Source organism: Providencia sp. JUb39 (genome assembly GCF_012272845.1).
GTDB lineage: Bacteria > Pseudomonadota > Gammaproteobacteria > Enterobacterales > Enterobacteriaceae > Providencia > Providencia lanzhouensis.
The window spans coordinates 1842302-1899972 of the sequence record NZ_JAAWXD020000001.1; the positions used below are offsets into that span (position 1 = coordinate 1842302).

Sequence of the window (57671 nt, forward strand, 5' to 3'; positions counted from 1 at the left end):
AATGGTGTGATGAACCCGCATGGAAAGCACCTGAAGATATCCCTCATCCCGTTAAATTGGCGGCACTATTAGTTCTCGGTGATATGTTTGAGCATCGTACGAGCCAAAGCGAAATCCAGTTGTATGAAAACAAAGCGGCGGAGCGTTTATTGTTTCATCATCGAAATTGGCGGGGGGGAGAATGAATCCGGGGAGACTGCGTCACAAAGTAACTTTCCAGCGTAGTGAATTGGTTAAATTACCCTCTGGCGCTCGTGAAAATCAGTGGGTTGATATTGCTACGACACGCGCTGAAGTTAAGCCAATCTCAGGGCGCGAGCTTCTTGCATCGGGCGCCGAAATGTCAGAGGTAACGGTTCGTGTTTGGATGCGCTTTCGGCGTGATATCAATTCAACGTGCCGCATGGTTTTTAACGGGCTCAACTATGATATTCAGTCCGTTATTCCTGATGTGAAAAATACCCGGCTTGAATTACTGTGCAAACAGGGGGTTAAGACTGATGGATAATTTTAATATCGATTTCAGCGGCTTTCTTGATATTTCTAAGGATTTAGAGTTACTTAGTAAGGCTGAAAGCAAAACAGTTTTGCGCCAAGCCACTTATGCGGGTGCTGCTGTTTTACGTGATGAAGTGAGAGCAAAGGCACCGAAACGCACTGGAAAACTAGCCCGAAATATTATGGCCAGCAGCCAACGTAGTCGCAAAGATGGGGAAGTCTCAGCTGGCGTCTATGTTCGTGGCAGTAATCAGGAGGGTACTAATAGCGACAATTCGATGAAAGCTAAGGATCCGCGCAATGCCTATTACTGGCGATTTTTGGAGGAAGGGACTTCAAAGATGCCACCGGTACCGTTTATTCGACCTGCGTTTGATAGCAAAGCGGATGAAGCTGCCAGTGCTGCAATCGAAAAGCTGAATCAAGCTATTGATGGAGTGCTCAATAAATGACTGATGCTGATTTGTTCAAACTCTTAGATCCTGTATTGCCTAATAAGGTGTTTCCGCTCGTTGTTCCGCAAGATGTGCCAGCCACCAGTCCGCCATGGTTAATATTTTCATTCTATGAAGTTGATGAAGATGTGTTCGCGGGGCAGGCCGAAACGATGACCAACATTCAAATTGATGTTTATGCGAAAAGTCCCGATAAGGCCAGTGAATTACGGGATAAGGCATTTATGGCCATAAAGGTATTAGCACCGACAAATGTCTCTCGAAAATCCGATTATGAATCCGACACGGCTCTATATCGTAAAACGTTAGAATTCCAAGTTTGGAATTAACGCCTCATTAACTCCATCAACCACCTTCGGGTGGTTTTTTTATGTCTATAGGAAACTGATATGACAAGTAAACATGAAAAAACGCAAGGTACAAAAATCAGCGTTTCTAAATTGGCGGCAACAGATATTACTGCAGTCGAAACAGATTCATTGCCAATTGATTGCACAACGAAAGAAGTTAGTTTCACTGGGGGGCAAAAAGCGGATATTGACGTCACTACGCTTTGCTCAACGGAGCAGGAAAATATAAACGGACTCGCGGCTCCTGCGGAAGTCACTATTGGCGGTAACTTTGCGATTGATGAAGGACAAGATGTGCTACGTCAAGCTTATGACAGTGACGCGGTACATGCCTTTAAAGTTGTATTTCCTTCTGGAGCCGGTTTCGCCTTCCTTGCTGAAGTTCGCCAAAATAGCTGGTCAGCATCGACAAATGGTGTTGTGAGTGCATCCTTCACCCTTCGCCTTAAAGGTAAGCCTACACCATTAGTGAAAGGCAAGGTGGTGGTTCCAGCAACGCAATCATTATCAACAGGAGGCGGTAAGTAATGACTAAAGCTAAAAAGTCTAATTTACGTGATTTAGCTCTTAGTGCCTCACAATCATTCCGGACTAAAAAAGTGCGTGTTCCTGAGTGGGACTGTGATGTTGTACTGCGTGAACCATCGGTCTCTATTTGGTTGAAATGGCTAAAAGAGCATCGCGATCTGGGTGATACAACAGAACTCAGTACGGAAGACGTTGTGCGGCGCAACCTTGAAGCGGATGTTGAGTTCTTAATCAACGTATTACTTGAAGAAAATTTAGCCCCTGTTTTCGTGCCAGAAGATAAAGATGAAGTGCTGAAAATCTATGGTCCTGTGCATGCTCGTTTGGTCAATCAAGCCTTTCAACTGATTACCAGTACGAATGAAGCAGAAAAAAAGTCCGTGAACCTGCACTAAAATTCTTGCTCACCCTAGCATTGCGGCTAGGGAAAACCCTCTCTGAAATCGGTACCATGCCTGCCAGTGAATTACAGATCTGGTGGGCATTTGATTCAATAAATCCCATTGGTGATTCACGCCTAGATGTGCATGCTGCGCAGGTTACTGCTGCGATTTTTAACGCACAAGGGGTAAAAACTACCCTGAACGATACATTGATACAGTGGGATGCGGAGAGCGTGCAGGGGAAAGAGCACGACAGGACAGGGCTAGAAGATTTTTTTACCTCATTGTCTGAGTAGAATGCATTACCTGTAGGGATCCTTATGTCAAAACTTCGTGAACTCATTATTAAAATTTCAGCTAACTCAACAAGCTATCAAGCTGAAATTGCTAAAGCCTCCCGAACAGGTAATGAATACTACCGAACCATGGGAGCTAATAGTCGACGGCTGGAGCGAGATCTACGTGCTCAGCGTCAGGCATTGACCGATATTAATAAACAACTCGCCACGGTCACCAGTACGGCAAAAATGATGTCTGGCGCGCTGGCTGGTTTCTTTTCTGTATCAACTCTGATCACTGCGGTAGATGATTGGGGGCAGATGTCCGCACGGATCAAGATGGCGTTAAATTCGGTTGAAGGTGATGTTGGTCGCTATGAAGAGCTTCAGCAGCGTTTTTTAACGGTGAGTAACCGCAACGGTAAGGCAATAGAAACCACTCAAGAATTGTATGTTGGCTCAGCCACAGCGATGAAAGAGTTAGGCTACTCTACGGCACACACACTGGATTATATTGAATCGTTATCATCTACATTCACGGCAAACGCCACGAGCGCACAACAAACGGAATCAGCATTCACAGCACTAAATCGCGCCATGGTCACCGGCACTTTGAAAGGTAACGACTGGCATTCTGTGCTAAATGCTATGCCTTCTGTGGTGGGTGATATTGCTAAAGAGCTTTCACGCATGCGGGGTGGAGTAAAAGTCACTGAAAATGATGTTAAGTTGATGGCCACTAAAAGTGGTATCTCAATGCAGTTGTTTGCTAACGCAGTGATTAACGCAAAAGAGGCTAATAATGCGTTAGCTGATAGCATGGATAATACAGTTGCGGACGGCTTCACTAAGGCAACGAATGCGGCTAAATCTTATTTTGGTGAGGTAAATGCCAGCTGGGGTATCACTCGGTCAATGTCGGCAGGGTTAGCAACTTTAACCGAAAACTTTAGCAGTTTTGCGATAGCAGGTGCCGCGATTGGTGGTATTGGTTTATCTCGTTACATGGGTAACTTATCACTGAGTGCTTATGAAGCGGGTAAAAACATGCTCGTTACTGCGAAAAACAATTACGTTTTGAATGCAGCGCAAGCCAAAGGGCTGGAGACTACTCTCGCTAAAATTCGAGCAGAGCAAGCGTATGCTGCTTCTACCCAGCAATCTCTTGGAGTTCAGCTTGTTGCAGCAAAAACAGAAGAGCGTCGAGCAGCAATAAGAAGGCAGCAAGAGGCTAACTACGCGAAAATTATTGCCTTAAACAAATCAGAAGAAGCAAGTGTTAATCAACTAACTGCAGCACAAAATCGCTTGAATTTTGCAGCTAGGGCAGCAAGAGGAACATTAGCCTTACTAGGCGGACCTGTCGGTGCAGCCATGATGGCAGGTGGAGCGTTATTTTATTTCTCACAAAAATCAGATGAAGCAAAGGAAAAACTTGATAGTATGCGCGGCTCTGTTGTGGAAACAATAGAGCAGCTGCAGCAGTTATCAAAAATTAAACTTGAAATAAAGCTTGATGATTTAGGGGATGATATTCAGCTACTAGAAAAAGAACGCAAGCGATTATACGGTGAAGCTCAAAAATATTCTGAAACTAGAGCTGCTGATATGCAGACAATAAAAGATAGCGGCGGCTTTGGTGAATGGATTGCTAACTCATTCGGGAATAGTCCTGATGAATTCCTTCAAAACAGAAGAAAGGTTCTGGGTGATTTGGAGGATATAAACAAAGATATACTAGCTAAGGAAGAAAGCCTTAAAAATGCTCGAGACGCTTTAGCTAGTGGTAAATTTGATAAAAAACCAGAAGGGACTGGAGGGCTTCCTCCGCCAAAATTAACAGGTAGTGCTGATAAGGATAAAGACAAAACCAAAGCTGTTAATGATTATCAGCAGCTCAGAAAGTCTATTGAGTCCGAACATTTTTCAAGCTTGCAAAAAATTCAAGCGAGTGAGAAGGAAAATAGTGACAAGTTAGCTGACCTTCACAAAAAAGGCTATGTCAGTCAATCAGAAATGCAGCGGTTGATTTTACTTAATGCAGAAAATCACCATCAAAAACGCCTAGAGCTTGCTGAAAAGTATGATCCTTATGCCGCAATTATTCGCAAAGAAAAGGAGGCAGCAGGGGAATTGAATGAGCTTCGTCAGTCAAAGTTATTAAGTGAACAGCAGTATTATTCCGCTAGCTTGCAGTTGCACAATGATTATACCAAGCAAAAATTAACCGAGGAGGCTAATAAAAAGGCTTTACCTAGTTATGATCTTGCAGGTGAAATTGACCCTGTTGTTAAGCTGCAGAATCAGCTTAATGAGCAGCAAGCATTGTATGAGGCGTATCGCAACAATGATCTAATCAGTCAGGAGCGATATCAGGAACTCATGATTGCAGCAACTAATCGCTCAAAAGAAGCGCAATTAGAAGCAGCGAAAGAATTGTATGGTGCTCAGGGTAACTGGCAAAAAATTCAGATGAACCTATTGGAAACCGTTGAGCAGAGAACTAGCAATGCACTAACAGGTATTTTAACCGGTTCCAAATCCTTCTCTGAAACACTTCAGGAGCTTTCAGCATCACTGGCGCAATCCATTATTCAGGATTTAATCCGTATTGCTATGCAGGCGATGATCACTAATGCCTTAACAGGATTATTTGGTGGGCTTGCTGGTGGCGGTACGTCTGGAGCCAGTTCCGCTGCTTCTGGTTCTGGCGCTATGGGTATGTCAACGGGGTGGCAAAGTTATGTGCCGAATGCTAAAGGTGGGATGTATAACACTCCTGGCCTAAGTGCTTATAGTGGTCAGGTTATCGATGCCCCGACGTTTTTCCCATTTGCTAAAGGTGGAGTGCCTTCGTTGGGATTAATGGGTGAGGCGGGCCCAGAAGCCATTATGCCTTTAACTCGCTCCAAGGACGGCTCACTAGGTGTTCGCGCCCAACTTCCTAAAATTGATATGCCAGTTAATGAAAAACCTGCTGGTAGCTCAGTAATTCAGCAAGAAATTCATGTGCATGGTAATGGCGATGCTGCGCTTGAAGCAGCGTTAAGGGAGGCTGCTCGGCAAGGTGCTGAGGAAGGGGCTGCTAAGGCAGAGGCTAGGATTATGCGAGATTTTCAAACTAACGGTAAGCTACGCAAAACACTAGGGAAATAACTATGGACATTTTAACATGGCCTAAAGAATTGGAGCCGTCATCCCTTGATTGGCAGCTGATTAGCAACTCTAAGACGTTTGTTTCTGTTTTTACTGGGAGCGCACAAACAGTGCGTTATCCCGGTAGTCGATGGCGCTGTGATTTAACCCTCAATAATTTAATAGATGAAAAATCGCGGTTACTGGAAGTTATTCTGGCGCAACTGGATGGGGAGTCAGGTCGTATTAAATTGTTTGATTGGGTAAGGATGGGCGCTAATGAAGTCGGGGAGCCCATAGTCAGTCAGCCAAATCAAATGGGGCGTACCTTATTAACCAATGGCTGGAAACCAAATTCGCTGGTGTTAAAAGCGGCTGATAATATCACGATTAATCAAGAGCTTAAAAAGGTTACTTCTGATGTAATGAGTGATGCACAAGGAAATGCAACTATCTCATTTTCCCCAATGCTACGTTACTCTCCTGCGATAGGGGATAAAATTGAGGTAAAAAATCCCTATGGTATTTTTAAGTTAACTGACAATAATCAAGGGCGATTGCGTAGAACACCGGGGGTATTTACGTCCACTACACTTTCTTTTGAGGAGGCACTTTATTGATGATCTATCATCCTTTTTCAAATGAAATGACTCAAGCAATTAATGATGGTTGTTATGTTGTCGCTGCTGCTAAGCTTGATCTCAAATCTGGCGTAACACGAGTGCATACCGCGACAGGTAATTTAGTTATTGCTGGTGAGGTACATCAAGGTGTAGGCCAGTTTGGTGCGATAGAAACGGTATCAGAAGAAAACACGACGGGCCCACAGCAGCTTATTTTATCGCTCAGTGGTTTTGATTCCTCATTACTCGGTGATGTGATGAATGAGCGAAGCCGGGGGCGTGACGTACGGTTAATGATGGTGGCGCTTAATGAAGATGGCAAGCCTATCCTTGCTGAGGTGTTATTTGCTGGTCAAATTAGCAATATTGGTGTGAGTGTGGGTGATAAATGTGAGGTTGCAGTCACGGTATCAAATCGCTTTGAGCGTTGGTCTCAAGGATTGCCTGATAGGTTTACTGATGAATCATGGCAAAAGCGACATATAGGCGATCGTATATTTCGCTATGTCGCTCAAATGGCTGAAAGGGCAATTTACTGGGGAAGCAAAAAAGATGCGCCAGTGTTTATTTATAAATAAGCTGGTTAGCGTGTTATCCTTATTATAAAACTATAATGAGGATAATTTGATGAGAAACATTCTATTTTTGATAGCTTTATTTTCTGGCTTTTCAGTAGCAGGTGAGAGTAATAGCCAAAAACAAGAGTTTTGGTATGAAGGGTGCCCTAAATATACAGATGAACAGTTGGAGCAATTGAGAGGCTCAAAGGTAGCGTCAACTGAGGAACTGCAAGCGCATAGTAAAAAAGATCTTGAAGAATTTTCGAATAAGACCGAATGTGACCTCATGAATTTAAAAGAACGCCGAAAATATTTACTTGAAAAATTAAATAAAATGGACGAATCAGCTAATAAATAAAGCTAATCTTAAACTTGAAATGAACTAACCACCTTTATGGGTGGTTTTTTTATGCCAGGAGATCATCAAATGCGACATCCTAACTGGACAACCAGACTCCCAGAAACCTTACAGAAAGCAACGCAAAAGCCATTTTCATGGGGGCAGCATGATTGTTGTTTATTTGCTGCCGATTGTGCTGTTGCCATATGCGGCATCGATATCGCAGAAAAGGCGCGAGGCAGATATAAAACCAAAGCTGGAGCAATGCGAGTCTTAAAGTCTGAGTTCGGTGACTTGGAATCAGGGCTATTAGGTTTCTTTGCAGAAATTGAACCTGATAAAGCAATGCGTGGCGATATTGTCATGTTTAATGGCGATGACGGGAAGACGCTTGGCGTTTTATGGGCAAATAAAGTTTGGGCGGTTACTGAGTCAGGAGCGATGCCAGTCAATCATCAACCTATTAAGGCGTGGAGAGTGGAGTAAATGGGAAAGACGGTTACTAACATTGTTTCTGCGGGTCTAATGGTTGCTGGTGTTATTGCTACAGGTGGATTAGGAACCGCATTAATAGTTGCAGGGATCGCGGTTCAAGCTGCTGGTGCATTTATTTTTCAAGATAAAATACCTTCAATGCAGTACCGTGATCAATCCGAGCGCAAGCAAATGTTGCGCTCCTCAACAGCACCAGAAACCATAATTGTGGGTAAAACTGTATGCTCAGGGCTGCTTTTTTTCGCAGAAGAAGAGCGCGGTAGCCAAGATGAGAATGAGCGACTATTCATGGCGTTAGCACTCGCAGCTCACAAGGTTGATCACATTGGTAGGATTTGGCTGAATGATGACTTGATTGGTACTTTCGGCGATAAGGCGGGTTATGAGTTTCATAACTCCCGGACTGATTGTGACCCATACATGCTAAAGAATGCACCATCATGGAAAGAGGACATGATCGGGGATGGTTTGGCATGGTTACGATTAACACTGAGATACGATGCTGAAAAATTCCCGTACGGTGTGCCAAACGTCAAAGTAGAGGTTTGGGGTAAGCAGCTATTCGATCCTCGCACGAATAAAATAATCTGGAGCAACAATGGGGCTCTGGTAGTTCTCGATTTTTATCGTAGTTATCTTGGTGTGCCTGATGCTGATATTGATTTTGAATCATTCAAGGTCGCTGCAGATCTGTGTGACGAACAAGTCGTTAGCCCAGAAGGCGTTGCTGAACCACGCTACACAATTAATGGGGCCTATGAACTTTCTGAATCTCCAGCATCGATACTCGATCACATGCACAAATGCATTGCAGCGGAGCCGACCTATGTAGCTGGAAAGCACGGGATTTTAATGCAGGCTTACAATGGTCCTGCAGTATTACGCATTGAACCGAATCAAATCATTGATACCGTTAACATCACGCCGGAACTGGCTTTACGCGATGCCACTAATGCGATTTATGGGACGTTTGTTGATGCTGAACAGTTGTACATCAAAACTGACTTTGAGCCTGTCATTATCGAAGAATGGATTGATGAAGATGGGTTAGAAATCAAAGAGAACATGGATTACAGGTTTGTTACTAGCCCATACCAAGCCAGCCGATTAGCCAACCTCTACTTACGTAAGAAGCGAGCTGGGCGCCGAGTTCAAATTAAAATGAACATGGACGGCTATGCATACCGACCAGGAGAAGTGATTTTATTAAATCTTCCCCATATTGGCATTCAAAATCTTGAGTTTCGTATTGCAGAATGGAAATTTCACCCGCAGGAAGGAGTTGATATCCTCCTCGAGGAGGATGGCGCTTATATTTATGAGGATGTGATCGGCAAGCCATTTGTTAGACCACCGTTTACTGTATTGCCGACGGGCGGCGTGGCGCCACCGTTAAACCTTGCATTTGTGCCAGTTAGTATCGGCGAGATTGTTCAGGGATATCTGAGTTGGAAATCAGCTGCTGCAGATGTTCGCTACAATACAGTGAACATTATACAAGATGGAAAAGTGGTTCAATCAATTCAGGTGCCGCAAGATAGGGTCGATTTGTCAGGACTTGTTCGCGGATCCTATCGCGCTGAAGTTCGTTCAATTAATGCCGCTGGCGCCATGTCTGCACCCGCCATTGTTGATTTTGATATTCAAGCCCCACCTAAGCCTGTCAGTGTTGAAGTGACTGGCGGGATGTTCTCATTGACGTGCGTTCCACGTGCCGGTGAATCCGCACAACACGGCTATACATTTGAATTCTGGTTCAGCGACAAGAAACTGGCTAATACTAACGATTTGGAAGTTACAACAAAATCCAATCGGTTAGGGCAAGGACAGTTCTGGACGAAAGAGAATTTAAAAGCGGGTACCGATTATTGGTTTTATGTTCGAACAGTAAACAGTTACGGTAAGTCACCATTCGTTGAAGCCGTTGGGCAAGCCAATGCACTGCCTGCGGATATCATCGATGAAATGGGTGGTCAATTCATGACAACTGAAGCTGGCAAGCGCTTGGAAGACCAGCTTAATTGGGTCAATGAATCTAACTTGATACAAGGCTCTGCAATATTCGAAGTTCAGCAAGATTTATTCACTAAGCATGGTCAGTCAATGGCGCAAATTAAGCGCTTGGACCGGGTGTTTGCGGATGCAAATTTGGCATGGGCTCAATCTATTGTTGAAGTTAATGCATCAATAAATGGCGTTAAAGCAGGTGTTATCAAGAATGACCAAGCCATTGCTGATTTAGACAAAGCATTTTCTAAATCTGTCACTGAATTAGAAAGCTCAATTGGTGAAGTGAAATCCGGCGTTGTTAAAAACGATCAGGCTATCGCGTCATTAAACAAGTCGTTTGCAGAATCACAAACGCAGGTTCAGTCAAAGCTTGATGAACAGATGGCGATTGTTAACACCAAAGCGACAACCGAATTTACGGCAAAAGGTGAGGGCTACGCAACGTGGGATGTGAACGCAGGTGTTTGGTACAACAAGCAATTCTATAAAGCAGGTATGGTTATTAGCGCCGAAGTGAAGGCAGGGAAAGTCAGTACTTACATCGGATTTATGGCCAATAACTTTGCCTTCATCAACCCTACAAACGGTAAATTTGAAACGTTTATGTACATGAAAGATGGTCAGATTTTCATGAAAGAAACGTTCATCGATAAAGCGTGGCTAAATAGCGTGGTTGTAACTGACAAAATGACTTCAGCAAACTATGTCCCCGGTAAAGTTGGTTTTAATATCGACGCTAAAACTGGCGACGCTGAGTTTAACAAACTGCTCATCAGCGGGGATTTTAAAATTGTTGGTGATGCAGGTCGGGTGTTAGTCGATGGTACCGGAATGACAGTCTATGACGAAAACGGAAGATGGGCTGTGAAAGTTGGGAGGCGTCCAGCATGAGTGATGATTACGGATTATTTGTAAATCCCAAGGATGGCGGTAAACCGATTGAAATCACTAATAAAACGTTTCCCCTTTCATTCATTAAAAAAATCACCGTCGATCCGTGGTCTGGCGATAAATACAATAAAGTGAAAAGCTTTAATATCCCCGGACTGTCAAAGTACGACGTTGTAATTGTGCCAATGTCAATATGTCAGTTTAATGCTTATGGTTATGTATCTAAAGTTTTAATTAGTAGATGGTGGGTGGATGGGGATACGTTCAGATGTGAGTATAGCCAGATAGACTGGGGTGGCGGATGGTTACCAGGTAATGATGGGGAGTCTCACTTTATGTTATTTGGCACTCTAAAGGAGGTGCCTAAAAATACATATGGAATATTCATTAATGGCATTGATGGTGCAATCGACAATTTTAGGGGGATAACGCAAGAAAGTGATTTATCTTACTGTGTATTTAGAGAAAAAATTCGCTTAACTGACCGGCAAAAATGGTCAATTCCTGCCACTATCCCGAACCGTGATTCAGCCTGTGTTTTTATGCGTCCTGCATCGTCAAGCCATGTATTGAGATATGACCGTGCAAATAAACAGGTATGGTCTAATGGGGCAGGTGATGTATACATTGTTATTTTTTCATACGGGCTCAATTTGCAACCAGCAGATGGGCTAACTATATGGAATAGTGCAGGCAAAGTGACGTACAGCTCTGATTACGTCCCATTCGTTAAAAATGGCCATCAACTTACACTTAACAAAAATTCAGCGACGAGCTCATTTGCGGTACCGATGTTCACGTTTGATACGCCATCGCCTTGGGTTGAAGAAGAAAGGGATTCATACAACATATTTGCCGGCGGTTATAAAGTTTCTGGAAATAAGCTCATTGGTGCTCGTTTGTGGACGATTGGAAGTTATCCAATATACACAGGGTCATCAATGGATATCTATGACCAAAAAATAATCTACGGCGGCAGCTACGCCATAGACCTCAACGACTACTTCTAAATACTCAATTCAACGATAAGCCGCGAAAGCGGTTTTTTTTGCGTCCAAATTTTGGAGTTAATATGATTTATCAAACAGGCACAATCACAACGACAGCAGGGCAAACAAAAATAAAAGGTACCGGAACGCGCTGGAAAGATAATTTGACTGGTATCTCTGAAGGCTGTCCAATCTCTTATCTCATCAATAACGTTGTGTACTTTAACAATGTGCTATCCGTGAATTCAGATACAGAGATTAATCTTACCTATCCGGTATCTGTAACAGCTTCAGCGGCCAAGTATCAGATTGCCACATTCGTTCTGGACAGCATGAGTGACGGTGTTCGCAAGATGCTTGCGAATCAGCAGTACATCCAGTATTTCCTCCGCAACATGGATACATGGCTAACACAGGATGGCATCGTTGAAATTAAAACTCCAACTGGGGAAACAGTAAAACTCGAAAGCATCATTGCGTTAAGAAAGTTGATAGATGGAAAGTTGAGTATCGGTGCTGGTGGATGGATGAAAGATACTGGCTATGGGTTACCAGCGAGTATCGCTAAATTGTCTGATTATAGACTTAACTCAATTGGCTATGCATATGCTGCATACCAATCAGACACCTTTAATAAAGGGAATCATCATTTCTTAAACATATTCGGATATAGCAATAACCAACACGGCGTTCAAGCCGCCTTCACTACAGATGCGAAAATGGCGTTGCGCGGAATTACACCAAACTTCGTTGGCGAGTGGGTTCCGGTGTTAATGAAGGGGGATTGGGGTATTGGTTTAACACCGGAGGCTGCTACAAACGAGGCATTTTTAAATAATATAGATAGAACAGATTTACCGTCTGGTAGGCATAGAGTTGGTCCACCAACGCTGGGGACATTTCCACCAAATAGCGCCAAATATGGTGGTGTTTTATACCACGATGTATATGGGATCCATTCAGCAAGTGGAAAACCTTTTTGTACACAATTACTTCTTAGATACTCAGATAAAGATGATAACACACACAGAAGATCTTTCGACCCAATAACTAATAAATGGACAGAGTGGAGTCAGTTAACTAGGCATGGAGATTTTGGTTGGGGAGGACGTGGTGAGGGAGTTGCTTACAACTGGACTACAGCTAGTGTTACCGAGCACTTCAGGGCTAATGCATCTACAATATGGAGAACAGAAGCTACTAACGATTGGACATTTAGATACTGTCCAAATCTTATGTTCAAAACGGGTGACACTTTCGCTAACATCGGGGTTGATATATATACTGGCATTGTTAAGACGAGTGCTGGTATTACAGCTAATACAACAACGTACAAAACAAACCTTTTATGGGGAACGAGTAATACAACAGTAGATAGTCAAGGCAATATCAAAAAAGCTTCTCCAGTAATTAAAGTTTTTACTGACCATATCGAGCTAAACGATGAATCCGAAGGTGTCGAACTCGAAAAACTCGGTACTGGTCGTTACAAGCTTAAAGGCATCCTCGGTATGAACTCTGACGCATCATGGGGTGGTATCCACGGCGGTTTAGTGGTACCGAATGGGATTAACAATTTACCTCTAGTGTGGGCTGACTTTGACGTGCTACCCGATGGTGACATCATCATTGAAACCCGCTATAGAAAGCACACTCTTCATCCTCGACTCGAAGCTCAGCGCTTAATGACTTATCCAGAGTTTCTCGATGAGAATGATGTTGAGCGTGAAGACTATGACTATTGCGATATTCCAAATGGTCACTGGATTGATGTTCGTGTGAATATGCCGAGTGATTCTATCTACAATCAGAAACTAGCTGAAGCAGAGCGATTAGCGAAAATTGAAGCTGAACGGGTAGCGAAAGAAGAGGCTGAAAAAGCCGCGCGTGAGGAAGCGGAGAGATTAGAGGAGGAATCTAAACAAGAATAAGCAAGTAAATTAGAAGAGTAATAATAAATAGCCGCAGAATAAATTGCGGCTATTACTTAATTCTCTTTGTACTTTTCTAGAAGGCTTTTCAGTTCATCCTGTGCTTTCTTACAATCAGGATTGTATTGATTGTAATACTCAGATCTTTGTGTGCAGATACCAGCAGCGTAACCGTTGTATATAGATAAGGATACGACAGAATTAATCATTTTTTCACATTTGTCTTTATCAAACCTAGTATCACAAATTTTATCAGTCAATTTGTTGATGGTATCCAGGCTTTCAGTGGAATTAGCATACAAAGGAAGTATTAGCAGCAATAAATAAGTTGATTTACGCATATGTATTGTTCAATCTGTTGTTTATTTAACTTATAAGAACATATTGAATATTTAACGTCAATGTTAATTATGTATAATTTTATGTGGTTATCTTGTTAAGTATTTTTAATATTTAGATTTGATGCGCAGATAAAGGATCATTGAAAATCTCAGCGTGTGACATGATATTTTGGAATGAATAGATGTAACTAAAAGTACTGCGCCAGCTCGAGTGGTTGGCGCAATCTGATCATTTATCGAAATACTCCACCTCCTCAGTTTCTTTCATTTCAGGCATCCAGTCTCCATCATTCCAGATTTCTTCCAGCGTTTCTTCAATGTAGGTTTTCTTTTCGTTCTTTCCAAGACCATCAATAGACACATTCGCTTGAGATCCCCAGTTGATATTGATGTTTAAATCGGGGTATTTGGGGCTCAATCTTTTTGTGATCTCATTTCTCAATGCATCGAAAGTCCCCATGGGTAACTTGCCTTTCATACTTGCAGCGAAGCGAACTTTAATAGTAACCATCGTACATCCTCCTTATATAAAATACTGTATATAAAAACAGATAATAATAACTGTAATTATACACAGTAAAATATCAGTGGAGGTCAAGAAGCAAGGTGAAATTTATCTTATAGCTAAGAAAATGCCCAAAAAATCGTTTAGGTAATATGGTTAAATCAATGCGTTAGATTACCATTAAGCGCATGAATAAAATGCATCAGCAAGTTAATATGTGCATGTTTAAAGCAGAAAAGATAGAATCGAAGAGAAGGAATATAATGGGCACCTAGTAGACACTTATAGTCATAACTGTTCATTTCTATACATTGTTTTATGTGCTCATAATGTTGTACATTTAATTTTCAATTGGAAATTTAATTCATATACCTTGTTGATTTTAAATAAATGATTTAAATGTTTTATTATTTATAATATAAACAATAAAATTAATTATGTATAATGTAAACCATGAATATAGGTATATTAATATTAGCGGCAGGAAAAAGTGAGCGTTTTCAACGTGCTGGTGGTGAAGGAAGTAAATTAAATTATCGAATTGACCAACAAACTGTGTTCGAAAAAACGCTTGTAAATTCAATGAATAGTGAATTACCTATTCATGTAGTCACTCGCGCTGATAATGTGGGTGTCATTAACAATTGTTTACATTTTAATATTCCATTTTCCGTATTAAATAGTCATGGACTAGGGGAATCGATTGCGTTAGGTGTAAAAAACACATCTAATTGGAGTGGCTGGTTAATTCAGTTGGGTGATATGCCCTATATTTCTCACGAAATATTTATTCGAGTTGCGAACGAATTAAAAAATTATTCATTAGTGCGACCTGTATATAAAAACATACCGGGGCACCCTGTCGGAATATCAGAAAAGTATCGACAAAATTTGCTTAATTTATCGGGAGATAATGGCGCAAAATCAATATTACGTCATCAATTGGTTTACGAAATGCAGATAAATGATGAGAATGTCATTAAAGATATTGATTATCTTCCAAATAAAAACTAAGAATAAAAATCAATAGGGACTGAATATGCTACGTGAAGATGTGTCCGTGATTTCTCAAGCAATTAAGTGGGCAATGGATGAACCAGTCTGGTTATGCACTGTACTGAATACTTATGGTTCATCGCCGCGAAGCCCCGGCTCTTTATTGGTCGCTAAAGGAGATGGGATGTATGTAGGTTCTCTCTCTGGAGGCTGTATTGAAGAGGATTTTCTGCAACGAATTCAGCAAGGTCATTATTTAAAAGATAGCCAAGTTGTTCGCTATGGTCAGGGCGGGGTGGAAGCCAAAGTCAATTTACCTTGTGAAGGGAGTTTAGATGTTCTTATCGAATATTTACCCTGTAACCCGCATTCTCATCAATACCTTTCACAGATTCAAACAGCACTGCTCGGTTATACCGCCATCATCAAAAAACTGACACTCCCCCTGCGAAGTGAAATCACGACGGTACCAAACTCACAACATTCCACGCATATTGAGCGCAATGGCGATGAGATCCAATTTTATATCATGGCGCCACCCAAGCTAATCGTTGCGGGTATTTCCAATGTCGGTGTTTACTGCGCTAATTTTGCGGTCACATTAGGGTTTGAAGTGATTATTTGTGAGCATCGTGATGACGAATTGTTACGCTTTGTTGGGCAAATTGCAGAACAAGTTGAGATTAAAAAAATATTCCCTGCCCGCTTTTTAGAAGAGAATCCAAGTGCATCTAATACCGCTATTGTGTCTTTGACTCATGACCCTCGCATTGATGATTTAACATTAATGGAAGCAGTGAATACATCTGCATTTTATATTGGTGCAATGGGCTCAACCCGAACGAGTGCTAAGCGCCGAGAGCGTTTATTAAATTCAGGGGGATTAACGCTTGAGATGTTAGAGCAGATTCATGCGCCTATCGGTATTCCCATTGGCAGTAAAACCCCACCAGAGATTGCGTTAGCGATTATGGCCGACATAGTGGCGCATAAGAATGGGCGGGGTTAATATTGCTATGGGCTAGTTTTGCCCATTTCGAATCGGGAAAATAAATAGTGGGAAATGTATGGCTATTTTAAAACATGGAAGGATTCATAATGCACTCTAAACTCATTCATCAATGGAAGTACAAAAGGAGAGCCAGGCTCTCTTTCTTAGGCGCAGAGATCCTTTGGTCGGTAGTTTTAGGCATCATTCAGGCATTAGTCTATCAATGGTATTTGAGCGCTCATCCAGAGGATGCAAGTTTAGTTTTTCAAAGTAATTTTTATCATCAATTCTCTTTTAGCCAGTTTGGGTTAATGGAAGTTCTATTTGCAATTATCCAAATCTATATATTTACACTGCTTCTTACACAACGAGTTAGGGATATGGGTATTAAATATCCATTTATAATTTCGCTTGTTTTTACATCAGCATCATTATTTTTAGCACCATTAAGTATGTTTAACTCATCGACTCTTTCAGTCGTATTTATGTTTATTTTGTTGATTGGGGCATTGATTGCTTTATTTGCACCATCAGCGCCGGAAACAAATGTGAATATAAAAAATGATGTGGTGAATTGAAAGATAGGGGAGATAATTGATGTGGGATGAAATGTAGATTAGATAAACAGCATAACGATCTTATGCTGTTTATCTTAGATAATACTTTTTACTATGAAAGTATTGGCTTATACGTTAAACAAGAAGTTCAACACATCGCCATCTTTAACAATGTAATCTTTACCTTCTGCACGCATTTTACCTGCTTCTTTCGCGCCTTGTTCACCACGGAATTTGATGAAATCTTCGAATGCGATAGTTTGTGCGCGGATAAAGCCTTTTTCGAAGTCAGTGTGGATTTTACCTGCTGCTTGTGGAGCAGTTGCGCCAACAGGGATAGTCCATGCACGCACTTCTTTCACGCCAGCGGTGAAGTAAGTTTGCAGGTTTAATAATTCGTAACCTGCACGAATCACACGGTTCAGACCTGGCTCTTCAATGCCTAAATCAGCCATAAACTCATCGCGCTCTTCATCGTCTAGCTCGGCGATATCAGATTCGATAGCGGCGCAAACAGGCACAACTACAGAACCTTCGGCTTTAGCGATTTTGTAGACTTTGTCTAAGTATGGGTTATTTTCAAAACCATCTTCATTGACGTTAGCAATGTACATGGTTGGCTTCAGGGTTAAGAAGCTTAAATAACGGATTGCGGCTTTATCTTCAGCGGTTAAATCTAATGAACGCAGCATGCCAGCTTGTTCTAAGTGTGGCAGGCATTTTTCTAGAGCTTCTAATTCCGCTTTTGCGTCTTTATCGCCGCCTTTTGCGCGTTTTTGTACGCGGTGAATAGCACGCTCACAAGTATCTAAGTCAGACAGCGCTAATTCAGTGTTGATCACTTCGATATCGGCTGCTGGGTCAACTTGGCCAGCAACGTGGATGATATTGTCATTTTCGAAACAACGAACGACGTGACCAATCGCTTCCGTTTCACGGATGTTAGTTAGGAATTGGTTACCAAGACCTTCACCTTTCGATGCGCCTTTTACCAGACCCGCGATATCAACGAATTCCATCGTGGTTGGTAGGATGCGCTGAGGCTTCACAATTTCAGCTAATTGATCAAGACGTGGGTCTGGCATTGGCACAACACCCGTGTTTGGTTCAATTGTACAGAAAGGGAAGTTGGCTGCTTCGATGCCGGCTTTGGTCAATGCATTAAACAGAGTGGATTTACCCACGTTAGGCAGACCAACGATACCGCATTTAAAACCCATATGTTTCTCACCTTAATAGCGGGGGCAGGCGAGTGCTGCCCCTAATGTTTAGAAAATTGGCGCTGATTATACACAAAAACTCGTGTTTGATGAAATCAACTCTTAGGCTGTGGCTTTAAAACCATGTAAGCGATTGATAGCTTTGTCCATTCCGTCGGATAACAGGATGTCCGTGCAGCGCACAGATTCATCAATCGCATCATCAATAAGCTTCTGTTCTGACAGCGGAGGCTTGCCTAAAACGAACCCAACAACTTTGTTTTTATCGCCTGGATGCCCAATACCAATGCGTAAGCGGTAAAAGTTAGGGTTATTGGCAAATTTACTTTGAATATCTTTTAAGCCGTTATGTCCACCGTTACTGCCACCGAGTTTCATTTTGGCAACACCCGGTGGTAAATCGAGCTCATCATGAGCCACTAAAATTTCATCCGGATTAATGCGATAAAAATTAGCGACCGCGGCGACGGATTTACCGCTCAAGTTCATAAAGGTGGTTGGAACCAGCAAGCGAATATCATTGCCATTAAGATTGATACGAGCTGTATAACCAAAAAATTTAGGCTCTTCCTTTAACGATTGGTTATGGCGTTGTGCCAGTAAATCAACATACCACGCACCAGCGTTATGGCGGGTTTGCGCATATTCAGCGCCCGGATTGGCTAATCCAACAATTAATTTTATTTTACTCACGGGGACTTTTTCACTGTCAATGTATAGAAATTGGCGACTAGTTTACCTCGTGTCGGGGTGGATGTACAAAATTGTCATTGATAAGGTTGTGCTAGTGATAATTAGTTTGTGAATTATTCGTCAATACCATCATCAGTTGTTAAATTGATTAAAAGCACTTTTTGAGTAGATATCCTTAAACTCTTCTATACATGTGAAGCTTATCGCAAATAATTTTACTTAAAGAGCTATACTCTTTACATAAATATAAAGTTTTATCGAACTTTTCTTTAATGCTTGCGTATCAGTTTACTGATATTGGAGGTAGATATGAAACGGAAAATGGTTACTCTCATTGGTAATGGCTTGATGGGGTTGGGTATGGTGGTGATGGGGGGAAGCATCGGTTTAAACCTGTTTTCTCATATTGTTGATTTAGGGTTGTCCGATGACATCATCAATGGCTCACTGTTCGGGATCTTTATCGGTGCATTGGTTTGGTTAGTGGGCGCAAGAATGGGCGGTAAAGAGAAAGTGGAAGACCGTTACTGTTTGCTGAAACGCCAATTTCATTCCCGTAACGATAACCACCGTTACCCATAGTGAGTTGGGCTGAAGCTCATCAATGGATATCCTCAATGAACAGAAATGTGCCATTGGAAAATAGGTAAAATCTAAATAAGAGTGAAATTCGATATCAATGATTTCACTCTTATTTTTTGTCTAAAACCACGATAAATGAAACCGTTCAAAAAAATAAAGCCCCTACGGTTGATGAACAACAGTAGGGGCGCTACTTATAAATTTTTGTATCGTGACCACAATGAATGTGGTGCGATAAAGCACATTTCTCGCCTCAATAATTTAATGAAAAACTACTGAAACCAGCATGTTAAAACGGGGTCATTAAGACCCCGCTTTAGAATTAGTGCTCGAACATCGCAGAAATTGACTCTTCATTGCTGATACGGCGAATAGCTTCGGCCAGCATGCCTGAAAGGGTCAGGGTGCGAACTTTGTTCAGCGCCTTGATTTCAGGAGAAAGAGGAATTGTGTCACAAACAATGACTTCATCAATTACAGAGTTTTTGATGTTGTCTACAGCATTACCTGAGAAGATTGGGTGAGTTGCATAAGCGAATACACGCTTAGCACCACGTTCTTTCAGCGCTTCAGCTGCTTTACACAGTGTGCCACCAGTATCAATCATATCGTCAACTAAGATACAGTCACGACCAGAAACGTCACCGATGATATGCATCACTTGAGAAACGTTTGCGCGTGGGCGACGTTTGTCAATGATTGCCATATCAGTATCGTTCAGTAATTTCGCGATTGCTCTAGCACGAACGACGCCGCCGATGTCTGGAGAAACAACGATTGGGTTTTCTAAATCTTTCTGCAACATATCTTCCAGAAGGATTGGGCTACCAAATACGTTATCTACAGGAACATCAAAGAAGCCCTGGATCTGCTCTGCGTGTAAGTCAACAGTAAGAACACGGTCAACACCCACACTTGACAGAAAATCGGCAACAACTTTAGCGGTGATTGGTACACGGGCAGAACGTACGCGACGATCCTGTCTTGCATAACCGAAGTAAGGGATAACAGCGGTAATACGACCAGCAGATGCACGGCGCAGGGCATCGACCATAACAACGAGTTCCATCAGGTTGTCATTGGTTGGTGCGCAAGTTGACTGGATGATAAAAATATCACCACCGCGAACATTTTCATTAATTTGAACACTGACTTCGCCGTCGCTAAAACGACCAACAGCCGCGTCTCCAAGATTAGTGTAAAGGCGGTTAGCAACACGTTGTGCTAGTTCCGGTGTAGCGTTACCAGCAAAAAGCTTCATATCGGGCACGAGAAAAACCTCAGGCTTGCGTCCAGAGAGATATTGTTGACCAACAGCAATGATGGATAAGTCATCACTATCGGTGCAATACACGGGTTATCCCAGCGCGGAATTTGTGCACAGGAGAAACATTCGCTCCTTGAGCGACGAATCCTTGCACCCACGATGGGGATTTATTTAACACCTTCAGGGCATCCGCTTGGGTTTCAAATTCAGAAAACACACAAGCGCCTGTTCCTGTTAGGCGAGACGGAGCATATTCTAACAGCCAAGAAACGAGCTGTTCAACCTCACGAAAACGTTTTCTTGCGATCGGTTCACAGTCATTTGCATACGGAGCCAGTAATAATGCGGCTAAAGAGCGTTTTGGAGAATTTCTATTTAATTCTGGATCTGTGAAGATCATCGGGGTTGAGATTTCAATTCCGGGGTGTGCGACTAAATACCAACGCTCTTTTGGTTCTGCGGGTGTTAAAATTTCGCCAATGCCTTCGGCAAAGGCTGCATGACCGCGAACAAAAACGGGAACATCAGCACCAAGGTGTTTACCTAATTCGGCTAAAACCTCATCAGAAACGTGAGTTCCCCAATGCTCGTTAAGCGCAATCAGCGTTGTCGCCGCATTTGATGATCCGCCGCCAATTCCACCGCCCATCGGCAGCACTTTGTTGATGCGAATATCCGCACCTAACGCCCCTTGATGATTGAGGGTTTCGCGACAATAGGTTTGCAAGCTTTTGGCGGCACGAATGATTAAGTTTTTTTCGGCATCCACACCCGGCATCGGGGTGAGCAAATTAATCTGATCATCCGAACGAGTGCTAAAGGTGATTTCATCACCATAATCTAAAAATTGAAACAGAGTCTGTAGCTCATGATAACCATCAGCTCGCTGCCCAGTAATGTATAAAAAAAGATTCAATTTTGCCGGTGATGGCCACGTTAACGTCATTTTTTCAGTGTCCAACTATCCATTTTTAACTTGATGATTTTATCCCCTTGCTTCAACTCCATGTGGTTCGGCAGCATCGGCGAGGTTTTGGTATCGTAAGAGAGATAATCCAATTTCCATGTTTCGCCATTGATTTTAAACGTCACGGATTTGAGCAGGTGGTTGCTATCGAGAGTATATTCAGTGGCACGCCCTGGAGAACCGACTAACCAAGCGGTGAGATCATCAATCGGGATATCCATACCTGTTAACTGATAAATTAATTCACTCGGCACATCACTCATGTGAGTTTGCCCATCTTTCGTGGTTAATTTAGTTAAATCAGGTTCCACACTGAGTTCCAGTTCACGGGTGCCTAATGGGTTAGTCAGCAATAAACGGTATTTTTCGGGGGTATATTGTTGCCAGAAAAACTTCGCGTAAGTTTTGGTTTCTGTTCCGGTACCTTGACCGCCAATATACACAAAGGAGCCGCGAGTTTGGTAATCACGCAGTTCAACCACTTGTGATTGGTGGGCTTTCCACTGCGCATCCGTTGAAGATGAAGTGCCTTTCGTAGTGTCTTGAGAGGTGGTCACACAGGCAGTCAGCAGCAGGCAGGAAAGGGGCATTAATCGCCAAAAGTTTCTGGCTGGGCGCATAAATGACAGAGCTGAAGAAAGTTGCATATCGGTTCTCAAAAGGTAATTTTCAGGAATATTGCGCTAATCTGTAGTGGTTATCAATGAAAACATACTAAAAAATAGGGAATTTGCTTTCTGTGCCAAATAGCGGCATCCTTGATGCATCTTATTGATATTGATATCAGACAGTCCGATAATCAACGTAAATTTTGGTGTGCATCATCTTTCTGATTGTTGATGATAGGCTACCCGTAGAAACAGACGCGTTAATCATCTACAATATACGAATATAAATCGCAGTAATGAGCTAGGTCACTAGTATCATGCTGACAAATAAATTAGCAATGTGAGCAATGTGAGTAAGTCGTAAGCACAATGACCCTATTAGCCTTAGGCATTAATCATAAAACAGCACCAGTGGCTTTGCGTGAGCAAGTCGCTTTTGGTCCTGAAAAAATCGACCACGCACTTGAGGAACTCCTGAAACAGCCTCAAGTGAGTGGCGGCGTTGTGCTGTCTACCTGTAACCGAACTGAACTGTATCTTAGCCTTGAATCCCAAGAAAAAGCGCAGGAGCAGTTAACTAAATGGTTATGTGATTTTCACGGGATCACCGCCAAAGATCTACAACCTAGCCTTTATTGGCACCAAGATGCGCGCGCAGTTAGCCATCTTATGCGTGTGGCAAGTGGGCTAGATTCGTTGGTTCTTGGTGAGCCTCAAATTCTCGGTCAAGTGAAAAAGGCGTTTGCGCTTTCGCAAGATAATCATTCTCTATCTAGCGAATTAGAGCGCTTATTCCAAAAATCGTTTTCCGTGGCTAAACGTGTACGAACTGAAACTGATATCGGTGCGAATGCGGTCTCTGTCGCTTTTGCGGCTTGTACACTGGCGAGACAGATTTTCGAATCACTCAAACATTTGAATATTTTGTTAGTCGGTGCAGGGGAAACCATCGAATTAGTCGCTCGTCATTTGCGTGAGCATGGCGTGCAAAAAATGATGATAGCTAACCGAACGCTAGAACGTGCAGAACTTCTAGCCAAAGAAGTGAACGCGCAAGTTATCTCATTAGCCGATATCGATAACCGTTTAGCTGAAGCGGATATTGTGATTAGTTCAACGGCTAGCCCGCTGCCAATTATTGGTAAAGGGATGGTCGAGCGTGCGATGAAGGCACGCCGTAGTAAACCTATGTTATTGATTGATATCGCAGTTCCTCGTGATATCGAGCAGGATGTAGAAAAACTTAGAGATGTTTATCTCTACACTGTTGATGATCTGGAATCCATCATTGCCCAAAACTTGGCGCAACGTAAAGCCGCCGCGGTTGAAGCGGAATTTATTGTTGAGCAAGAAAGCGGTCATTTTATGGATTGGTTGCGCTCACAAGCCGGAGTCTCTACAATTCGCGAATACAGAGAGCAGGCGGAAGCAATTCGGGCAAGTATGACCGAAAAAGCACTTGCAGCCATTGCCCAAGGTGCCAACCCTGAGCAAGTGATTATGCAGTTATCACAACAGTTAACCAACCGCCTGATCCACGCTCCGACTAAATCTTTGCAGCAAGCTGCGGGAAATGGGGATGTTGAGCGTCTAAATCTACTTAGGGACAGCTTAGGGCTGGACCATCAATAACCACTTTTTAATCATAGGTCTGATATAACGAATGAAGCCTTCTATTGTCGCAAAACTAGAAGCATTACAAGAACGCTACGAAGAAATTGAAGCGCACCTTGCTGATGCGGGTGTGATTGCTGATCAAGACCGTTTTCGTGCTTTATCAAAAGAATATGCTCAGTTAACGGATGTCGCGAAGTGTTTTACTGCGTGGCGCACCGTTCAGGATGATATCGAAACAGCACAAATGCTGTTAGATGACCCTGAAATGAAAGAGATGGCTCAAGAAGAGTTAAAAGAAGCCAAAGAGCGCAATGAAGAGCTAGAGCAACAATTGCAATTGTTGTTACTTCCAAAAGATCCTGATGATGAATATAACTGCTTTGTGGAAATCCGCGCGGGCGCGGGTGGCGATGAAGCGGCAATTTTTGCGGGTGATTTATTCCGTATGTACAGCCGTTATGCGGAAAGTAACCGCTGGCGCGTTGAACTGATGAGCACCAGTGATGGTGAGCACGGTGGATACAAAGAAGTTATCGCAAAAATTTCGGGTGATAGCGTATATGGTCGCTTGAAGTTTGAATCCGGTGGTCACCGCGTACAGCGTGTTCCTGAGACGGAATCACAAGGTCGTATTCATACTTCCGCATGTACTATTGCTATCTTACCTGAGCTGCCAGAAGCGGAATTACCGGAAATTAGCCCAGCGGATTTACGTATTGATACTTTCCGTTCATCGGGCGCGGGTGGTCAGCACGTTAACACCACCGACTCCGCAATTCGTATTACCCACTTACCAACGGGAATTGTGGTTGAATGTCAGGATGAACGTTCACAACACAAAAACAAAGCGAAAGCGATGTCTGTGTTGGGGGCGCGTATTCGCCAAGCTGAAATGGATAAACGCCATGCAGCGGAAGCCTCTGAACGCCGTAACTTATTAGGTTCCGGTGACCGTTCTGACCGTATTCGTACTTATAATTTTCCACAAGGTCGAGTCACTGATCACCGTATCAACCTCACGCTGTACCGTTTGGATGAAGTGATGGAAGGAAAACTGGATGCATTAATTCAGCCTATCATCAACGAATATCAAGCTGATCAGCTTTCTGCTTTATCTGAGCAGGACTAATGCGTTATAGCGAATGGTTACAGCAGGCAGTCGTCAGACTGTCTGCCAGTGATAGCGCTAAACGAGATGCGCAGATCCTGTTGCAGCATACAACAGGGCGCAGTCGTACTTACATCCTCGCTTTCGATGAAACCGAACTAACTCCCCACGAACAGCAGCAATTAGAAGCGCTATTAGCCCGTCGTGAACAAGGAGAGCCGATTGCCTACATTGTGGGTGAACGCGAGTTCTGGTCACTGCCGCTGTATGTATCCCCCGCAACCTTGATCCCGCGTCCAGATACCGAATGTCTTGTTGAGCAAGCGTTAGCGCGCCTTCCTCAAGACGCGTGTCGTATTTTGGATCTTGGCACTGGAACGGGGGCTATTGGGTTAGCCTTGGCGTCAGAGTTACCCAATAGTCGCGTAACAGGCGTGGATTTTAACCCCGATGCAGTGGCGTTAGCGCAACGAAATCAACAACGTTTAGCCATTACAAATATTCAGTTCTCACAAAGTGATTGGTTTACTTCACTACCAAATGAACTATTTGATATGATTGTGAGTAATCCGCCTTATATTGATGAGAGTGATATTCACTTGAGTCAAGGTGATGTGCGTTTTGAGCCATCAACGGCGTTGATTGCTGATGAGCATGGTTTTTCAGATTTAGCACACATTATTGCCACATCAAAACAATACCTAAAACAACAAGGGTGGCTGCTGCTTGAGCATGGTTGGCAGCAAGGTTTAACAGTGCGAGAGCTGTTTAATGAAAATGGGTACACCAATATCGAGACCTGTCTGGATTATGGTGGTAAAGAGCGAATTTCCCTTGGCCAATGGAATGGTTAAGCGGGCAATTGCAGTGGAATTGTAATGAAAACAATAGCAAATATTGAGTTTAATCAGCTACCGTTAAGTGAAGGCATTATGATGGTTTCTAACATCATTCGCGCCGATTTTCCCTTTATGCAGGTACAAACGCAATTAGATGATTTAGTCATTAAAGCGCGTGCAGCGATAGATTTGACGGCAGATAACCAGTCAAAGATAGAACAGCTGATTACACTGTTTTATAGTGAGTGGAAATTTGGTGCGGCGCACGGTGTTTACGCGCTATCTGATATGCTGTGGCTGGATAAGGTTTTAGCCTCTAAGCAAGGTACCCCAGTCTCTCTTGGCTCAATTTTCTTATTTATTGCTGAACAGCTCGATTTAGAGATTGAAGCTGCAATTTTCCCGACTCAATTACTTTTTGTTTCGACAAAACGCGATGGTTCTCAGTGGTTTATTAACCCTGTTAGCGGTGAAACCTTATCCCAACACACACTAACTATGTGGCTAAAAGGAACTGTTGATCCATACTCGGAATTCATCTTTGATGAATTGGACGTGGCTGAACATAGCGTTATTGTTCGCAAAATTTTCGACACGCTAAAAGCGGCGCTGATGGAAGAGAAAAAAATGGAGATGGCATTAAAAGTCTGTGAGACATTGCTGATCCTCGATCCTGAAGACCCTTATGAAATCCGCGACCGAGGGCTTATCCTCGCGCATCTAGATTGTAATCATGTGGCGCTGAGTGACCTTAACTATTTTGTTGAGCATTGCCCAGAAGACCCCGTGTCGGAAATGATCAAAATTCAAATTTATTCCCTGGATAACCTTCCAGTTGTACTGCATTGATTAACGTATAGACAGTTTTTGTCTTCCTATAAAGGGTAAGAGTATGCAACAGAAAGTAGTCAGTATCGGTGATATTAAGGCCGCAAACGATCTGCCATTTGTTCTGTTTGGTGGCATGAACGTACTTGAATCTCGCGATATGGCGATGAAAGTGTGTGAGCATTATGTCACTGTGACACAAAAATTAGGCATTCCGTATGTATTTAAAGCCTCTTTTGATAAAGCTAACCGATCATCTATTCACTCTTATCGTGGACCGGGCTTGGAAGAGGGGCTGAAAATCTTCCAAGAAATCAAACAGACTTTTGGTGTGAAAATCATTACCGATGTTCATACTCCAGAGCAAGCTCAGCCAGCTGCAGAAGTGGTTGATGTTATCCAACTGCCTGCATTCTTAGCGCGTCAAACTGACTTAGTTGCGGCAATGGCGAAAACCGATGCGGTTATTAACATCAAAAAACCTCAGTTCATCAGCCCGGGACAAATCGGCAACATCGTTGAGAAATTTATCGAAGGTGGTAACGATAAAATTATCCTGTGTGACCGCGGTGCAAACTTTGGCTATGACAACCTAGTGGTTGATATGCTTGGTTTTAATGTCATGATGCAAGCCTCTAACGGCTGCCCAGTTATTTTTGACGTAACACACTCACTGCAATGCCGTGACCCATTTGGCGCTGCATCAGGTGGTCGTCGTGGACAAGTTGCTGAACTGGCAAGAGCGGGAATGGCGGTAGGGTTAGCAGGTCTGTTCCTTGAAGCTCACCCAGATCCAGATAACGCACGTTGTGATGGTCCTTCTGCATTACCATTAAATAAATTAGAGCCATTCTTACAACAAGTTAAAGCCATTGACGAAGTTGTAAAAAGCTTCCCTGCATTGGACACCAACAGCTAATTATCGTTTCAAATGCAATTAAATGATGTTGTTTCCATGTTCGGCGCTGACCTCCAGCGCCGATATGGTGAAAAAATTCATAAAGTCACCTTACATGGTGGCTTTAGCTGCCCAAACCGTGATGGCACGTTGGGGCGAGGTGGCTGCACGTTTTGTAATGTGTCATCCTTCAGTGATGAAAAACAGTCTGAACAACCCATTACCCTTCAAATCCAACAACAAATTTCCCGTATCTCTCGAGCCAATCGCTATTTAGCGTATTTCCAAGCTTATACCAGTACCTATGACGAAGTACATCGTTTAAAACAGCTGTATGAAGAAGCGCTGCAACAGGCCGATATGGTTGGCTTATGTGTAGGCACTCGCCCCGATTGTGTGCCTGACGCGGTGTTATCTTTACTGGCGGATTATCGTCAACAAGGCTATGAGATTTGGTTAGAACTTGGCTTACAAACCGCTCATGACAAAACATTGCACCGTATTAATCGCGGTCATGATTTTGCCGCTTATCAAGCGACCACCCAAAAAGCCCGTGCGCTGGGACTCAAGGTTTGTACTCATTTGATTTGCGGCCTGCCAAATGAAAATGCGGCAATGAATATGCAGACGTTAGAGGCGGTTTTGGCGTGTGGTACAGACGGTATAAAACTGCATCCACTGCATATTGTTGAGGGCAGCATTATGGCAAAAAGCTGGCGAGCAGGTCGCTTAGAAACCTTATCTTTAGAAGAATATACCGCAACTGCGGGGGAGATGATCCGCCATACGCCAATGGATATTCTATACCATCGTATCAGTGCCAGTGCGAGAAAACCGACACTATTAGCACCACAGTGGTGTGAAAACCGTTGGGTAGGCATGAACAGTTTGTACCAGTATTTGCTTGCTAATGGTGGGCAAGGCTCTGCGTTATAGAGGTTCAATAACCGTTTTAAAAATATCATTTATTCATACGAATTAACTTTTATAAATAATAATAAGGCACCTATGTACCCAATCCTCTCTGTTATTAAAAATACCAGCCGCCAATTTTGCTTAGGCGCGGTGGGTTTAATGTTCTCACTACATGCAATGGCGCAATACGATATTACGCCTGAAGATAAAAAAATATTTGAACAGACCAAAACAGCGGCTCAAAACAATGACGCTAAAGCGCAATATGAATTAGCTGGAATGTATTTGTCGGGAATTGGTGTATTACAAAACCAAAACAATGCCAAGTTATGGGCAGAGAAATCAGCACAAGCAGGCAATGCAGATGCGTATTCATTATTGGCGGATATTACGTTAATTAGTGGAGACAGAACGTTTACTGAGGAATTTGTCAAAGCTCGTGAATATGCGACTAAAGCCGTTGCTGGTGGGAGTATTCGAGGGAAGATAAGTTTAGCAGAAACGTTGATTACACCTGAGTCAGGTGACGTTGATTACCCGCGCGCCATTACGCTACTTGAGGAAGTCAGTGCGTTAAATGACAAAGATTATTTTAATGCGCCTTTATGGTTAGGAATCATTTATTATGATGGTAATGGGGTGCCGCAAGATGAGAAAAAAGCCTTGGAATGGTTTGCGAAAGCCGATGCATTAACCTTCGCTGGCTTTGCAGAAGGTATGGCTTCATTTCAATTTAATGATGGTAACAATGGTGCCGTCAGAGATGACGAGCAGAAAGCGACAAAACTCCGTGCGATGGCTTGTGAATTAGGTAAAACCGAAGGTAATGAAATGTACTGCTACTGATTTTTAGCGTACATGATGGAATTAAAAATGCCGCCCTTGTTAAGTCAGTGCGGCATTTTTATTGTCAGCGTTAAGTTAATAACACGGTAGCACTGTTATGACTGAAGCTGCTTTTTATTTTCCTGAATCTGATGAACTTCTTCTAATGCACTTTTCAGTGAATTTTGGAAGCTGAGCACGCCATCAATCGGACGAACATTGGCACGCGCTAATGTTTTCAGTGGTTGGAATGGAATGTCACACACAATAATGTGGGTGTCTTTACGAACGATATCAATAAATTTATGGAAGGCTTCTAGCCCCCCTGCATCAAATACGGGTACGGCATCCCACTGCATCACAATCGTTTCATAACCGTGACTTTTTACCCGCAGCTCATCAAAAATACGCTCTGCGGCAGCAAAGAACAGGGGACCATTCACTCGTACAACTAGCAGGCTTTTATCTTCTTGAGTCTCTGGTAGTTGGGTTACTCGTGTCATATTGGCAATTCGGCGCATAAACAGCAGTGATGCGATAACAATCCCGACAGTGATAGCAATAACCATGTCGAATAGGACAGTCAATGACATACACAGCAGTAAAACAATAATGTCATCTTTTGGCGCTCGGCGGATCAACGTAAATACTTTGCCAGCGGCACTCATATTCCACGCCACAATCAGTAGCAGTGAGGACATAGCTGCGAGCGGTAAATAGGAGAGCAACGGTGCTAAAATAAGCAGGGTTAGCAATACTAAAATAGAGTGCACAATGGCAGAAATAGGGGATGTTGCACCTGCGCGGACGTTTGCAGCCGAACGGGCAATCGCCGCAGTTGCGGTGATCCCTCCAAAGAATGGAGCAGCAATATTCCCTAATCCCTGACCAATAAGCTCACTATTGGAATGGTGTTTTTTCCCCGTCATGTTGTCGAGCACGACGGCACACAATAGGGATTCAATTGCACCAAGAACAGCCATCGACAAAGCGGCAGGCATCAATGCAGTGATCATCGACCAACTGATGGGCGCACTACCCGGTAACTCCCAAGGCAACATAAACTGCGGCAGAATAGGTGGAATACCGTTACCTTGAGTTCCATCCGGTAATAAATAGCTAAATTTAGAACCGATAGTTTCCACCTGAATATCAAATAGGGTTAGCACCCACATGATCAGGGTGCCGACAATAATTGCAGGCAAGTGTCCCGGTAGGCGAACTTTGAGTTTAGGCCAGAAAATCAGCACTAATAAAGTTGCAAGCCCAATCAAGGTGTCACTGTATTGTAAGGTTGGAAATGCTTTAGACAGCGCAATCACTTTATCGACATAGTTTTCAGGAACATGCTCCATATGCAGACCAAAAAAATCTTTGATTTGCATGGTCGCAATCGTAATCGCAATCCCCGACGTGAAACCAAGTGTGACAGACACAGGAATATATTCGATAAATTTACCGAAGCGAGCAAAACCCATCGCCAGCAAAATAATCCCTGACATTAATGTCGCGACTAATAAGCCACTAAGCCCGTATTGTTGGGATACGGGGTATAAGATAACCACAAAGGCCGCAGTTGGACCAGAAACGCTGTAACGGGAACCACCCGAAATTGCAATGACAATCCCCGCAATGGCCGCGGTGTAAAGACCATATTGAGGCGGAACACCACTGGCTATAGCGAGTGCCATAGCCAGTGGAATTGCAATAATCCCAACGGTAATACCCGCAATTAAATCCTTCATAAAGCGGGCTGCGGTGTATTTCTCTTTCCAACAGGAATCAATCAATGCGCTAAAAGGGCGCAATCTATTAATATTTTTTGTACTCATTAAAAACCCTACCAAAATAACAGGGTGAAAAATAAACGAAATGAAGATATGAGGATACGCCTAACTGAATCAAAAAAATGTGTTATTTATCAATGAAACTACAATTATCATAACGTTTTCAGTATCAAAAGTAAAAAAGCGTTATTTACTCCGTTAAATATCATTAAACGTATTTAAAATAATTATTAACTATCGATTTGCTATTTTAAACAGCAAGTTAAAAGGTGTGATAATTAATTAATAGTCAATTTACCGTTTATTTAAATACCACCCAAAACAAACTAAAAAATAAGCGAAAATAATAACCATCCCCACAAGAGAACCACGCAATAACTGGCACGCTGAAATAATTTGCGAGTGCCTTCCCAGCGACTTTCCATGCTTCGGTTTTCCCTATTTGGATTCGCTGAGGATTGAGGAACTAGCAGCCCAAGGGCTTCATCGAAGGCTTGGGTATCTCCCTGACGATAAATCAGCGTGAAGAAATGGTGGTCGAGCCATAGGCGGAAAATAAAGTATTGGCTGGCAAAAAATAGCCCGACACTCACCGCGAGGCTAAAATGTGATATCGAATCATGAAGCAGTAAAGCGAATTGCCCTAACAACGCGAGGATGGCACCGACGGCAAAATAGCGCCAACTTGCGGTGAATACCACAATCACATCTCCACGGTTTTTATCCATCAGTGAACTCATTGGTGTGTTCTCCGTACATGAAATTGCTGATACCAGTGATGTAACTGTTCAACAGTCGCTGAATTTAAAATCACCTGAGGGCGAACTTGTTCCACATGAGCGATTGCCTCATCGATATTTTCCGCCATATTTTGATGCACCATCCAAGCCACTACAACCGTCGCACTACGGGAATAGCCTAACTTACAGTGAACATACACCGAACCACTTTGGGCGAGTCTATCCATGGTCATAACGGCTTTCTCAATATCCTCGGGGCTTAGAGGTAACAAATCAATCTGTGGCTGACTACAATAATTTTTACCTTGGCTGTAGTTATTGCGAGGCCACTCGCAAGTCATATCGAGAACGGCTTGAGTTTGCAGTGGATATAACGGGCGTCCTCCCAAAACTATTTTTTCGTTCACAATACTAGGTTGCTGGCAGCGCTTGGCATAGTAATGATAGGTACCCCAAGCGATCAGGCGATAAGGAAGTAAAACTAATGTGGCAGAAGGAGAAACCTGTCCAGAGGCTGTTTTCTGGAATACCGAAGCACCAGCACCTAAATAGCCTAGTGTGACGAAAGTTAAGGCGATTGCAGGCCATAGGAGCCACCATGTTGCACCTTGCACGAAAAAGGCGAGAGCATAGCAGGTGATAGCGCCCACTCCATAGTTTGTTGCTATTTTCAGGCTACGAGGGCTGCCGGTGTAGTGCCATTGCCAGCGAGTGTTAATGGGTAACAAGTAGCTGATGATGACACCAACGGCGAAGCCGGTGATCACATCGATAAAATGATGCTGCCATGTGGTGAGAACGGAGAACAAAATAAGGATTGACCAACTGTGCAGTAACCAGCGCCATTGAGTTGGAGTATGTGCTCGGAAGCGTAACCATAGTAACCACAGTAAAATAATATGCAGTGAAGGGGCTTGGTTATAAGGTAAGTCAAACAGCTCTAAGCTATCGAACATCCAGCCGAATGCCCCATTGGTTTCAGGGCGAGGAAAGCTGAACTTAAGTGGAAAAAGTAAAAAGCCGGCACAGGCGATGAGGGAGGCTGCAACTAAACGCAAACCATGGATGCATTGCTCACGGCGGGTAACACAGACAAACAAGGAAAGCCCATAGAACAGGTCGATGCTCCAATAGGGGATGATGGTCCATGGCAAAAATGGAATGTGTGTTTCCCATCCGTATACATAAGAAGGCACATTAGGCAGTGTCGCGGTGTAATTATTGACTTGCCCATAGGTTAAAAAGAAAAAAGGGGCTAAAAATAGCAACCAAACTAACCCATAGAGCCAAATCTGGCGTCGTGATGTCGGGCGCGTATCTTGGGCTAAATGGAGCATGGGTTCGGTTCCTATCCTTATTAATAGCCTCTCGATGCACTGAAGGTACATCAATCAGTCATCTGCAAGCCAAGTGAGCTATTTGCAGGCTAAATGAGAGCTGAGCAGATAAAAATACAGGTTATTGGTGATGATACCAATAACCTGTTGGTTAAAAAGATAAATTATTAACGGCGCCTTGCAAGGGAAACGCTAAAAATGCCCCAGTTATCGATGGATTGCGTGATTTTTTCGAAGCCAGCTTCTTCGACTAAAGCATCCATTTCGCCTTGGCTACGGCAGCGCATTACCCACGCTTGCCCACCTTGGTGACTTGGCAGCACTCGTGCGATCATCTCTACCTGTGGGTGCCACGGCTGGCAGGTATAGACGAGTAGTCCACCGGATGGAATGGCACGCGAAAGCCCATCAAGGGAAGTGCGGATCAGCTCATTGCTTGGGAAAAGCTCATATAGACCGCTGACAATTCCCAACGTCGGCGCAGGAGAAACTGCCGCGATATCGTCTGCATCAAATGCGTTACCTTCTTCAAAGCGAACTTTATCTTCCAAGTAACGCTCTTTGATATGTAAACGCCCTTGCTCAACGTTAATTGGGCTGTAGTCGCGCAGTAGAACGGAATCGACTTTTCCGTAGTCATTAATGGCATCAAAAATGTAGCGACCTTGACCCGCGGCAATATCCATAATGTGAACAGGCTTCCCGTTATTAGTCAGTTCACGAATAGCTTGGCGAATAATGTTTTCAATATTGACTTTACGCTGGCGGATCCCTTGCCAGCCAATACTGTTGAGGTACTGCCTATCGATAATACGGCCAAATAGACCGGAACCTTGCGCCTCGTTGCGATAGACATAATCGAGGGTAGAGCCGGAATCAAAACCCTTATCGTAGCCGATACGTACACCTTCAGATGCTTTGCCTAATGTGCTCATCGATTTGCTCATGATTTTATAAGCAAGGTTTTTCGGGCTGTATTTAGGCAGCGGTACACTCAATGAGCGGAATGCGTCGGCACTGGTGCTCCAGGTATCTTCGAACTGATAATCATGTTGATACAGAGGAAGTGCAAATAATTTATCAACAAATTGACGGATCATTTCGATAGGAATATGGCGTTCTTTTTCACCTAATGTGTCGTGATAAAAACCAGGAAGAATATGCTTCTCTTTAATTGAGGTATTTAGACGCTCATAAAATTGATGCTGTGGTTTATGGTGTACCACATGGTCACTACCAGAAATAAACAACTGAGTTGGCAAAGTGATGGCCGCGGCATCCGCTACCACACGGTCTGCGGTGGTATACAGTTCCAGTAGAATATTCACGGCAATTGGGCGCGTGATCAGTGGGTCATTGTTAAACGAGTGAATACGCTGCTCATCGTGGGTTAAAAACTTGGCTTTTACATAAGAATTCACGTAGAACAAACCGCGAATTTTTTGCATTAATCCTAAGCCTGTACGGGCAAATGGGACGTACAGTTTGACCTTAAATGCGGGGGAGGCTAGCACCATACCACGGATTTTAGGTGCATAGTCATGTACCCACGTAGAGACCAAAACGGCTCCGACACTTTGACCAATAACAATAATGTTTTCGAGAGGGATCTGATATTGCTCTGATACGTAATGGACAAATTCATCCACATCACGGATGGAAGTGCCTAGCGATGGGCTGTAGCCACGCGGACCCTCATTGCGACCGTGTCCACGAGCATCCCACGCAAACATAGCAAAATCAGGGAGGTTCAACTCATCCACTAAATGCGCAACACGACCAGAGTGCTCATGACCACGGTGAAATAGAATAATGGCTTTATCGGTGATTTGTTCAGTTGGCCAATAACGATAAAACAAATTGGTATGATCACTGGTGGTAAATTGAGATTCGACAACAGGACGCTGAGTCGAATAGTCAGTTTGAGCGTTCATAATTATTCCTTAATTATTTTCCGATACTGCACTTAATTCAGTCAGTGCGCGGCGAATACGGTTATAGCAGGTATAGGACAACAGCAAGGCAAAGATGACAAACAGGATATTGATCCAACTTGCAGTCATCAGTTGCGGAAAAATACAGACAAACAACCCGAGCGCGCCAAAAACAAAAGCACGATCGCTTTTGCCTACGGGACCATCATAACGCCGAGATGCGCCAATCGCTTGAGCAATGACGCCGATAAATTCAGTCAAAACGCTGAGGAATAGGATCAGTAAAATCCACCAAAATGCATGCGGGAAAATCAGCACGAAAGGCAGGTATAAGGCAACATCAGAAATGACGTCGCCTAACTCATTTAGCATTGCGCCAAGGTGACTTTTTTGGTTATGTTCACGTGCCAGCATGCCATCAATAGCATTGAGCGCCATACGAATAAAAAGGACAAACGGCAGCAGGATAAACAAATAAGGGCTAGGGAAAATGGCTAATAGAGCGCCAACGATAATGGATAACCCTAATGCTGCGAGGGTGACTTGGTTGGCTGTAATTCCCGCCTCAAAGAGCTGACGAACGATAGGGCGTAACAGATTCTGAAACTTCGGTTTCAGATCATAAATGGTCATTCACTCATCCTTAAAATATGCCGCATAGTGTGCAGTTTAGTGCTATATCAATACGCGATTATGTTTTAGCTGCAATAAGAGCTGTCCTAAGTTCACTGTTACAACTATTTATCGTGACAACTATGCATCGTGGCAGCAATTTATCGTTACAGTGATTCATAGTGGCAACAAAAAGAGACTCAACGGTTTCTTTCTAAAAGAACAACTGAGAATTTAGAGGGAATGGATAGAAAAAAGTTCGCGTGTTTCAAAAAAGAAAAGACGCGCAGCCTTTAAAGAAAATGCGCGTTTACTGAGGGTTAAATAGAATAAGCCATATCTAATTCATGAGAGGCTTTATTATCATTGCACTTATGATTAATAGTAGAACGCATGCGTTTAAATTGGCTTGGGGTCATATTAGTGAGTTCTTTAAATTTACGGCAGAATGCGCTGTGGTCGGCGTAGGCACATTTAATGGAAATATCCGTAATCGAATAGTCCTCTTCTAATAATTCAATCGCGTGTTCAAGGCGTTTCTTTTGAATATATTGTTGGGGAGTAATATGAAATACCGTTTTAAATTGACGATTGAGTTGTGATAATGACAACCCTGAAATCTTAGCCAGAGTCGTTATTTTAATGGCAGTATCAAAATTCTGACTAATATAGTGTTCAACGCGTCCCAATTGACCATTTAATTTTGGACTCACTGATTTTTCATCCTGCAAATCCACTGAAATTCCAGCAACACCGATAACCTGATTTTTAGTATCAAAAATCGGCACTTTGGTTGTTAAACACCAGCCTAATAATCCAGCCTTATAGAGATGTAATTCCAGTTTATTGATAACACTGATTTTTTTCTGCATAACCAAATAATCTTGAGAGCTATAACTTTGGCCTAAATCTGCATGGAAGATATCTTCTGCAGTTTTTCCTATTACGCCATTTGGTTGATCAACTTTACATCGTTTAGCCAAGTTTTCATTGGCAAGTAAGTATTTGGCATTACGGTCTTTGACGAAGAAAGTCACATTCGGAAGCGTATTAATCAGTGGCATCACCAGCCCAAGATGATTTAACAAATTATTAATATTATCTACGGGGAAAAGCATGTTTTCCTGACTAATCAACAACAGTTTATTTAAATCAATCATATTGCGCTCCAATGCATTCAACTAATTTTAATAGTTATCTGAAATGTTTTTAAATTGTGCAGAAATACGCATGGGTTGATTCGAAAGATATCAAGAGTTGTTTACATAAATCAAGCATTCTATTAACAAATGATATTAATAAGGATGAACTGATGCAGAGTAAATATAAGAAAATTGAAGTCATTGACTCTCATACCGCAGGAGAACCGACACGTTTAGTGATTGAGGGTTTTCCTGATTTAGGGAATGCAGACATGGCGTCGCGCCTGCAAAAATTACGTACGGAATATGATCATTGGCGCTGCTCGACAATTTTAGAACCGCGTGGAAATGACATTTTAGTGGGTGCATTACTTTGCAAACCAGTGAATCCGAAAGCTGCCGCCGGGGTGATTTTCTTTAATAACGAAGGCTACTTAGGTATGTGTGGTCACGGCACCATTGGTTTGGTCGCATCATTGCATTACTTAGGGCGCATAGGTTACGGGGAGCATTTAATTGAAACCCCTGTCGGGGATGTGACCGCTAAATTACATGAAGATGGTAGCGTGAGCATTCAAAACGTCTACGCATACCGCTATCGCAAAGCCGTCCAAGTCAACGTGCCGGAGGTTGGGCTAGTGACTGGGGATATTGCATGGGGAGGAAACTGGTTTTTCCTCGTCGAAAATTCACCACTCGCTATCCAGTATGGGAACGCGAAGGCGCTGACTGAAATCTGTTTGAAAATCAAACAAGCCCTCGTTGACCAAGGTATTTTTGGTAAAGATAACCAAGAAATCGACCACATCGAACTATTTGGTCATTGCGAAGATGCGGATAGCCAAAGTTTTGTTTTATGCCCGGGCGGTGCCTATGACCGTTCTCCTTGTGGTACGGGAACAAGTGCCAAGCTGGCGTGTCTTGCGGCAGACAACAAACTCGCGGAAGGCAAAATTTGGCGTCAGGCAAGTGTCATCGGTAGCCAATTCCAAGCTAGCTATCAGATTGCAGATGCTAATGGCATCATCCCGACTATTCGCGGAAATGCCTATATCAGCGGCGAAAATACCTTGTTGATCGATAAAAACGACCCGTTCCGCTTTGGGATCACGGTGGAGTGAGGTAAGCCAATGGATAACAAATATTCTGTGATTGTGGTGGGTGGTGGCATTGTCGGACTCAGTATTGCGTTATCTGTCCAGAATCAAGGCACGGATGTTTTATTGGTCGACAAAAACCAAATTGGATCCGGTGCTTCATTTGGCAATGCAGGGCATATCGCCACGGAGCAGGTTTTTCCTGTGGCAGACCCCTCCGTTTTGAAATCAATTCCTAGCATGTTGCTCGACCCGTTAGGCGCACTGCGTATTGATTGGCGTTATATATTGCCGCTCACACCATGGTTACTGAAATTGTTGGGCAATATGCGCCACAAACCGTTTATGCATATTCACCACGTTCTCTCCATGCTCAATGGGGCGTCATTGGCTTCATGGCAGGCATTTTCTAAGCAGTGGCAGTTAGAGGATTTAGTCAAAATCCAAGGTTCTTTGCTGGTGGCTGAGAAACCGCCGACCCTCGAAAAACTGCGTCGCCACGGTGAGTATTTAAATAGCATGGGGGTGCATAACCAATTATGGGATCAATCCCAACTGTTGGCACAGCAACCTGAACTTGCCAATAACCAAATCGGTGGATTGTTCTACCCCGAGACTGGGCATGTGGTGGATCTCGCCTTAATGCATGAGCGCTTAACCCAAGCATTCATACAGTTGGGGGGAAAAGTTCTGACTGAGTGTGAAGTCACGGCGATTGATTCGTCATCAGCGAGTCAAGCTCGTTTAACCACATCACAAAACACATTTATCGCTGATAAAGTGGTGATTGCGGGTGGTGCATTTTCGAAATCGTTAGTGAAGATGGTGAGCCGCATTAATGTGCCGTTAGAAACGGAGCGCGGTTATCACTTGATGCTACCAAATGAAAAAGGGCGTTTATCAATTCCCATTTCCAGTATGGACCGCCGCTTTATTATGACGCCGATGAACGGTGGGTTACGTCTTGCGGGTACGGTGGAATATGCAGGACTAAAACGCCCACCGAATATGCAGCGCGCTCGTCACTTTTTACCGTTAGCTAACCCAATGCTAAAAACGCCATTGGATAGCCAGAATACCAGTGAATGGATGGGTTTTCGTCCCACTATCTCAGATTCCTTACCGGTCATAGACCAAAAAGGCCCGTATGTTTTTGCTTTTGGGCATCAACACTTAGGGCTAACACAAGCGGCAATTACCGCAGATATCGTTAATAACATGATCCACGGGCAACCGACACCGCTCGATTGCTCACCTTTTTCGATTAAGCGCTTTCTTTAATTCAGGAGAATTATAATGAATTTTCATGGCATCCTTGTTCCGTTAGTCACTCCGTTTCATGATGATCTTTCATTGAATATCACGGCGTTAGCAGAGTTAACCGAAAAACTGATCGTCAGTGGTGTGACTGGGTTAGTTGTCTGCGGCACCACGGGTGAGTATTACACGTTAAATGAAGATGAACGTAAAACCGTATTAACTACGGTCAGCAAAATTGCCAAAGGGCGTGTGACGCTGATCGCAGGGATTAATGACTTATCTACCGAGGGCGCAATTAAACGCGCAGCACAAGCGAAAGAATTAGGCTACGAAGGGTTGATGCTGTCGCCACCTCCGTACAGCCTGCCGGATCAAAACGGCGTTTATGCTCATTACGAAAAAGTGGCGAAATCCACCTCGTTACCAATCATTATGTACAACTTCCCAGCCCGTATTGGTATCGAAATTGAGTTAGATACCGTGGTGAAATTGGCTGAAATCGACAATATTGTGGCTATCAAAGAGAGCAGTGGCAGCTTTAGCCGCGCTCTGCATCTGCTACAAACGCCATTTAAGAACTTTGAAGTGATTTGCGGTTGTGATGACCAACCTGTGGACTTTTTCTTCTGGGGCTCGAAAAGCTGGATCGCCGGTGCGGGTAACGTTTTCCCTGCGGAGCAAGTGGCGATTTTTAATGCCGCGCAAAAAGGGGATTGGGCAAAGGCTAAGCAGATCATGCAAGAGATTTACCCAGCCATTTATTCCATGGAGTCAGGTAATTATAACCAAAAAGCCAAAGCGGGTTGCTTAAAAGGCACCTTTAACGTGGGGCCAGTTCGTTTGCCTCTGTCAAATATTAGCCAGCAAGAACGTCATGAGTTCCTTGCGCTGATCAAACCATAGCGAGGTTGCATATGTTGATCACCAAAGAGCAGATATTTGAGCGAGCAAAACAGAGCCAACTGTGGGCGGGGAATTTAATTGCGGGCTACCAAAGTGGTAGCGCCAAACTCAAAAATTATACGCCTATCGATAATAGCGCGATTGGTTATATTGCGGATGGCAGCGCGCAAGATGTTCATGCAGCCGTGAATATTGCTCGAGAAACCTTTGAAGACGGTAGCTGGAGCGGGTTATCTCCTCAAGAACGTAAGCAAGTGATGCTGCGCTGGGCGCAGTTAATTGAAAAGCACAGTGAAGAGCTGGCGGCCTTAGACTGCGTGGATGCGGGGAAACCCATCACGGAATGTTTGAACACGGACTTACCCGCAACGGTGGAAACCTTCTATTGGTATGCGGAAGCCATCGATAAACTGTTCGGAAAAATTGCGCCAACGGGTCGCCAAGAAATGGGGCTGATTATTCATGAGCCGATTGGGGTTGTGGGCACAGTTCTACCTTGGAACTTCCCTGCTCAAATGTTTGCATGGAAAGTGGCACCGGCGTTGGCGGTCGGGAACTCGGTGATTGTTAAACCCGCAGAATTAACTTCCTTGAGTGCCTACCGCATGGTGGAACTGGCTTATGAAGCGGGCGTCCCTAAAGGCGCGTTAAGTTTAGTGTGTGGACTAGGTGAGAAAGTCGGGGAAGCCTTAGGACGCCATCCTGATGTGGATGTGGTGTCGTTTACCGGTTCAACCGAAGTGGGGCGTTTATTCCTGAAATACTCCGCGGAAAGTAACCTAAAAGAGATTGTCTTGGAATGTGGCGGGAAAAGCCCGCAAGTGGTGTTTGAGGATGCGGACTTAGATGCGGCTATTCCGCATATTATGGCGGCCGCGTTCTGGAATATGAGCGAAAACTGTAGCTGTGGCTCTCGCTTAATTGTGCATGAAAATGTCAAAAAAACCTTACTCGAAAAGTTAACCACTGCGGCATCAACATGGCAAGTGGGAGACCCTCGCGAGGCAGGGGTTTCTATTGGCCCAATGATTGAGCAGGCGCATTTTGAGAAAGTAAAATCGTTTTTGGATACCACCGTTAAAGAAGGTGGCAAATTGGTAACAGGAGGAAAAATACGCAGTGATCTCGGCTCAGGATGGTATATCGAACCGACTATCTTTGATGCCGTTACGCCAGAAATGTCTCTCTTTCGACATGAAGTTTTTGGTCCCATTTTAGCTGTCACATCGTTTAAAACCGATGACGAGGCGGTCAATTTAGCCAATGACACTCACTACGGATTGGCTGCATCGTTTTATAGCCAAAATGTCCATCGAGTGATGAATATTGCACGTCGTATCAATGCGGGGACGGTGTCCGTCAACGGATTTAGCGAAGGTAATATCACCACGCCATTTGGTGGTTTCCGTCAGTCAGGTTTTGGTGGAAAAGACAACGGCTTAGAAGCCTTTGAGCAATACACCCAAACGAAAGTTATCTGGTTTATCAATCAGTAAAATGACATTGACCTGAACCTTGCGGGGTTCAGGTTTCGACCCTTGCAAATACACAAATACAATTACAATAGTCGAGGAGTACATATGGAAGCCATCGTTAATACCATCGTTGGTTACATCTGGGGTAATGCTCTCGTATTCTTATCTCTGGGTGTCGGTCTCTATTTCACATTAGCAACACGCGGTGTTCAGTTTCGTTACATCGTCAAAATGGTCTGTTTATTAAAAGAAAATAAAGCATCAAAAGATGGGATTTCCTCATTCCAAGCCTTCTGTTTAGCATTATCGGGGCGTGTTGGGGTCGGTAACATTGCAGGGGTAGCAACAGCGATTGCGGCAGGTGGTCCCGGCGCAATTTTCTGGATGGTGGTCATGGGCTTACTTGGAGGTGCGAGCGCCTTTATTGAGTCTACACTGGCGCAGATTTATAAGCAGCGCTCAGATGATCAATATCGTGGTGGTTCGCCGTACTATATTGAAAAAGGATTGAAATTAAAGCCTTTTGCTATCTTTGTTGCGGCAGTGATCTGTTTATCTTACGGTGTGTTGGTACCGGGTATTCAAGCCAATACCATCGCGGATTCATTCCAAACGGCATTTAATATTCCACCAATGGCAACAGGTGCATTAGTGACGGTATTAATGGCGTGGTTAATTTTTGGTGGCGTGAAACGTATTGCGAGCGCAGCTGATAAAATTGTTCCTATCATGGCATTAGCTTATATCGTGATGATGGTGATTATTCTGGGCAGCCATTGGGATAGCGTTCCGGGTATGTTCAGCTTAATTTTCCGCAGTGCGATGGGAATGGATGCGGTATTTGGTGGGATCGTGGGAACTGCGGTGTCTTGGGGCGTGCGTCGTGCTGTGTTCTCAAACGTGGCAGGAGCTGGTGAAGCGACATTCAGTTCCGCAGCGGCAGAAGTGAGCCATCCAGTAAAACAAGGGCTTATTCAAGCGTTCTCTATCTATATCGACACCGTGGTTGTGTGTACAGCATCGGGACTGATGATTTTAGTCACCAATATGTACAACGTTTTCCCTGATGGTTCAGCGACTGCCCTTGTGGAGTATGTGCCAGGTGTGGCAGCAGGAACTGCATGGACTCAAATGGCAGTTTCTACGGTATTTACATCGGCGGGTGCAGGGTTTGTCTCTATCGCGGTATTCTTGTTCGCCTTCACAACGCTTATGGCTTACTACTATATTGCAGAAACCACCATTGTTTACCTTGATCGTAAGCTGAAATATCCTGTGCTCAAGCTGATTTTGAAATTCGTCTTCTTGGTGATTGTCTTTATGGGCAGCGTGCAGTCGGTCAGTATTATGTGGGGGCTGGGTGATATCGGTTTCGGCAGCATGAGCTACTTAAACTTGATTGCGATTGTGTTTTTATCGAAACCCGCTTTAAGAGCATTACGTGACTTTGAAAGACAAACCAAATTAGGCGTTGATCCGGTGTTTGATCCAAGAGCCGCAGGTGTAGAAAACGCAGAATTATGGGAAGAAATCAGTCGTGAATATCATGCGAAAGGCGTTGGGATTGATAGAATCGATGGTTCTGGGAAGATAAACGAGAAATTACTAAAGGAAGAATAACTTAGATTAGAAATGGCGGTGAGGGAGGGATTCGAACCCTCGATACGTTGCCGTATACACACTTTCCAGGCGTGCTCCTTCAGCCTCTCGGACACCTCACCGTTTTTCTAAATTGTGGTTGCAGAATTTGTTATAAATAACTTGTCCTTCAACGGGGCGCTACTATAGGGAAAAGAGCGCCTTCCGTCAACTCCCAATTAAATAAAAATCCACTTTTTTCTATCGTTTAGCTAAATAAAAACCAATTTGGTTACTCTCTAATCTTAATAAATTATTATTGATTAGAAATTGATAATAAATTGTTTATTTAAACTTCAAGCAATTAATCCAGAATCCGTTAACTCCTTAACAAAATCCTCATCTTATGGATATAAATATGGGGTATTGACTTGAAAATAAACACCATTACGCACACTCTGGTGGAAACCTATAAGGAGTTGCCATGAATATTTTATTTTACCATCCATTTTTTGATGCCAATCAGTGGATTGATGGCATGCGTGCTCGATTGCCTCAAGCCAATATTCGCCAATGGAAGCCGGGAGATACCCAACAGGCAGATTATGCCATGGTATGGCTTCCTCCTTATGAGTGCCTTGCGGGTCGCCAAGACTTAAAAGGAATTTTCGCATTAGGCGCGGGGGTGGATGCGATTCTAAAGCAAGAGCAAGATAACCCGGGAACATTACCGGCAGGCGTTCCACTGATGCGCTTAGAAGACACGGGTATGGCCATTCAAATGGAAGAATATGCCGCTGCAAAAGTCTTGTATTACTTCCGTCGTATGGATGAGTACCGTCAGTTGCAATCCCAACGTCAATGGAAACAACTGCCAGCCTACACCCATGACCAGTTTGTGGTGGGCGTGATGGGTGCAGGGGCGTTAGGTCAAGCCGTGGCAAAACGCTTAGCCAGTTTTGGTCTTAAAGTCAGAACGTGGAGTCGCTCAGAAAAGCAAATCCCAAATGTGAAAAGTTACTATGGGCAAGACCAATTAGCGGATTTCTTATCAGGCACCCGCGTGATTGTGAACCTGCTACCAAGCACCCCAGAAACGGTGGGTATTTTAAATCATCAATTATTCAGCCAGCTTGAGCAAAACGCCTATATTATTAACCTCGCCCGAGGTGCGCACTTAATTGAGCAAGACTTGCTGGAAGCATTAGAAAAAGGACAAGTTGCAGGGGCGTCACTCGATGTTTTTGCTACAGAGCCACTGCCACACATGCACCCATTCTGGACTCATCCACGTATCGCCATTACGCCACACGTTGCGGCGTTTACGTTGCCTAATGAGGCGATGGATATGATTGTGAGTAATATTCAGCGGATTGAAAAGGGCGAGCAGCCAGAGGGGATAGTTAATACTGCCCGCGGATACTAATTTCCCGTCCTAGTTTTCGCCGTCACGTTGTTGGCTGCGTCAGCACACCCTAGTCACATACTTGTGTATGCTCCTAGGGATGTGCTTTCTTGCCGCCTAGTGACAACAAAAACTCGTTAGGGAAATGTTCGCTATATTTATGCACAGCGCGAATTATTTTGAGGATGCTTTGGTTATCTGTTATCTGTTATCTGTTATCTGTTATCTGTTATCTGTTTCTTTAAGAAATCATCATTAGCACTATCAGCGCCATATAGGACTATGTCATATATGGTATTGCTCAAAGCGTGGGTTTTCTGTTTTTTCAGGTATACTGCATCGCATCATGATCACGAAAAAGTGATTGCAGGAAAATCGCCAACAGGAAGAAACCCATGAATGAATTCTCAATCGTCTGCCGTATTTTAGGTACCTTATTTCAACGCTCTCCAGACGATGCGCTTGTGAAGCCTCTTATCGATATGATTGCTCAAGATAAGCTCAAAGCCTCATGGCCCTTGGAGCAAGATGAGCTGTGGGCAAGAATGGCGAAGGCAGTGGATCACAAGGCTATCACGGCGGATTATCAATCAATGTTTGGTAGTGAGCCAACGGTTCCACCTTTTGCTCACCGCTATGATGAAGAAATCACTGAAGCGGAAATTCGCGAATTTCTTGTGACTCGTGGAATGACCTTAACTGATGCCCCTACAGATGCATTTGGTGCGCTACTGTTAGCCGCATCATGGCTAGAAGACCAAGCTGCTGAAGACGAAACCGCCGCGCAGGAAGAGCTATTCGACAGCTATATCTTGAGCTGGTATGGCGCATTTCTGGGGAAGGTTGAGGCTCATGCGACAACGCCGTTTTACCGTACATTAGCGCAAATTACCCGCGATGCCGTAATTGCACTGCGTGATGAGTTAGAATCTGACTCAGAGAGTGATGATGAATAAGTGACAGCGTCACTTAAAGGCTGATGATTGAGAGAAGATAGGCGCTGAACTGTCTTCTCTCATCATAGGTTAAAGGGATAGACACGATGACCTCGACAAAACTTCACGGCTTAATGTTGCTCTTTATTTCACCGTTAGCACTGGCACAAGTGGATAATGATCTGCCTAGCTATAATAAACGAATGGTTAATTACAGCACGGAATTTCAATTTGACCCGCTTTACGGAAAAGTAAAAGAATTAACACAAATCATGAACGATGAAAAAGGGCTCAACAAAAGGGTGACTGTGTCTTTTAATCTCCATGGCTGTCTCAATAATTTAAGTTATTACAATAGAGACAGTGAAACAGCGTTTGTGATTGTCAGAAAATTTAAGCAACTTTATTACTTAGTCGATAAACAAAAATTCAAAGGTTATGGCATCGATAAGATGTGTAATTTACAAACCGGAGAACTGCAAGGTTGGAAATATTATTACCGTGATGGTCTTGTTAATAAGATCACTCAAGGCAAGAAAGAGATAGCGACATTTGTTTATGGTGAAAATTCGTTACCGATAGAAACGACGTATTTCAATGAAAACGAAGTCATTAATATAAAAAACGAATACTTTTTCACTAATGGCTTAGTCACTAAAATTCTGTTTCATACGACGAAAAATCAGCAACCGTTTGTCGAAACCACTCAAAAATGCACCCATTATGATGATCATAAAAACCCAACAGTATGTACCAGTGTGGTGACATACAGTGATGGACGGGTAGAAAAATTCGATTTTGAATACAAAACGAGTTATTACGAGTGACTTTTTAGTATTAAAGATAAATGGTATTCCAATAAAAAAGCAACCTACTAGAAAGGTTGCTTTTTTTCATTTTTCGATTATCAATTTATCAATCAAAAATATTTATGGTCAATTAATCAACCATTGGAATAACTAATTTACCCGGTTTGATTTCCAAACCTTTGGCCAGTTTTTTCGCGGTCGCTTCTGCGGCGCTGTTATCAGGGTTGAGCACATAAACTGGCTGAGTCGCAAAGAAGGTCTCAAGGGAGCTATTTAAATACGGGATCACCACGGAAATGGCGGTCTCCATATTTTCCGGTGTGATTTTATATTGGGTAATTTTCAGCTCTTTCAAATAGATAGAGCCTGTTTGCGCATCAAAAATAGGGCGCGCGGTTAAGGTCAGTGCAATATCGGCTGCCGCAGCACCAAGTAGTGAATTCATTGTGACAGTGGCTTCGCCTTTTAATGCAATAATGCCTGATTCGCTACGACCAATTTCTGATTGCAAGTTATGTAAGGTGATATCCGCATCTGCAAATCCAGTAATGCCAATATTATTTTCGTACTTAACCTTGGTCGCAAGGTAACTGTTAATTTGTGATTCACTGATAGTAAATTCGGTTAATTTGTCACAACCCGTGAGAATAAATAGCAATCCAAAGATAGATGCCAAGAAAATGTTTTTCATAATCACTCCTTTATACAGTAATAACCCAAGTGTAACGTATTACTGCCCGCTCAACATGACTGTTTCAATTTTTTTACGGTTAAATTGGCGATGAAGCGCCCACAAAGTGATAAAACCAATAGTGCCGAGCAAGAACCAAGGAAGCTGAGGGATATTCCATTGGTGCCCAATATCGTACATCCAACCGCCACCGGTATAGCCAACGGCACCGCCTAGCGCAAGACCGAGTCGACTAAAGCCCATATAACTACCACGAGCGCGAGGGTCGGCAAGGGATGCGCTCAGGGTCTCACGAGCAGGGTCGGCGGTGATAGTCCCCAAATAGAAAATACCAATCAACACAAACAGAATATTGACCGATGTGGTCATACCGATAGGGAACATGCTCAGGCTCATTAAAAATAACCCTGCCATCAAACGTTGCTCTAAGCGGAAATGTTTTTCGCTCCAACGGGCAATCGGATAAAGCAGTGTCAGGGAAATTGCCGCTTCAATAGCATACATCCATTTCACCGCCGTTGGTGTGCCAGCCAATTCGTTAACGGCGATAGGAAACATCAGCATTACTTGTACTGACAGCATAAAGTAGCCAGAAAGCGTGATCACATAAGTCACAAAGCGGGTGTCTTTCAAGACTCGACGCATCCCATCACGAATAGGGGCTTTGATGGTGGAAATGCGATAAGCAGGAAGTAGCCAAGCATTAAGTAGAGCCGCAATCACAAACACTGCCGCGCCAGCCCAGCAAACATAGTGGAAGTCATACTGTAAAAGCCAGCTACCAATTAATGCCCCAATCACCGCGCCAGCGCTGTCCTGCATAAACAATAATGAATAAAAACGGCCACGCTCATAAGGGCGGGTCAATTTAATCACTAAAGCGGTACGAGGGGGGTCAAACAAGGTGCCGCCAAGGGCAGATAATATACAAGAAAGCCATAACACCCAAGGGTCATATGCCAAAGCCATCAACACAAAGCCTGCGGCACGCAACAGCATCCCGATAATAATTAACGGTTTTGCACCAAATCGGTCGGCAATAGCTCCCCCAAAAATCCCAAATCCTTGCTGCACAAACTGGCGAAGCCCAAGGGCAAACCCAACCACCACAGCTGCCCAGCCAAGCTGCTCAACAAAGCGAATTGAAATTAAAGGGAAAACCACGAAAAAGCCAAGAACAACCAGCATATTATCGAGTAAAAGGAAATATTTGCCGAGGCTTCTTGCCCGTGATACCTGCGCCATGAAACACCATAAAAAAATAGTAACGGAAGGAATGATTCTTATTAATAGTATCAGGAGTTTGGCGGGAATGATGGTATATGCACCATGATATTTTTTTATCGATAAATCCGTCATATTTCCCATTATAGGGGTGTTGGCTACGTTCGTTCGCCCTCGTCACATACTTGTGTATGCTCCAAGGGACTCATTCACTTGCCGCCTACCTCTAATGTGAACTATTTAGGATTTAAGGTGGGGATATTTCCCATTATAGGGGTGTTGGCTACGCTCGCTAGATGATCACTGCATGATAATGATACTCATTATGATCTTGATAATTATTATCACTAATGTATATTTCAAGGCTTGTTAATATTTGTAAGGGAAATGAATACGTAACCATTCAATAAATAAGGTTTTTCGAACGAGTTACATCTATGGCATTGCACTTAAATTTACTTTAAATGCATAAATTGAAAAGTATAAAAAATATATCCTCATATTTTTTATACGCTATTTCGTCACGTCTATTTAATCATCATTAATTAATGAAGGCATTACTTAAATGATATTTCAAAATAAAAACATAATTAGTTTAATTATTATATGTTCTACAAACACAGCCTTAGCAAATCAAACCAATACTTCGACTCAAAAAGATAAACTTCTCGTCACAGCCAGCAAAATAAAGCCAAATAGCAAGCAAATAGACGCCAATGATATTTCTACCGTAAGAGGAACAACCAATTCAGATATATTTGCTAATAAAACTTCATTGCAAGTGAATAATGCACGAAATGAAGCGGGTGCATTAGATATTGGTATTAGAGGATTGCAAGGAAATGGACGAGTGCCAATTATTATTGATGGCAGTTTGCAATCAACCAACACATGGCGTGGTTATCAAGGAAGTACAGATAGAACTTATGTGGATATGGATTTAATCGATACAATTGAAATCGAAAAAGGGGCTTCTATGAGTAAATTCTCAGGAGGAGCCATCGGAGGTACGGTTAAATTAAAAACATTATCAGCAAACAGCATTATTCCTCAAGGTGACCAATTTGGTTTCTTATTTAAGGGGAATATTTACAATAATAACCGACGCCCAACTATCGCTTCAGATGAAAAAGGAGAATCTGGGTATCGTGTTTCAAATGGCGTTAAAAATTCACATTTTAATAATGGCTCTATCACGACTGGGGTTGCATATCGAAATGATCAATTTGATATATTACTGGCACATAGTGATAGAAAACAAGGGAACTTCTTCGCCGGTAAAAATGGTTATCATAAATACGAAAATACAGATGCTCCTATTAAACCAGGACAAGAAGTGGTTAATACTAGTTATGAAAGCCAGTCAACATTATTAAAAACCAATATTTATCTTAACCCATACTCAAGTATTGAATTAAATTACCGCCATCATGAACAAAAAGCGGGTGAGGTTTTAGCGGCGTATTGGTATCAATACGATGGAAAAATGCCACAGTGGTCTTTAGGTACCGCAGATATTGATACTGCCTCTTTAAATTATTCTTATAAACCCGATTCATTATGGGTAGATATGAATTTAGGTCTATGGTGGACAAAAGGGAAATTTAAACAACGTAATGGCACAACGGATGATGTTACCGCTCACTATGGTAATCAATATCAGCACCGTTACACTGATGAGCGAGTGGGCTTTAATTTAGAAAATACGTCTGAGTTTGCAGATTATCCTATCGATATCACTTACGGTGTGGAATATATGCAACAAAAATCAAAGCCATTGACTAAAACCTACCAACCGATTTGGACACCAGAAGGCACAATACCTGGTGAAGAATTAGACCCTGTAACGCGCAATGCTAAAGGAACGAATAAATCCGTCTTTACCAATATGGCATATCAAGGGGAATGGGTGAGTACTTTAGTCGGGTGGCGTATTCACGCTTTCGATGTTGATGACCATGTTTTAGGTAAAAGTATTAGCTACGGCCCGAAAAATGATTTAATGGGTGAACTGCGTTTTCATGTAACTGACGAATTTGATATTTATACAAAATATTCTGATAGCTATAGAGAACCGAGTTTATTCGAGAGCACTGTATCAGGACAAACTTATTCGTATTCTCCAGATGTTCCATTAAAACCAGAGCATGCTAAATCATTTGAAGTTGGGATGAATGTAGAAAAAGAAAATCTTATATTTGATGAAGATAATACTGAATTACGTGTGGCTTATTTTAATAATGATATTAAAGGGTATCTTTCTCAAGGTGTAAACCCAACAGGAGTTTATTCTCCATATGTGGTGATGAAAAACTATGACAGCTTTAAACTCTCAGGTTATGAAATTGAACTGAAATACGATTCTAATTACGCATTTGGTTCATTCGATGCGACTTTTTATAACAATTCTGAGTTATGTTCAAGAGATGAAATGGAGTTAGGTCGTCTCCCAACCGCATGTAATTCTGTTGGGTTTGCTTGGGGGTTATCACCTTCACGGATCCCACCGAAAAAGGTTGTGACCGGAATTGTTGGGGTGAAAATGTTTGATCAAAAACTACAAACAGGTTTGCGAGTTCGTTATAACTCAGGCAAAGACTACCCTCATGAGTGGCTAGCGGGAACCGCTGCTGCCCCAGTAACTAAGCTGTACTCAACCACGACATTTGATTTGTTAGGCCAATACCATGTTTCGAAAAATATTCATGTGAATTTTAATATTGATAACCTAACTAACCGCTATGCATTTGACCCAGGAACTGTGATTTATATGCCTATCCCTGGAAGAACGTTTAGGCTTGGTTTGGAAGCAAAATTTTAGTTAACATCGTGATTATTACCTTAGGTTTATATTAGCCTAAGGTAATATAGAATTCTTTGAATCTCCATAGTGAATTGATTTATATTGATTTTGTGTTAATCTAATTGGACGAGTAAAGCATGAAATAGGAATGCCTAGGGTTTATCTGTAAACATCAATCATGTGTTTTTACGTATGCATGAAATAAAACAAAACCAACTGCTCAAAAAATGACTTAATTATAGAGAGAATTGAATTAGTTAAGTGATAAATTTAAGTTATAATTCAAACATCGAAAGTAAGACTGGTAACACTACTAATTAAGGGCTAACGATGTTTGGTTATCGTTCAAATGAACCCAAAGTGCGTCTAATGACTGACAGAATGATTATCCGTTTAGCCTACGAACGAGATAATTACCGACTTGCAGACTATTACAGCTTAAACAAAGAGTTCCTAACCCCATGGGAACCCACCCGTGACAATTCCCATTTTAACCCTTCAGGCTGGAACAATCGCCTACATGCCATGAGCGAAATGCATCGCCAAGGCAGCGCGTTTCATTTCCTTTTACTGGATAAAGATGAAAACGAAGTGATTGGCGTCGCGAATTTTAGCAATATTTTACGCGGCTCCTTCCACGCCTGTTATCTGGGCTACTCGCTGGGTGAAAAATGGCAGGGGCAGGGGCTGATGTACGAAGCTTTAACCCAAATCATTCGTTACATGCAAAAACACCAGGGCATGCATCGCATCATGGCAAACTATATGCCTCATAATATGCGTAGCGGCAGTTTGCTCACTCGTCTTGGTTTTGAACGTGAAGGTTATGCAAAGCAGTATCTCGAAATTAATGGAGAATGGCGCGACCACGTCTTAACGGCATTAACCGACAATGAATGGAAGTCGACTAAAGCCTAAACATTTACTCTACAATCGTAGTCAGTCTTGCCATCCGCTGTTAAACTGCTGCGATTGTCTTCTTTTAGTCTAGCAATCATGAATTTATTAAAATCTTTAGCGGCAGTCAGCTCGATGACGATGATGTCACGGGTTTTAGGCTTCATTCGTGACGCCATTATTGCCCGTGTATTTGGTGCGGGGGCGGCTTCTGATGCCTTCTTTGTCGCCTTTAAACTCCCTAACTTATTACGTCGAATTTTCGCGGAAGGGGCATTTTCTCAAGCGTTTGTTCCCATTCTTGCCGAATATAAAAACCAGCAAGGCGAAGAAGCCACGCGAACGTTTGTGGCCTATATTTCGGGGATGCTCACGTTAGCATTAGCGATTGTGACGGTTGTCGGCATGTTTGCTGCGCCGTGGGTCATTTATGTGACGGCGCCGGGTTTTACCACGAATGCCGATAAATTTGCGCTAACGACAGATTTATTGCGTGTGACGTTCCCTTATATTTTCTTGATCTCATTGGCATCTTTAGCGGGTGCGATCCTTAATACGTGGAACCGCTTTTCGGTACCCGCGTTTGCACCGACGCTATTAAACGTCAGCATGATTTTCTTTGCGGCGTTCGCTGCGCCGTATTTTGACCCGCCGATTATGTCTCTGGCTTGGGCTGTTCTTGTGGGTGGTGTGCTGCAATTGGGTTACCAATTACCGCATTTAAAGAAAATCGGTATGTTGGTATTGCCACGTTTATCGTTCCACGATAGTGGCGTTTGGCGAGTCATGAAGATGATGGGACCGGCGATTATCGGGGTTTCTGTCGCGCAAATTTCATTAATTATCAACACGATCTTCGCCTCATTCCTGCAATCAGGTTCGGTATCATGGATGTATTATGCCGACCGCTTAATGGAGTTACCTTCAGGGGTACTTGGCGTCGCGCTGGGTACTATCCTGCTACCATCACTCTCTAAAAGTTTTACTAGTGGAAACCACCAAGAATATCGCCATTTAATGGATTGGGGATTACGTTTATGTTTGTTACTGGCACTGCCATGTGCGGTAGGGCTAGCGATACTGTCTGAAGCGTTAACGGTTTCACTTTTCCAATATGACAAATTTACCGCTCATGACTCCTTGATGACCCAGTATGCATTAATGGCGTATTGTGTGGGCTTAACGGGGATGATCTTAGTGAAAATCTTGGCGCCAGGTTTCTATTCACGCCAAAATATTCGTACTCCGGTAAGAATTGCGATAGTCACTTTGATTCTGACTCAGTTAATGAACTTAGCCTTTATTGGGCCTCTGCAACATGCAGGTCTAGCTCTGTCTATTGGGCTGGCGGCGTGTTTTAACGCCGGTGTTTTGTATTGGCAGTTACGCAAGCAAGATATTTTCCAACCGCTAGCAGGCTGGCGTGGTTTCTTAGTTAAATTATTTGTTGCCTTGGCGGTGATGGTCGTGGTGCTATTTGGCGTACTACACTTTATGCCGCCGTGGCAAGACGGCAATATGCTGATGCGCATGTTACGTTTGATGGGGGTAGTGATTATTGGAGCAGGGAGCTACTTTGTGGCGCTGTATCTATTAGGCTTCCGCCCGCGTGACTTTATGAAGCGCAGTATTGCGTAGTTCTTAATTCGCATATGTATTAGCTTTACATCGAACAAACTCCCCCCTCAATCGAGGGGGAGTAGACAATTACGGATGATAAGCGCGCTCGCCATGAGTGGTAAGATCCAACCCATCGCACTCTTCCTCTGGGGAAACCCGCAGACCAACTAGCTTATCTGCCAGTTTAAAGGCGATAAATGCGACAACACCCGACCATATAATGGTAACCACAATACTTTCAATCTGAACAAAGACTTGATGGGATAACGTGACGTTGTCACGATAACCAAGTCCCCCAAACAGTGTCGAGGTAAATACGCCTGTGAGTATGCAACCAACAATACCGCAGGTGCCATGGATACCAAAAACATCGCACACATCATCGGCTTTTAACCAACGTTTTAAGACGACAACGCCCCAAAGCCCAATAATTCCCCCGACAACACCAATAACAAGTGCACCAATAGGACCAACAGTACCGGCCGCAGGTGTGATAGCGACTAATCCAGAGATACAACCGGAGCAGCTTCCAAGCATGGAGGGTTTTCCTCTCAATAACCACTCAGTAAATGTCCATGAAAGGATAGCGCCAGCCGTGGCAATCACCGTGTTAATAAACGCCAGTGCGGCAATATTATTGGCACTGCCTGCGGAGCCTGCGTTAAAGCCAAACCATCCAATATACAGTACAGCGGTACCCATAAAGACCATCGGTAAGTTATGGGGCTTTAGTGCCACTTGGCTATAGTCACTACGTTTACCCAGCAAATAGGCTCCAACCAATGCAGCGACAGCGGCATTAATATGCACCACGGTTCCGCCTGCAAAATCGAGAGCGCCATCATCCGCCAGCCATCCACCTTCAGCCCACACCATATGCGCGATAGGTACATAAGAGAACGTAAACCAAATCACGGTAAAAATAAGAAGTGCAGAGAAACGCACGCGTTCTCCCAGTGCTCCGACAATTAATGCGAGGGTAATAACCGCAAATGAGCCTTGGAAGGCAACATGGATATATCGATTAATGGAACCCGATAAATCGTCGATGGACATCGCGCTTAGAAACGTTAAAGAGCCATCCCCAAAGATTTTATTTCCTGCAGTGAAAGCGAGGCTATAACCGAATACAAACCAAAGAATAATCACCACACTAAAAATCAGCATTACTTGAGTGATCAGCGATAACACGTTTTTGCTGCGTAATAATCCGCCATAAAACAGTGCAATGCCGGGGATGGTCATAAAAAATACCAACGCCGTACAGATTAACATAAAAGCATTATCCGCTTTATCAACGGCATTCACTTCCGACGCATAGGCGGGAAGTGCGAAATAACTTAAGGCGAAGAGTGCGGCAGGTAACCATAATCGTCTCATTATTTATCTCCCTTAGAGTGCGTCATCGCCGGATTCGCTGGTACGAATGCGAACGGCCTGTAGAAGTTCAAAAACAAACAGCTTTCCATCCCCCACTTTCCCCGTATCTGCGGTACGAATAATTGCATCGAGAGCGGGTTCCAGTAGGTCATCGCTGATAGCAATTTCCATTTTGGTTTTGGGTAGAAAACTCACTTCATATTCCGCACCACGGTAAAGTTCCGCGTGACCTTTCTGTCTGCCATAACCTTTGACTTCACAGATGGTCATCCCTTGTATTCCTAATTCAGTGAGTGCTTCACGAACATCTTCTAATTTGAACGGTTTAATAATTGCGATGATGTACTTCATAAATCCCCCTGTCTTTTTGAAAAGGCAAAAGAGATAAAGCAAGCATCGTGCCAAATGTTAAATTTCTGTTTTTAGGGTGTAATGGATTGAAATGGGGAGAAATAATGAGAGGTTGCTCACCAATTAAGTGCAAGCTGTCTATTAGTTACAAAAAATTGCTCAAAAATAGTGCAGAAAAGAGAGGGGAAAGGAGGGCGTGAGAAGTGAAAAGCCCACCGAAGTGGGCTTTAAACAAAAGAATAAAACTTACATTCTTTCGACGGTTTCGATACCTAATGTATCCAGACCTGCTTTTAAGGTTTTTTGCGTTAATAAAGCCAGTTTTAAACGGCTTTGACGCTGTGCATCGGTGTCTGCGGACAAAATAGGGCAATGTTCATAGAAACTAGAGAACAGACCCGCTAAGTCATACAGATAAGCACACATAACGTGTGGCGTACCTTCACGTGCAACTGTTAAGATTGTCTCTTCAAACTGCATTAAACGCGTTGCTAATGCTATTTCGTGTGGTGCTTCTAATACGATTGGTAAAGTTAAATCTGCTTCGGTAATGTCTGCTTTTTTGAAGATAGAGGCAACGCGGGTATAGGCATATTGCATATATGGCGCGGTGTTACCTTCAAAGGCTAACATATTGTCCCAATCGAAAATGTAGTCAGTGGTACGGTTTTTAGACAGGTCAGCATATTTAACCGCGCCGATACCTACGACATTAGCAAGATTCAGCAATTCCTCTTCTGCCATATCCGGGTTTTTCTCCCGGATCAGCGTTTGGGCGCGTTCAACGGCTTCATCTAACAGGTCGGACAGACGAACAGTACCGCCTGAACGGGTTTTGAATGGCTTACCGTCTTTTCCTAACATCATTCCGAACATATGGTGCTCAAGCGCCATGGATTCTGGGATATAGCCTGCTTTACGGACGATAGTCCAAGCTTGCATTAAATGTTGATGCTGGCGGGAGTCGATGTAATACAAAGAGCGATCCGCATGCAAGGTTTCATAACGGTATTTTGCACAGGCGATGTCGGTGGTGGTGTACAGGAAACCGCCATCTTTCTTCTGGACGATAACGCCCATCGGTTCGCCTTCCTTGTTTTTGAATTCATCAAGGAAAACGACGGTTGCGCCTTCGCTTTCTACGGCTAAACCTTTGGCTTTTAAGTCAGCAACGATGCCTGGTAGCATGCTGTTATACAGGCTTTCACCCATCACATCGTCTTCCGTTAACGTGACGTTTAAACGGCGATAAGTTTCTTGGTTCTGTTGCATGGTGATATCAACCAGTTTACGCCACATTTTACGGCAGTATTCATCACCAGATTGTAGTTTCACCACGTAACCACGGGCACGAACGGCAAAATCTTCATCTTCGTCGTAATGTTTTTTCGCTTCGCGATAGAATTCTTCGAGGTCTGAAAGCGCCATATCGCTGGCATCTTCATTTTGCACTTTTTCTAAGTAAGCAATCAGCATCCCAAATTGTGTGCCCCAGTCACCCACGTGGTTAGCGCGGATTACTTTGTGACCGATAAACTCTTGGGTACGTGCTGCAGCATCACCAATAATAGTGGAGCGCAAATGACCAACGTGCATCTGTTTTGCAACGTTAGGCGCGGAGTAGTCAATCACGATGGTTTCGGCTTTAACTGGTGCTAGGCCTAAACGGTCGCTGGTCAGCGCGTTTTCTGCGTGAGTGGCAATCCATGTTGGGTCGATAAAAATGTTGATGAAACCGGGACCGGCGATTTCAATTTTAGATGCGATACCTTCGAGATCTAATTGGCTGACAATTTGCTCGGCCAGTTGTCGGGGAGGCAGACCCATTTTTTTCGCAGCTCCCATCACGCCGTTAGCCTGATAGTCACCAAATTGCGCTTTAGCTGATTGACGAACAAGGGCGTCACAGCCTTCTGGAGCTCCCGCTGCTAGCATTGCAGCACTGATTTTATCTGAAAGAATAGCCTGAATATTCACCGGATTACCTTAAATAACGAACATAGTTACCGCATTGTGCCATTTCATGGGCGTAACTAAAAGGTGGAAGAGAAAAAACGGCAGGTTTTATACCATATTTTGGGGGAGTCGTGCTACAGTCTGGCACTTGTTTCACTTTTTATTATCTTTGTTTTTATCTATAGAGTTATGTGAATGTTAGATTTCGATAAAATCCCTCAGTTAAATGATTTGTGGTGTGACCTACCTTATTTTGAAAAAAAAGTGACGGCAATGGCGCACGTACTCGGCTTGTCTTTGACAGATTATGTGATTGACCACATTTCTGTACGTTGCCATCATCAGGAAACCGCAGAGCGTTGGCATGATGGGCTATTGCAATGCGCCGAGTTACTTTCTGATAACCTGATTAACGGTCGCCCAATTCGTCTTTATGACCTGAAAAAGCCCATTCAAGTTGCTGGGCAGGATGTTTATATTATCGAGCTGCCTTTTCCAAAAGATAAAATCTA

At 43.3% G+C, this 57671-nt stretch carries 55 protein-coding genes and 1 tRNA gene (2 of these 56 running past the window's edge); 38 read left to right on the forward strand and 18 right to left on the reverse strand.

Features of this window, described 5'->3' with window-relative positions; translation table 11 throughout:
• The 15 genes from HFU86_RS08445 to HFU86_RS08515 form a co-directional block, all read left to right on the forward strand.
• On the forward strand, nucleotides 1-185 hold the 3' portion of the coding sequence (locus tag HFU86_RS08445; RefSeq protein ID WP_115164392.1) for a head-tail connector protein. 118 nt of this gene lie to the left of the window's left edge; only the last 185 of its 303 coding nucleotides appear in the window; the start codon falls outside the window, past its left edge; the stop codon is at nucleotides 183-185.
• Nucleotides 182-508 carry a phage head closure protein gene (locus HFU86_RS08450; protein ID WP_132495094.1) on the forward strand — a complete coding sequence of 109 codons (327 nt, stop codon included), beginning with the start codon at nucleotides 182-184 and terminating at the stop codon, nucleotides 506-508. Before HFU86_RS08445 ends, HFU86_RS08450 begins: the two co-directional genes overlap by 4 nt.
• A complete protein-coding gene (locus HFU86_RS08455; protein ID WP_132495096.1) occupies nucleotides 501-950 on the forward strand; it encodes an HK97-gp10 family putative phage morphogenesis protein in 450 nt (149 codons plus the stop codon). The genes HFU86_RS08450 and HFU86_RS08455 overlap by 8 nt, the downstream gene beginning before the upstream one ends.
• Nucleotides 947-1282 (forward strand): tail completion protein gp17, encoded by a 336-nt coding sequence (gp17, locus tag HFU86_RS08460; RefSeq protein WP_132495098.1) that lies wholly within the window; start codon nucleotides 947-949, stop codon nucleotides 1280-1282. The genes HFU86_RS08455 and gp17 overlap by 4 nt, the downstream gene beginning before the upstream one ends.
• 60 nt (nucleotides 1283-1342) lie before the next feature.
• Nucleotides 1343-1831 (forward strand): phage tail tube protein, encoded by a 489-nt coding sequence (locus tag HFU86_RS08465; RefSeq protein ID WP_132495100.1) that lies wholly within the window; start codon nucleotides 1343-1345, stop codon nucleotides 1829-1831.
• Nucleotides 1831-2226, forward strand: coding sequence for a phage tail assembly chaperone (locus HFU86_RS08470; protein WP_132495102.1), 396 nt, complete (start codon nucleotides 1831-1833; stop codon nucleotides 2224-2226). Before HFU86_RS08465 ends, HFU86_RS08470 begins: the two co-directional genes overlap by 1 nt.
• A gap of 56 nt (nucleotides 2227-2282) precedes the next feature.
• Nucleotides 2283-2510, forward strand: coding sequence for a phage tail assembly protein T (locus tag HFU86_RS08475; RefSeq protein WP_132495168.1), 228 nt, complete (start codon nucleotides 2283-2285; stop codon nucleotides 2508-2510).
• A gap of 24 nt (nucleotides 2511-2534) precedes the next feature.
• A complete protein-coding gene (locus HFU86_RS08480) occupies nucleotides 2535-5648 on the forward strand; it encodes a tape measure protein (RefSeq protein ID WP_132495104.1) in 3114 nt (1037 codons plus the stop codon).
• Between the two features lie 2 nt (nucleotides 5649-5650).
• Nucleotides 5651-6247 (forward strand): hypothetical protein, encoded by a 597-nt coding sequence (locus HFU86_RS08485; protein ID WP_132495106.1) that lies wholly within the window; start codon nucleotides 5651-5653, stop codon nucleotides 6245-6247.
• A complete protein-coding gene (locus tag HFU86_RS08490; RefSeq protein WP_187129029.1) occupies nucleotides 6247-6828 on the forward strand; it encodes a hypothetical protein in 582 nt (193 codons plus the stop codon). Before HFU86_RS08485 ends, HFU86_RS08490 begins: the two co-directional genes overlap by 1 nt.
• Before the next feature lie 49 nt (nucleotides 6829-6877).
• The gene (locus HFU86_RS08495) at nucleotides 6878-7168 is read left to right on the forward strand and encodes a hypothetical protein (protein WP_132495110.1); all 291 of its coding nucleotides are present in this window, start codon (nucleotides 6878-6880) and stop codon (nucleotides 7166-7168) included.
• A gap of 69 nt (nucleotides 7169-7237) precedes the next feature.
• Nucleotides 7238-7636: a DUF6950 family protein gene (locus tag HFU86_RS08500; protein ID WP_132495112.1), complete on the forward strand. Its 399-nt coding sequence runs from the start codon at nucleotides 7238-7240 to the stop codon at nucleotides 7634-7636.
• Nucleotides 7637-10546 carry a phage tail tip protein J-related protein gene (locus HFU86_RS08505; protein ID WP_187129030.1) on the forward strand — a complete coding sequence of 970 codons (2910 nt, stop codon included), beginning with the start codon at nucleotides 7637-7639 and terminating at the stop codon, nucleotides 10544-10546. It begins immediately after the preceding gene.
• A complete protein-coding gene (locus HFU86_RS08510; RefSeq protein ID WP_187129031.1) occupies nucleotides 10543-11556 on the forward strand; it encodes a DUF6453 family protein in 1014 nt (337 codons plus the stop codon). The genes HFU86_RS08505 and HFU86_RS08510 overlap by 4 nt, the downstream gene beginning before the upstream one ends.
• Before the next feature lie 62 nt (nucleotides 11557-11618).
• Entirely contained in the window at nucleotides 11619-13466 is a 1848-nt protein-coding gene (locus HFU86_RS08515) for a phage tail fiber protein (RefSeq protein WP_187129032.1), read from the forward strand.
• Nucleotides 13467-14036: 570 nt separating this feature from the next.
• On the opposite strand, the gene HFU86_RS08520 is transcribed toward HFU86_RS08515, so the two are convergent.
• Entirely contained in the window at nucleotides 14037-14318 is a 282-nt protein-coding gene (locus HFU86_RS08520) for a DinI-like family protein (RefSeq protein WP_132497372.1), read from the reverse strand.
• Nucleotides 14319-14765: 447 nt separating this feature from the next.
• Between HFU86_RS08520 and HFU86_RS08525 the strand changes: the two genes are divergently transcribed.
• The 3 genes from HFU86_RS08525 (at nucleotide 14766) to HFU86_RS08535 (ending at nucleotide 16877) form a co-directional block, all read left to right on the forward strand.
• Complete coding sequence (locus HFU86_RS08525; protein WP_132495832.1) at nucleotides 14766-15326, forward strand: nucleotidyltransferase family protein; 561 nt, start codon at nucleotides 14766-14768, stop codon at nucleotides 15324-15326.
• Nucleotides 15327-15351: 25 nt separating this feature from the next.
• Nucleotides 15352-16317, forward strand: coding sequence for an XdhC family protein (locus HFU86_RS08530; RefSeq protein WP_187129033.1), 966 nt, complete (start codon nucleotides 15352-15354; stop codon nucleotides 16315-16317).
• A gap of 89 nt (nucleotides 16318-16406) precedes the next feature.
• Complete coding sequence (locus tag HFU86_RS08535; protein WP_255425960.1) at nucleotides 16407-16877, forward strand: hypothetical protein; 471 nt, start codon at nucleotides 16407-16409, stop codon at nucleotides 16875-16877.
• A gap of 107 nt (nucleotides 16878-16984) precedes the next feature.
• Here HFU86_RS08535 and ychF read toward each other — a convergent pair whose 3' ends face one another.
• Together ychF and pth are read right to left on the reverse strand one after the other, a co-directional pair.
• Nucleotides 16985-18076 carry a redox-regulated ATPase YchF gene (gene ychF, locus HFU86_RS08540; RefSeq protein ID WP_187129035.1) on the reverse strand — a complete coding sequence of 364 codons (1092 nt, stop codon included), beginning with the start codon at nucleotides 18074-18076 and terminating at the stop codon, nucleotides 16985-16987.
• Between the two features lie 102 nt (nucleotides 18077-18178).
• Nucleotides 18179-18769, reverse strand: coding sequence for an aminoacyl-tRNA hydrolase (gene pth, locus HFU86_RS08545; protein WP_036954667.1), 591 nt, complete (start codon nucleotides 18767-18769; stop codon nucleotides 18179-18181).
• A 309-nt stretch (nucleotides 18770-19078) separates the two neighbouring features.
• On the opposite strand from pth, the gene HFU86_RS08550 reads away from it, so the two are divergent.
• A complete protein-coding gene (locus HFU86_RS08550; protein WP_036954662.1) occupies nucleotides 19079-19351 on the forward strand; it encodes a DUF2583 family protein in 273 nt (90 codons plus the stop codon).
• Nucleotides 19352-19673: 322 nt separating this feature from the next.
• Here HFU86_RS08550 and prs read toward each other — a convergent pair whose 3' ends face one another.
• The 3 genes from prs to lolB all read right to left on the reverse strand — a co-directional run bounded on the left by prs (nucleotide 19674) and on the right by lolB (nucleotide 22205).
• Nucleotides 19674-20621 carry a ribose-phosphate diphosphokinase gene (gene prs / locus HFU86_RS08555; RefSeq protein WP_006661866.1) on the reverse strand — a complete coding sequence of 316 codons (948 nt, stop codon included), beginning with the start codon at nucleotides 20619-20621 and terminating at the stop codon, nucleotides 19674-19676.
• 67 nt (nucleotides 20622-20688) lie between these two features.
• The gene (ispE, locus tag HFU86_RS08560; protein WP_187129036.1) at nucleotides 20689-21564 is read right to left on the reverse strand and encodes a 4-(cytidine 5'-diphospho)-2-C-methyl-D-erythritol kinase; all 876 of its coding nucleotides are present in this window, start codon (nucleotides 21562-21564) and stop codon (nucleotides 20689-20691) included.
• Complete coding sequence (gene lolB, locus HFU86_RS08565) at nucleotides 21561-22205, reverse strand: lipoprotein insertase outer membrane protein LolB (protein ID WP_187129832.1); 645 nt, start codon at nucleotides 22203-22205, stop codon at nucleotides 21561-21563. The genes ispE and lolB overlap by 4 nt, the downstream gene beginning before the upstream one ends.
• 357 nt (nucleotides 22206-22562) lie before the next feature.
• Here lolB and hemA point away from each other — a divergent pair, with 357 nt between their 5' ends.
• From hemA to HFU86_RS08600, 7 genes are all read left to right on the forward strand, one after another.
• A complete protein-coding gene (gene hemA, locus HFU86_RS08570) occupies nucleotides 22563-23825 on the forward strand; it encodes a glutamyl-tRNA reductase (RefSeq protein WP_036954652.1) in 1263 nt (420 codons plus the stop codon).
• A 31-nt stretch (nucleotides 23826-23856) separates the two neighbouring features.
• Nucleotides 23857-24939, forward strand: coding sequence for a peptide chain release factor 1 (gene prfA / locus HFU86_RS08575; protein WP_036954647.1), 1083 nt, complete (start codon nucleotides 23857-23859; stop codon nucleotides 24937-24939).
• Nucleotides 24939-25772 (forward strand): peptide chain release factor N(5)-glutamine methyltransferase, encoded by an 834-nt coding sequence (gene prmC / locus HFU86_RS08580; protein ID WP_187129037.1) that lies wholly within the window; start codon nucleotides 24939-24941, stop codon nucleotides 25770-25772. Before prfA ends, prmC begins: the two co-directional genes overlap by 1 nt.
• 24 nt (nucleotides 25773-25796) lie before the next feature.
• Nucleotides 25797-26606, forward strand: coding sequence for a transglutaminase family protein (locus HFU86_RS08585; protein ID WP_132495838.1), 810 nt, complete (start codon nucleotides 25797-25799; stop codon nucleotides 26604-26606).
• A 43-nt stretch (nucleotides 26607-26649) separates the two neighbouring features.
• Nucleotides 26650-27504 carry a 3-deoxy-8-phosphooctulonate synthase gene (gene kdsA, locus HFU86_RS08590; RefSeq protein ID WP_187129038.1) on the forward strand — a complete coding sequence of 285 codons (855 nt, stop codon included), beginning with the start codon at nucleotides 26650-26652 and terminating at the stop codon, nucleotides 27502-27504.
• A 12-nt stretch (nucleotides 27505-27516) separates the two neighbouring features.
• Complete coding sequence (locus HFU86_RS08595; RefSeq protein WP_132495839.1) at nucleotides 27517-28419, forward strand: TIGR01212 family radical SAM protein; 903 nt, start codon at nucleotides 27517-27519, stop codon at nucleotides 28417-28419.
• A gap of 72 nt (nucleotides 28420-28491) precedes the next feature.
• The gene (locus HFU86_RS08600; RefSeq protein ID WP_108478209.1) at nucleotides 28492-29244 is read left to right on the forward strand and encodes a tetratricopeptide repeat protein; all 753 of its coding nucleotides are present in this window, start codon (nucleotides 28492-28494) and stop codon (nucleotides 29242-29244) included.
• 95 nt (nucleotides 29245-29339) lie between these two features.
• Here the strand turns inward: HFU86_RS08600 and dauA are convergent, their stop codons facing one another.
• From dauA to HFU86_RS08630, 6 genes are all read right to left on the reverse strand, one after another.
• Nucleotides 29340-31055: a C4-dicarboxylic acid transporter DauA gene (dauA, locus tag HFU86_RS08605; RefSeq protein WP_187129039.1), complete on the reverse strand. Its 1716-nt coding sequence runs from the start codon at nucleotides 31053-31055 to the stop codon at nucleotides 29340-29342.
• A gap of 281 nt (nucleotides 31056-31336) precedes the next feature.
• Complete coding sequence (locus HFU86_RS08610) at nucleotides 31337-31750, reverse strand: hypothetical protein (protein ID WP_187129040.1); 414 nt, start codon at nucleotides 31748-31750, stop codon at nucleotides 31337-31339.
• The gene (locus HFU86_RS08615) at nucleotides 31747-33087 is read right to left on the reverse strand and encodes a phosphatase PAP2/dual specificity phosphatase family protein (RefSeq protein WP_187129041.1); all 1341 of its coding nucleotides are present in this window, start codon (nucleotides 33085-33087) and stop codon (nucleotides 31747-31749) included. The genes HFU86_RS08610 and HFU86_RS08615 overlap by 4 nt, the downstream gene beginning before the upstream one ends.
• Nucleotides 33088-33254: 167 nt before the next feature.
• Entirely contained in the window at nucleotides 33255-35021 is a 1767-nt protein-coding gene (locus tag HFU86_RS08620; RefSeq protein ID WP_187129042.1) for a bifunctional alpha/beta hydrolase/class I SAM-dependent methyltransferase, read from the reverse strand.
• 9 nt (nucleotides 35022-35030) lie between these two features.
• Complete coding sequence (locus HFU86_RS08625) at nucleotides 35031-35654, reverse strand: CDP-alcohol phosphatidyltransferase family protein (protein WP_036954608.1); 624 nt, start codon at nucleotides 35652-35654, stop codon at nucleotides 35031-35033.
• 299 nt (nucleotides 35655-35953) lie between these two features.
• Nucleotides 35954-36793 (reverse strand): AraC family transcriptional regulator, encoded by an 840-nt coding sequence (locus tag HFU86_RS08630; RefSeq protein ID WP_187129043.1) that lies wholly within the window; start codon nucleotides 36791-36793, stop codon nucleotides 35954-35956.
• Nucleotides 36794-36945: 152 nt separating this feature from the next.
• Here HFU86_RS08630 and HFU86_RS08635 point away from each other — a divergent pair, with 152 nt between their 5' ends.
• The 5 genes from HFU86_RS08635 to HFU86_RS08655 all read left to right on the forward strand — a co-directional run bounded on the left by HFU86_RS08635 (nucleotide 36946) and on the right by HFU86_RS08655 (nucleotide 43130).
• A complete protein-coding gene (locus tag HFU86_RS08635; RefSeq protein ID WP_187129044.1) occupies nucleotides 36946-37896 on the forward strand; it encodes a 4-hydroxyproline epimerase in 951 nt (316 codons plus the stop codon).
• A gap of 9 nt (nucleotides 37897-37905) precedes the next feature.
• Complete coding sequence (locus HFU86_RS08640) at nucleotides 37906-39153, forward strand: NAD(P)/FAD-dependent oxidoreductase (protein ID WP_187129045.1); 1248 nt, start codon at nucleotides 37906-37908, stop codon at nucleotides 39151-39153.
• 15 nt (nucleotides 39154-39168) lie between these two features.
• Nucleotides 39169-40035 (forward strand): 4-hydroxy-tetrahydrodipicolinate synthase, encoded by an 867-nt coding sequence (gene dapA, locus HFU86_RS08645; protein WP_187129046.1) that lies wholly within the window; start codon nucleotides 39169-39171, stop codon nucleotides 40033-40035.
• A gap of 11 nt (nucleotides 40036-40046) precedes the next feature.
• Complete coding sequence (locus tag HFU86_RS08650) at nucleotides 40047-41531, forward strand: aldehyde dehydrogenase (protein ID WP_187129047.1); 1485 nt, start codon at nucleotides 40047-40049, stop codon at nucleotides 41529-41531.
• Between the two features lie 84 nt (nucleotides 41532-41615).
• Nucleotides 41616-43130 carry an alanine/glycine:cation symporter family protein gene (locus HFU86_RS08655; protein ID WP_132495850.1) on the forward strand — a complete coding sequence of 505 codons (1515 nt, stop codon included), beginning with the start codon at nucleotides 41616-41618 and terminating at the stop codon, nucleotides 43128-43130.
• A 13-nt stretch (nucleotides 43131-43143) separates the two neighbouring features.
• On the opposite strand, the gene HFU86_RS08660 is transcribed toward HFU86_RS08655, so the two are convergent.
• Nucleotides 43144-43231, reverse strand: a tRNA-Ser gene (locus tag HFU86_RS08660).
• Nucleotides 43232-43572: 341 nt separating this feature from the next.
• Here HFU86_RS08660 and ghrA point away from each other — a divergent pair.
• From ghrA to HFU86_RS08675, 3 genes are all read left to right on the forward strand, one after another.
• Nucleotides 43573-44514 carry a glyoxylate/hydroxypyruvate reductase GhrA gene (gene ghrA / locus HFU86_RS08665; RefSeq protein ID WP_187129048.1) on the forward strand — a complete coding sequence of 314 codons (942 nt, stop codon included), beginning with the start codon at nucleotides 43573-43575 and terminating at the stop codon, nucleotides 44512-44514.
• Between the two features lie 374 nt (nucleotides 44515-44888).
• On the forward strand, nucleotides 44889-45449 hold the full coding sequence (locus tag HFU86_RS08670) for a TorD/DmsD family molecular chaperone (protein WP_132495852.1): 561 nt from the start codon (nucleotides 44889-44891) through the stop codon (nucleotides 45447-45449).
• An 86-nt stretch (nucleotides 45450-45535) separates the two neighbouring features.
• Complete coding sequence (locus HFU86_RS08675; RefSeq protein WP_187129049.1) at nucleotides 45536-46255, forward strand: YnfC family lipoprotein; 720 nt, start codon at nucleotides 45536-45538, stop codon at nucleotides 46253-46255.
• Nucleotides 46256-46367: 112 nt separating this feature from the next.
• On the opposite strand, the gene HFU86_RS08680 is transcribed toward HFU86_RS08675, so the two are convergent.
• Both HFU86_RS08680 and mdtH read right to left on the reverse strand, forming a co-directional pair.
• The gene (locus HFU86_RS08680; protein ID WP_187129050.1) at nucleotides 46368-46928 is read right to left on the reverse strand and encodes a lipoprotein; all 561 of its coding nucleotides are present in this window, start codon (nucleotides 46926-46928) and stop codon (nucleotides 46368-46370) included.
• A 39-nt stretch (nucleotides 46929-46967) separates the two neighbouring features.
• On the reverse strand, nucleotides 46968-48173 hold the full coding sequence (mdtH, locus tag HFU86_RS08685; RefSeq protein ID WP_036954565.1) for a multidrug efflux MFS transporter MdtH: 1206 nt from the start codon (nucleotides 48171-48173) through the stop codon (nucleotides 46968-46970).
• 544 nt (nucleotides 48174-48717) lie between these two features.
• On the opposite strand from mdtH, the gene HFU86_RS08690 reads away from it, so the two are divergent.
• The 3 genes from HFU86_RS08690 (at nucleotide 48718) to murJ (ending at nucleotide 53490) form a co-directional block, all read left to right on the forward strand.
• The gene (locus HFU86_RS08690; protein ID WP_187129051.1) at nucleotides 48718-50973 is read left to right on the forward strand and encodes a TonB-dependent receptor domain-containing protein; all 2256 of its coding nucleotides are present in this window, start codon (nucleotides 48718-48720) and stop codon (nucleotides 50971-50973) included.
• Between the two features lie 312 nt (nucleotides 50974-51285).
• Nucleotides 51286-51873 (forward strand): ribosomal protein S5-alanine N-acetyltransferase, encoded by a 588-nt coding sequence (rimJ, locus tag HFU86_RS08695; protein WP_132495856.1) that lies wholly within the window; start codon nucleotides 51286-51288, stop codon nucleotides 51871-51873.
• A 78-nt stretch (nucleotides 51874-51951) separates the two neighbouring features.
• The gene (murJ, locus tag HFU86_RS08700; RefSeq protein ID WP_132495857.1) at nucleotides 51952-53490 is read left to right on the forward strand and encodes a murein biosynthesis integral membrane protein MurJ; all 1539 of its coding nucleotides are present in this window, start codon (nucleotides 51952-51954) and stop codon (nucleotides 53488-53490) included.
• A gap of 69 nt (nucleotides 53491-53559) precedes the next feature.
• Here the strand turns inward: murJ and amtB are convergent, their stop codons facing one another.
• From amtB to argS, 3 genes are all read right to left on the reverse strand, one after another.
• Nucleotides 53560-54852 carry an ammonium transporter AmtB gene (amtB, locus tag HFU86_RS08705; RefSeq protein WP_132495858.1) on the reverse strand — a complete coding sequence of 431 codons (1293 nt, stop codon included), beginning with the start codon at nucleotides 54850-54852 and terminating at the stop codon, nucleotides 53560-53562.
• Nucleotides 54853-54864: 12 nt separating this feature from the next.
• Nucleotides 54865-55203 (reverse strand): P-II family nitrogen regulator, encoded by a 339-nt coding sequence (locus HFU86_RS08710; protein ID WP_036954549.1) that lies wholly within the window; start codon nucleotides 55201-55203, stop codon nucleotides 54865-54867.
• A 246-nt stretch (nucleotides 55204-55449) separates the two neighbouring features.
• Nucleotides 55450-57180: an arginine--tRNA ligase gene (gene argS / locus HFU86_RS08715; RefSeq protein ID WP_187129052.1), complete on the reverse strand. Its 1731-nt coding sequence runs from the start codon at nucleotides 57178-57180 to the stop codon at nucleotides 55450-55452.
• Between the two features lie 174 nt (nucleotides 57181-57354).
• On the opposite strand from argS, the gene HFU86_RS08720 reads away from it, so the two are divergent.
• Nucleotides 57355-57671, forward strand: the 5' portion of a protein-coding gene (locus HFU86_RS08720) for a VOC family protein (RefSeq protein WP_132495859.1). It continues 238 nt past the right edge of the window; only the first 317 of its 555 coding nucleotides appear in the window; the start codon lies at nucleotides 57355-57357; its stop codon lies beyond the right edge, outside the window.

Bases quoted from the DNA above. Each gene is read 5' to 3' on its own strand.
- HFU86_RS08450 (WP_132495094.1), top strand. From the start codon at position 182: ATGAATCCGGGGAGACTGCGTCACAAAGTAACTTTCCAGCGTAGTGAA.
- HFU86_RS08455 (WP_132495096.1), top strand. From the start codon at position 501: ATGGATAATTTTAATATCGATTTCAGCGGCTTTCTTGATATTTCTAAG.
- gp17 (WP_132495098.1), top strand. From the start codon at position 947: ATGACTGATGCTGATTTGTTCAAACTCTTAGATCCTGTATTGCCTAAT.
- HFU86_RS08465 (WP_132495100.1), top strand. From the start codon at position 1,343: ATGACAAGTAAACATGAAAAAACGCAAGGTACAAAAATCAGCGTTTCT.
- HFU86_RS08470 (WP_132495102.1), top strand. From the start codon at position 1,831: ATGACTAAAGCTAAAAAGTCTAATTTACGTGATTTAGCTCTTAGTGCC.
- HFU86_RS08475 (WP_132495168.1), top strand. From the start codon at position 2,283: ATGCCTGCCAGTGAATTACAGATCTGGTGGGCATTTGATTCAATAAAT.
- HFU86_RS08480 (WP_132495104.1), top strand. From the start codon at position 2,535: ATGTCAAAACTTCGTGAACTCATTATTAAAATTTCAGCTAACTCAACA.
- HFU86_RS08485 (WP_132495106.1), top strand. From the start codon at position 5,651: ATGGACATTTTAACATGGCCTAAAGAATTGGAGCCGTCATCCCTTGAT.
- HFU86_RS08490 (WP_187129029.1), top strand. From the start codon at position 6,247: ATGATCTATCATCCTTTTTCAAATGAAATGACTCAAGCAATTAATGAT.
- HFU86_RS08495 (WP_132495110.1), top strand. From the start codon at position 6,878: ATGAGAAACATTCTATTTTTGATAGCTTTATTTTCTGGCTTTTCAGTA.
- HFU86_RS08500 (WP_132495112.1), top strand. From the start codon at position 7,238: ATGCGACATCCTAACTGGACAACCAGACTCCCAGAAACCTTACAGAAA.
- HFU86_RS08505 (WP_187129030.1), top strand. From the start codon at position 7,637: ATGGGAAAGACGGTTACTAACATTGTTTCTGCGGGTCTAATGGTTGCT.
- HFU86_RS08510 (WP_187129031.1), top strand. From the start codon at position 10,543: ATGAGTGATGATTACGGATTATTTGTAAATCCCAAGGATGGCGGTAAA.
- HFU86_RS08515 (WP_187129032.1), top strand. From the start codon at position 11,619: ATGATTTATCAAACAGGCACAATCACAACGACAGCAGGGCAAACAAAA.
- HFU86_RS08520 (WP_132497372.1), bottom strand. From the start codon at position 14,318: ATGGTTACTATTAAAGTTCGCTTCGCTGCAAGTATGAAAGGCAAGTTA.
- HFU86_RS08525 (WP_132495832.1), top strand. From the start codon at position 14,766: ATGAATATAGGTATATTAATATTAGCGGCAGGAAAAAGTGAGCGTTTT.
- HFU86_RS08530 (WP_187129033.1), top strand. From the start codon at position 15,352: ATGCTACGTGAAGATGTGTCCGTGATTTCTCAAGCAATTAAGTGGGCA.
- HFU86_RS08535 (WP_255425960.1), top strand. From the start codon at position 16,407: ATGCACTCTAAACTCATTCATCAATGGAAGTACAAAAGGAGAGCCAGG.
- ychF (WP_187129035.1), bottom strand. From the start codon at position 18,076: ATGGGTTTTAAATGCGGTATCGTTGGTCTGCCTAACGTGGGTAAATCC.
- HFU86_RS08550 (WP_036954662.1), top strand. From the start codon at position 19,079: ATGAAACGGAAAATGGTTACTCTCATTGGTAATGGCTTGATGGGGTTG.
- ispE (WP_187129036.1), bottom strand. From the start codon at position 21,564: ATGACGTTAACGTGGCCATCACCGGCAAAATTGAATCTTTTTTTATAC.
- lolB (WP_187129832.1), bottom strand. From the start codon at position 22,205: ATGCGCCCAGCCAGAAACTTTTGGCGATTAATGCCCCTTTCCTGCCTG.
- hemA (WP_036954652.1), top strand. From the start codon at position 22,563: ATGACCCTATTAGCCTTAGGCATTAATCATAAAACAGCACCAGTGGCT.
- prfA (WP_036954647.1), top strand. From the start codon at position 23,857: ATGAAGCCTTCTATTGTCGCAAAACTAGAAGCATTACAAGAACGCTAC.
- prmC (WP_187129037.1), top strand. From the start codon at position 24,939: ATGCGTTATAGCGAATGGTTACAGCAGGCAGTCGTCAGACTGTCTGCC.
- HFU86_RS08585 (WP_132495838.1), top strand. From the start codon at position 25,797: ATGAAAACAATAGCAAATATTGAGTTTAATCAGCTACCGTTAAGTGAA.
- kdsA (WP_187129038.1), top strand. From the start codon at position 26,650: ATGCAACAGAAAGTAGTCAGTATCGGTGATATTAAGGCCGCAAACGAT.
- HFU86_RS08595 (WP_132495839.1), top strand. From the start codon at position 27,517: ATGCAATTAAATGATGTTGTTTCCATGTTCGGCGCTGACCTCCAGCGC.
- HFU86_RS08600 (WP_108478209.1), top strand. From the start codon at position 28,492: ATGTACCCAATCCTCTCTGTTATTAAAAATACCAGCCGCCAATTTTGC.
- dauA (WP_187129039.1), bottom strand. From the start codon at position 31,055: ATGAGTACAAAAAATATTAATAGATTGCGCCCTTTTAGCGCATTGATT.
- HFU86_RS08610 (WP_187129040.1), bottom strand. From the start codon at position 31,750: ATGAGTTCACTGATGGATAAAAACCGTGGAGATGTGATTGTGGTATTC.
- HFU86_RS08615 (WP_187129041.1), bottom strand. From the start codon at position 33,087: ATGCTCCATTTAGCCCAAGATACGCGCCCGACATCACGACGCCAGATT.
- HFU86_RS08620 (WP_187129042.1), bottom strand. From the start codon at position 35,021: ATGAACGCTCAAACTGACTATTCGACTCAGCGTCCTGTTGTCGAATCT.
- HFU86_RS08625 (WP_036954608.1), bottom strand. From the start codon at position 35,654: ATGACCATTTATGATCTGAAACCGAAGTTTCAGAATCTGTTACGCCCT.
- HFU86_RS08630 (WP_187129043.1), bottom strand. From the start codon at position 36,793: ATGATTGATTTAAATAAACTGTTGTTGATTAGTCAGGAAAACATGCTT.
- HFU86_RS08635 (WP_187129044.1), top strand. From the start codon at position 36,946: ATGCAGAGTAAATATAAGAAAATTGAAGTCATTGACTCTCATACCGCA.
- HFU86_RS08640 (WP_187129045.1), top strand. From the start codon at position 37,906: ATGGATAACAAATATTCTGTGATTGTGGTGGGTGGTGGCATTGTCGGA.
- dapA (WP_187129046.1), top strand. From the start codon at position 39,169: ATGAATTTTCATGGCATCCTTGTTCCGTTAGTCACTCCGTTTCATGAT.
- HFU86_RS08650 (WP_187129047.1), top strand. From the start codon at position 40,047: ATGTTGATCACCAAAGAGCAGATATTTGAGCGAGCAAAACAGAGCCAA.
- HFU86_RS08655 (WP_132495850.1), top strand. From the start codon at position 41,616: ATGGAAGCCATCGTTAATACCATCGTTGGTTACATCTGGGGTAATGCT.
- ghrA (WP_187129048.1), top strand. From the start codon at position 43,573: ATGAATATTTTATTTTACCATCCATTTTTTGATGCCAATCAGTGGATT.
- HFU86_RS08670 (WP_132495852.1), top strand. From the start codon at position 44,889: ATGAATGAATTCTCAATCGTCTGCCGTATTTTAGGTACCTTATTTCAA.
- HFU86_RS08675 (WP_187129049.1), top strand. From the start codon at position 45,536: ATGACCTCGACAAAACTTCACGGCTTAATGTTGCTCTTTATTTCACCG.
- HFU86_RS08680 (WP_187129050.1), bottom strand. From the start codon at position 46,928: ATGAAAAACATTTTCTTGGCATCTATCTTTGGATTGCTATTTATTCTC.
- mdtH (WP_036954565.1), bottom strand. From the start codon at position 48,173: ATGGCGCAGGTATCACGGGCAAGAAGCCTCGGCAAATATTTCCTTTTA.
- HFU86_RS08690 (WP_187129051.1), top strand. From the start codon at position 48,718: ATGATATTTCAAAATAAAAACATAATTAGTTTAATTATTATATGTTCT.
- rimJ (WP_132495856.1), top strand. From the start codon at position 51,286: ATGTTTGGTTATCGTTCAAATGAACCCAAAGTGCGTCTAATGACTGAC.
- murJ (WP_132495857.1), top strand. From the start codon at position 51,952: ATGAATTTATTAAAATCTTTAGCGGCAGTCAGCTCGATGACGATGATG.
- amtB (WP_132495858.1), bottom strand. From the start codon at position 54,852: ATGAGACGATTATGGTTACCTGCCGCACTCTTCGCCTTAAGTTATTTC.
- HFU86_RS08710 (WP_036954549.1), bottom strand. From the start codon at position 55,203: ATGAAGTACATCATCGCAATTATTAAACCGTTCAAATTAGAAGATGTT.